Origin of the sequence: Variovorax sp. J31P179 (assembly GCF_030316985.1) — a bacterium.
In the GTDB taxonomy this organism is placed as follows: Bacteria; Pseudomonadota; Gammaproteobacteria; order Burkholderiales; family Burkholderiaceae_C; genus Variovorax; species Variovorax ginsengisoli_B.
Map to the genome: position 1 here is coordinate 452,188 of NZ_JASZYL010000005.1, position 53,193 is coordinate 505,380.

General features: G+C 67.8%; 60 protein-coding genes, 1 tRNA gene, 1 pseudogene and 3 riboswitches (2 of these 65 cut by a window edge). Of the genes and pseudogenes, 25 read left to right on the forward strand and 37 right to left on the reverse strand.

Annotation, left to right across the window (positions count from 1 at the left end):
• Window positions 1-639 carry the beginning of an NAD-dependent succinate-semialdehyde dehydrogenase gene (locus tag QTI17_RS15980; RefSeq protein WP_286534310.1) on the reverse strand. The gene continues 822 nt to the left of window position 1, outside the view, so only the first 639 of its 1,461 coding nucleotides appear in the window; it begins with the start codon at window positions 637-639; the stop codon falls past the left edge of the window.
• A 151-nt stretch (window positions 640-790) separates the two neighbouring features.
• On the opposite strand from QTI17_RS15980, the gene QTI17_RS15985 reads away from it, so the two are divergent.
• The 6 genes from QTI17_RS15985 (at window position 791) to QTI17_RS16010 (ending at window position 5,168) form a co-directional block, all read left to right on the forward strand.
• Window positions 791-1,768: a tripartite tricarboxylate transporter substrate-binding protein gene (locus QTI17_RS15985; protein ID WP_286534311.1), complete on the forward strand. Its 978-nt coding sequence runs from the start codon at window positions 791-793 to the stop codon at window positions 1,766-1,768.
• A 200-nt stretch (window positions 1,769-1,968) separates the two neighbouring features.
• Window positions 1,969-2,703, forward strand: coding sequence for a LysM peptidoglycan-binding domain-containing protein (locus QTI17_RS15990; RefSeq protein ID WP_286534312.1), 735 nt, complete (start codon window positions 1,969-1,971; stop codon window positions 2,701-2,703).
• Entirely contained in the window at window positions 2,700-3,146 is a 447-nt protein-coding gene (locus tag QTI17_RS15995) for a hypothetical protein (RefSeq protein ID WP_286534314.1), read from the forward strand. The genes QTI17_RS15990 and QTI17_RS15995 overlap by 4 nt, the downstream gene beginning before the upstream one ends.
• A 127-nt stretch (window positions 3,147-3,273) precedes the next feature.
• Complete coding sequence (locus QTI17_RS16000) at window positions 3,274-3,699, forward strand: hypothetical protein (RefSeq protein ID WP_286534315.1); 426 nt, start codon at window positions 3,274-3,276, stop codon at window positions 3,697-3,699.
• An 81-nt stretch (window positions 3,700-3,780) separates the two neighbouring features.
• Complete coding sequence (locus tag QTI17_RS16005) at window positions 3,781-4,221, forward strand: hypothetical protein (protein WP_286534316.1); 441 nt, start codon at window positions 3,781-3,783, stop codon at window positions 4,219-4,221.
• A 677-nt stretch (window positions 4,222-4,898) separates the two neighbouring features.
• Entirely contained in the window at window positions 4,899-5,168 is a 270-nt protein-coding gene (locus tag QTI17_RS16010) for a hypothetical protein (protein WP_286534317.1), read from the forward strand.
• A 26-nt stretch (window positions 5,169-5,194) separates the two neighbouring features.
• On the opposite strand, the gene QTI17_RS16015 is transcribed toward QTI17_RS16010, so the two are convergent.
• From QTI17_RS16015 to xylF, 4 genes are all read right to left on the reverse strand, one after another.
• The gene (locus tag QTI17_RS16015) at window positions 5,195-6,337 is read right to left on the reverse strand and encodes an ROK family transcriptional regulator (RefSeq protein ID WP_286534318.1); all 1,143 of its coding nucleotides are present in this window, start codon (window positions 6,335-6,337) and stop codon (window positions 5,195-5,197) included.
• Window positions 6,334-7,107 carry an ATP-binding cassette domain-containing protein gene (locus QTI17_RS16020; protein ID WP_286534319.1) on the reverse strand — a complete coding sequence of 258 codons (774 nt, stop codon included), beginning with the start codon at window positions 7,105-7,107 and terminating at the stop codon, window positions 6,334-6,336. The genes QTI17_RS16015 and QTI17_RS16020 overlap by 4 nt, the downstream gene beginning before the upstream one ends.
• The gene (locus QTI17_RS16025) at window positions 7,108-8,295 is read right to left on the reverse strand and encodes a sugar ABC transporter permease (protein WP_286534320.1); all 1,188 of its coding nucleotides are present in this window, start codon (window positions 8,293-8,295) and stop codon (window positions 7,108-7,110) included.
• Window positions 8,296-8,407: 112 nt separating this feature from the next.
• Window positions 8,408-9,430: a D-xylose ABC transporter substrate-binding protein gene (gene xylF / locus QTI17_RS16030; protein WP_286522010.1), complete on the reverse strand. Its 1,023-nt coding sequence runs from the start codon at window positions 9,428-9,430 to the stop codon at window positions 8,408-8,410.
• Window positions 9,431-9,590: 160 nt separating this feature from the next.
• On the opposite strand from xylF, the gene QTI17_RS16035 reads away from it, so the two are divergent.
• The 4 genes from QTI17_RS16035 to QTI17_RS16050 are packed head-to-tail and all read left to right on the forward strand — an operon-like array spanning window position 9,591 to window position 13,114.
• A complete protein-coding gene (locus tag QTI17_RS16035; RefSeq protein ID WP_286534322.1) occupies window positions 9,591-10,610 on the forward strand; it encodes a thiamine pyrophosphate-dependent dehydrogenase E1 component subunit alpha in 1,020 nt (339 codons plus the stop codon).
• Window positions 10,601-11,587, forward strand: a complete 987-nt coding sequence (locus QTI17_RS16040; RefSeq protein ID WP_503011057.1) for an alpha-ketoacid dehydrogenase subunit beta — start codon at window positions 10,601-10,603, stop codon at window positions 11,585-11,587. The genes QTI17_RS16035 and QTI17_RS16040 overlap by 10 nt, the downstream gene beginning before the upstream one ends.
• Window positions 11,584-12,081, forward strand: coding sequence for a MarR family winged helix-turn-helix transcriptional regulator (locus QTI17_RS16045; RefSeq protein ID WP_286534323.1), 498 nt, complete (start codon window positions 11,584-11,586; stop codon window positions 12,079-12,081). The genes QTI17_RS16040 and QTI17_RS16045 overlap by 4 nt, the downstream gene beginning before the upstream one ends.
• Window positions 12,082-12,097: 16 nt before the next feature.
• Window positions 12,098-13,114 carry a Bug family tripartite tricarboxylate transporter substrate binding protein gene (locus QTI17_RS16050; protein ID WP_286534324.1) on the forward strand — a complete coding sequence of 339 codons (1,017 nt, stop codon included), beginning with the start codon at window positions 12,098-12,100 and terminating at the stop codon, window positions 13,112-13,114.
• 12 nt (window positions 13,115-13,126) lie between these two features.
• Here the strand turns inward: QTI17_RS16050 and QTI17_RS16055 are convergent, their stop codons facing one another.
• Together QTI17_RS16055 and QTI17_RS16060 are read right to left on the reverse strand one after the other, a co-directional pair.
• Window positions 13,127-13,450, reverse strand: a complete 324-nt coding sequence (locus QTI17_RS16055; RefSeq protein WP_286534326.1) for a DUF1840 domain-containing protein — start codon at window positions 13,448-13,450, stop codon at window positions 13,127-13,129.
• Between the two features lie 11 nt (window positions 13,451-13,461).
• Window positions 13,462-14,733 (reverse strand): class I SAM-dependent methyltransferase, encoded by a 1,272-nt coding sequence (locus QTI17_RS16060; RefSeq protein ID WP_286534328.1) that lies wholly within the window; start codon window positions 14,731-14,733, stop codon window positions 13,462-13,464.
• 105 nt (window positions 14,734-14,838) lie between these two features.
• Between QTI17_RS16060 and QTI17_RS16065 the strand changes: the two genes are divergently transcribed.
• Genes QTI17_RS16065 through QTI17_RS16090 form a run of 6 tightly spaced genes read left to right on the forward strand, consistent with a single transcriptional unit; the run spans window position 14,839 to window position 21,731 of the window.
• On the forward strand, window positions 14,839-17,196 hold the full coding sequence (locus QTI17_RS16065) for a bifunctional salicylyl-CoA 5-hydroxylase/oxidoreductase (protein WP_286534329.1): 2,358 nt from the start codon (window positions 14,839-14,841) through the stop codon (window positions 17,194-17,196).
• Window position 17,197: 1 nt separating this feature from the next.
• Window positions 17,198-17,674 (forward strand): MarR family winged helix-turn-helix transcriptional regulator, encoded by a 477-nt coding sequence (locus tag QTI17_RS16070; RefSeq protein WP_286534330.1) that lies wholly within the window; start codon window positions 17,198-17,200, stop codon window positions 17,672-17,674.
• Window positions 17,671-18,525, forward strand: coding sequence for an enoyl-CoA hydratase family protein (locus QTI17_RS16075; RefSeq protein WP_286534332.1), 855 nt, complete (start codon window positions 17,671-17,673; stop codon window positions 18,523-18,525). Before QTI17_RS16070 ends, QTI17_RS16075 begins: the two co-directional genes overlap by 4 nt.
• 4 nt (window positions 18,526-18,529) lie before the next feature.
• Window positions 18,530-19,723 carry an acyl-CoA dehydrogenase family protein gene (locus QTI17_RS16080; protein WP_286534334.1) on the forward strand — a complete coding sequence of 398 codons (1,194 nt, stop codon included), beginning with the start codon at window positions 18,530-18,532 and terminating at the stop codon, window positions 19,721-19,723.
• On the forward strand, window positions 19,720-21,339 hold the full coding sequence (locus QTI17_RS16085) for an AMP-binding protein (protein WP_286534335.1): 1,620 nt from the start codon (window positions 19,720-19,722) through the stop codon (window positions 21,337-21,339). The genes QTI17_RS16080 and QTI17_RS16085 overlap by 4 nt, the downstream gene beginning before the upstream one ends.
• Window positions 21,336-21,731: a RidA family protein gene (locus QTI17_RS16090; RefSeq protein WP_286534337.1), complete on the forward strand. Its 396-nt coding sequence runs from the start codon at window positions 21,336-21,338 to the stop codon at window positions 21,729-21,731. The genes QTI17_RS16085 and QTI17_RS16090 overlap by 4 nt, the downstream gene beginning before the upstream one ends.
• Before the next feature lie 167 nt (window positions 21,732-21,898).
• Here QTI17_RS16090 and QTI17_RS16095 read toward each other — a convergent pair.
• From QTI17_RS16095 to rplN, 18 genes are all read right to left on the reverse strand, one after another.
• Window positions 21,899-21,975: transfer RNA gene (locus QTI17_RS16095), tRNA-Met, on the reverse strand.
• Between the two features lie 18 nt (window positions 21,976-21,993).
• Window positions 21,994-22,395: a 50S ribosomal protein L17 gene (rplQ, locus tag QTI17_RS16100; RefSeq protein WP_286521998.1), complete on the reverse strand. Its 402-nt coding sequence runs from the start codon at window positions 22,393-22,395 to the stop codon at window positions 21,994-21,996.
• 105 nt (window positions 22,396-22,500) lie between these two features.
• Window positions 22,501-23,490 (reverse strand): DNA-directed RNA polymerase subunit alpha, encoded by a 990-nt coding sequence (locus tag QTI17_RS16105; protein WP_093382585.1) that lies wholly within the window; start codon window positions 23,488-23,490, stop codon window positions 22,501-22,503.
• 125 nt (window positions 23,491-23,615) lie between these two features.
• Window positions 23,616-24,239, reverse strand: a complete 624-nt coding sequence (gene rpsD, locus QTI17_RS16110) for a 30S ribosomal protein S4 (protein ID WP_286521997.1) — start codon at window positions 24,237-24,239, stop codon at window positions 23,616-23,618.
• A gap of 132 nt (window positions 24,240-24,371) precedes the next feature.
• A complete protein-coding gene (rpsK, locus tag QTI17_RS16115; RefSeq protein WP_009124825.1) occupies window positions 24,372-24,776 on the reverse strand; it encodes a 30S ribosomal protein S11 in 405 nt (134 codons plus the stop codon).
• Window positions 24,777-24,785: 9 nt separating this feature from the next.
• On the reverse strand, window positions 24,786-25,151 hold the full coding sequence (gene rpsM / locus QTI17_RS16120) for a 30S ribosomal protein S13 (RefSeq protein WP_286371094.1): 366 nt from the start codon (window positions 25,149-25,151) through the stop codon (window positions 24,786-24,788).
• 24 nt (window positions 25,152-25,175) lie between these two features.
• Window positions 25,176-25,289: a 50S ribosomal protein L36 gene (gene rpmJ, locus QTI17_RS16125; RefSeq protein ID WP_038201958.1), complete on the reverse strand. Its 114-nt coding sequence runs from the start codon at window positions 25,287-25,289 to the stop codon at window positions 25,176-25,178.
• A 74-nt stretch (window positions 25,290-25,363) separates the two neighbouring features.
• Window positions 25,364-26,674: a preprotein translocase subunit SecY gene (gene secY / locus QTI17_RS16130; RefSeq protein ID WP_286506520.1), complete on the reverse strand. Its 1,311-nt coding sequence runs from the start codon at window positions 26,672-26,674 to the stop codon at window positions 25,364-25,366.
• 26 nt (window positions 26,675-26,700) lie between these two features.
• A complete protein-coding gene (gene rplO, locus QTI17_RS16135) occupies window positions 26,701-27,132 on the reverse strand; it encodes a 50S ribosomal protein L15 (RefSeq protein WP_286506519.1) in 432 nt (143 codons plus the stop codon).
• A 21-nt stretch (window positions 27,133-27,153) separates the two neighbouring features.
• Window positions 27,154-27,336 carry a 50S ribosomal protein L30 gene (gene rpmD / locus QTI17_RS16140; protein ID WP_286371091.1) on the reverse strand — a complete coding sequence of 61 codons (183 nt, stop codon included), beginning with the start codon at window positions 27,334-27,336 and terminating at the stop codon, window positions 27,154-27,156.
• Window positions 27,337-27,347: 11 nt separating this feature from the next.
• A complete protein-coding gene (gene rpsE, locus QTI17_RS16145) occupies window positions 27,348-27,866 on the reverse strand; it encodes a 30S ribosomal protein S5 (RefSeq protein WP_028250822.1) in 519 nt (172 codons plus the stop codon).
• Window positions 27,867-27,884: 18 nt separating this feature from the next.
• Complete coding sequence (gene rplR / locus QTI17_RS16150) at window positions 27,885-28,250, reverse strand: 50S ribosomal protein L18 (RefSeq protein WP_286522277.1); 366 nt, start codon at window positions 28,248-28,250, stop codon at window positions 27,885-27,887.
• Window positions 28,251-28,264: 14 nt separating this feature from the next.
• Window positions 28,265-28,798, reverse strand: a complete 534-nt coding sequence (gene rplF, locus QTI17_RS16155; RefSeq protein WP_286521996.1) for a 50S ribosomal protein L6 — start codon at window positions 28,796-28,798, stop codon at window positions 28,265-28,267.
• A 24-nt stretch (window positions 28,799-28,822) separates the two neighbouring features.
• On the reverse strand, window positions 28,823-29,218 hold the full coding sequence (gene rpsH / locus QTI17_RS16160) for a 30S ribosomal protein S8 (RefSeq protein WP_286521995.1): 396 nt from the start codon (window positions 29,216-29,218) through the stop codon (window positions 28,823-28,825).
• A 20-nt stretch (window positions 29,219-29,238) separates the two neighbouring features.
• Entirely contained in the window at window positions 29,239-29,544 is a 306-nt protein-coding gene (gene rpsN / locus QTI17_RS16165; protein ID WP_286371088.1) for a 30S ribosomal protein S14, read from the reverse strand.
• Between the two features lie 8 nt (window positions 29,545-29,552).
• Entirely contained in the window at window positions 29,553-30,092 is a 540-nt protein-coding gene (gene rplE / locus QTI17_RS16170; RefSeq protein ID WP_028250827.1) for a 50S ribosomal protein L5, read from the reverse strand.
• An 11-nt stretch (window positions 30,093-30,103) separates the two neighbouring features.
• Entirely contained in the window at window positions 30,104-30,421 is a 318-nt protein-coding gene (gene rplX / locus QTI17_RS16175; RefSeq protein WP_286521994.1) for a 50S ribosomal protein L24, read from the reverse strand.
• Window positions 30,422-30,434: 13 nt separating this feature from the next.
• Window positions 30,435-30,803: a 50S ribosomal protein L14 gene (gene rplN, locus QTI17_RS16180; RefSeq protein ID WP_068674584.1), complete on the reverse strand. Its 369-nt coding sequence runs from the start codon at window positions 30,801-30,803 to the stop codon at window positions 30,435-30,437.
• Between the two features lie 265 nt (window positions 30,804-31,068).
• On the opposite strand from rplN, the gene QTI17_RS16185 reads away from it, so the two are divergent.
• A complete protein-coding gene (locus tag QTI17_RS16185) occupies window positions 31,069-32,226 on the forward strand; it encodes an esterase-like activity of phytase family protein (RefSeq protein ID WP_353506711.1) in 1,158 nt (385 codons plus the stop codon).
• On the forward strand, window positions 32,223-33,080 hold the full coding sequence (gene proC / locus QTI17_RS16190) for a pyrroline-5-carboxylate reductase (RefSeq protein ID WP_286534339.1): 858 nt from the start codon (window positions 32,223-32,225) through the stop codon (window positions 33,078-33,080). Before QTI17_RS16185 ends, proC begins: the two co-directional genes overlap by 4 nt.
• 7 nt (window positions 33,081-33,087) lie before the next feature.
• Here proC and ubiA read toward each other — a convergent pair whose 3' ends face one another.
• The 4 genes from ubiA to recG all read right to left on the reverse strand — a co-directional run bounded on the left by ubiA (window position 33,088) and on the right by recG (window position 37,811).
• On the reverse strand, window positions 33,088-33,957 hold the full coding sequence (gene ubiA, locus QTI17_RS16195) for a 4-hydroxybenzoate octaprenyltransferase (RefSeq protein ID WP_286534341.1): 870 nt from the start codon (window positions 33,955-33,957) through the stop codon (window positions 33,088-33,090).
• A 49-nt stretch (window positions 33,958-34,006) separates the two neighbouring features.
• Window positions 34,007-34,600, reverse strand: a complete 594-nt coding sequence (locus tag QTI17_RS16200) for a Dps family protein (RefSeq protein WP_286521990.1) — start codon at window positions 34,598-34,600, stop codon at window positions 34,007-34,009.
• An 83-nt stretch (window positions 34,601-34,683) separates the two neighbouring features.
• Window positions 34,684-35,649, reverse strand: a complete 966-nt coding sequence (locus tag QTI17_RS16205; RefSeq protein ID WP_286534342.1) for a LysR substrate-binding domain-containing protein — start codon at window positions 35,647-35,649, stop codon at window positions 34,684-34,686.
• 59 nt (window positions 35,650-35,708) lie between these two features.
• Window positions 35,709-37,811 carry an ATP-dependent DNA helicase RecG gene (gene recG / locus QTI17_RS16210; RefSeq protein ID WP_286534343.1) on the reverse strand — a complete coding sequence of 701 codons (2,103 nt, stop codon included), beginning with the start codon at window positions 37,809-37,811 and terminating at the stop codon, window positions 35,709-35,711.
• Between the two features lie 81 nt (window positions 37,812-37,892).
• Here recG and queA point away from each other — a divergent pair, with 81 nt between their 5' ends.
• Together queA and tgt are read left to right on the forward strand one after the other, a co-directional pair.
• Window positions 37,893-38,945, forward strand: coding sequence for a tRNA preQ1(34) S-adenosylmethionine ribosyltransferase-isomerase QueA (gene queA, locus QTI17_RS16215; protein WP_286534344.1), 1,053 nt, complete (start codon window positions 37,893-37,895; stop codon window positions 38,943-38,945).
• Window positions 38,939-40,111: a tRNA guanosine(34) transglycosylase Tgt gene (gene tgt / locus QTI17_RS16220; RefSeq protein WP_286534345.1), complete on the forward strand. Its 1,173-nt coding sequence runs from the start codon at window positions 38,939-38,941 to the stop codon at window positions 40,109-40,111. Before queA ends, tgt begins: the two co-directional genes overlap by 7 nt.
• 11 nt (window positions 40,112-40,122) lie before the next feature.
• Here tgt and QTI17_RS16225 read toward each other — a convergent pair whose 3' ends face one another.
• Window positions 40,123-41,058, reverse strand: a complete 936-nt coding sequence (locus tag QTI17_RS16225; RefSeq protein WP_286534347.1) for an aldose 1-epimerase — start codon at window positions 41,056-41,058, stop codon at window positions 40,123-40,125.
• An 89-nt stretch (window positions 41,059-41,147) separates the two neighbouring features.
• On the opposite strand from QTI17_RS16225, the gene QTI17_RS16230 reads away from it, so the two are divergent.
• Window positions 41,148-41,927: an SDR family NAD(P)-dependent oxidoreductase gene (locus QTI17_RS16230; RefSeq protein ID WP_286534349.1), complete on the forward strand. Its 780-nt coding sequence runs from the start codon at window positions 41,148-41,150 to the stop codon at window positions 41,925-41,927.
• On the opposite strand, the pseudogene QTI17_RS16235 reads toward QTI17_RS16230, so the two are convergent.
• From QTI17_RS16235 to QTI17_RS16255, 5 genes and pseudogenes are all read right to left on the reverse strand, one after another.
• A pseudogene (locus QTI17_RS16235) lies at window positions 41,900-42,987 on the reverse strand (serine endopeptidase). The gene QTI17_RS16230 and the pseudogene QTI17_RS16235 overlap by 28 nt on opposite strands.
• Before the next feature lie 219 nt (window positions 42,988-43,206).
• Window positions 43,207-43,329, reverse strand: coding sequence for a hypothetical protein (locus tag QTI17_RS16240; protein WP_286534350.1), 123 nt, complete (start codon window positions 43,327-43,329; stop codon window positions 43,207-43,209).
• 67 nt (window positions 43,330-43,396) lie between these two features.
• A complete protein-coding gene (locus QTI17_RS16245; RefSeq protein WP_286534352.1) occupies window positions 43,397-44,050 on the reverse strand; it encodes a phosphatase PAP2 family protein in 654 nt (217 codons plus the stop codon).
• A 10-nt stretch (window positions 44,051-44,060) separates the two neighbouring features.
• Window positions 44,061-46,007 carry an MFS transporter gene (locus QTI17_RS16250; protein ID WP_286534354.1) on the reverse strand — a complete coding sequence of 649 codons (1,947 nt, stop codon included), beginning with the start codon at window positions 46,005-46,007 and terminating at the stop codon, window positions 44,061-44,063.
• 3 nt (window positions 46,008-46,010) lie between these two features.
• Entirely contained in the window at window positions 46,011-46,880 is an 870-nt protein-coding gene (locus tag QTI17_RS16255) for a hypothetical protein (protein WP_286534355.1), read from the reverse strand.
• A 125-nt stretch (window positions 46,881-47,005) separates the two neighbouring features.
• Here QTI17_RS16255 and QTI17_RS16260 point away from each other — a divergent pair, with 125 nt between their 5' ends.
• From QTI17_RS16260 to QTI17_RS16270, 3 genes are all read left to right on the forward strand, one after another.
• Entirely contained in the window at window positions 47,006-47,740 is a 735-nt protein-coding gene (locus QTI17_RS16260) for a helix-turn-helix domain-containing protein (protein WP_286506498.1), read from the forward strand.
• 138 nt (window positions 47,741-47,878) lie between these two features.
• Window positions 47,879-47,986: riboswitch (glycine riboswitch) on the forward strand.
• 79 nt (window positions 47,987-48,065) lie between these two features.
• On the forward strand, window positions 48,066-49,295 hold the full coding sequence (locus QTI17_RS16265) for an FAD-dependent oxidoreductase (protein WP_286534357.1): 1,230 nt from the start codon (window positions 48,066-48,068) through the stop codon (window positions 49,293-49,295).
• A gap of 3 nt (window positions 49,296-49,298) precedes the next feature.
• A riboswitch (glycine riboswitch) is annotated at window positions 49,299-49,384 on the forward strand.
• 15 nt (window positions 49,385-49,399) lie between these two features.
• Window positions 49,400-49,508: riboswitch (glycine riboswitch) on the forward strand.
• 88 nt (window positions 49,509-49,596) lie between these two features.
• A complete protein-coding gene (locus QTI17_RS16270) occupies window positions 49,597-50,994 on the forward strand; it encodes a D-amino acid dehydrogenase (RefSeq protein ID WP_286534359.1) in 1,398 nt (465 codons plus the stop codon).
• Here QTI17_RS16270 and QTI17_RS16275 read toward each other — a convergent pair.
• Window positions 50,955-52,223 carry an FIST signal transduction protein gene (locus QTI17_RS16275; protein ID WP_286534360.1) on the reverse strand — a complete coding sequence of 423 codons (1,269 nt, stop codon included), beginning with the start codon at window positions 52,221-52,223 and terminating at the stop codon, window positions 50,955-50,957. The two genes, QTI17_RS16270 and QTI17_RS16275, sit on opposite strands and share 40 nt — an antisense overlap.
• 10 nt (window positions 52,224-52,233) lie before the next feature.
• A complete protein-coding gene (locus QTI17_RS16280; RefSeq protein WP_286534361.1) occupies window positions 52,234-52,935 on the reverse strand; it encodes a PhaM family polyhydroxyalkanoate granule multifunctional regulatory protein in 702 nt (233 codons plus the stop codon).
• A 136-nt stretch (window positions 52,936-53,071) separates the two neighbouring features.
• Between QTI17_RS16280 and QTI17_RS16285 the strand changes: the two genes are divergently transcribed.
• Window positions 53,072-53,193, forward strand: partial view of a VOC family protein gene (locus QTI17_RS16285; protein ID WP_286534362.1) — the 5' end (the start) only. It continues 289 nt past the right edge of the window; 122 of the gene's 411 nt are visible here — the first part of the coding sequence; its start codon is at window positions 53,072-53,074; its stop codon lies beyond the right edge, outside the window.

The window sequence follows — 53,193 nt, forward strand, 5'->3', positions numbered from 1 at the left end:
CGAGCCGGTCAGCACCGACATCAGCCCCTTGGGCAGGCCCGCGCGATCGGCCAGTTCGGCGAAGGCCAGCGCCGAGAACGGCGTCTGGCTCGCCGGCTTGACCACCATCGCGCAGCCTGCCGCCAGCGCCGGGCCGGCCTTGCGGGTCAGCATGGCGGTCGGGAAGTTCCAGGGCGTGATCGCCGCCGTGACCCCGATCGGCTGCTTGAGCGCCAGGATGCGGCGGTCGGACTGCGGCGCCGGGATCGTGTCGCCGTAGACCCGGCGCGCCTCCTCGGCGAACCACTCGATGAACGACGCCGCATAGGCGATCTCGCCCTTGCTCTCCGCCAGCGGCTTGCCCTGCTCGGTGGTCATGATGAGCGCCAGGTCGTCCTGGTTGGCGAGCATCAGGTCGTTGAGCTTGCGCAGGATGGCCGAGCGCTCCTTGGCCGGCCGCCTGGCCCAGGCGCGCTGGGCGACTTCGGCGGCCGCGATGGCGCGCTCGGTCTCGGCGCTGCCGCACAGGGGCACGCTGCCGATCGGCTGGCCGCTGGCCGGATTGACGACCGGGAGGGTCTCGCGGTCGTCCGCATCGGCCCATTCGCCGGCAATGAAGGCCTGCTGGCGCAGCAGGCTCGGGTCCTTGAGTTTCAGCATGCTCATCACTCCACGGGTCTCGAAATACAGGAAGGCACGATACCCGCGACAGTGTCCCCGCGCCGCCCGCGGGGCCGGCCTTGGGGGAAAACAGCGATGGTCAGCTGCCGGTCAGACTATAAGATTGCTGCCTTTTCTACTCGGAGACCGCATGAAGACACTGCTCGCAATCACCGCGCTGGCCGCCCTCGCGGCAGGCGCGCACGCCCAGGACTTCCCGGGCAGCAAGCCCATCAGCATCGTGGTGCCTTTCGCCGCCGGCGGCCCGACCGACCGGGTCGCGCGCGACCTCGCGGAGGCCCTGCGCAAGCCCCTGGGCGGCGGCAGCATCGTGATCGACAACGTCCCCGGCGCCGGCAGCTCGATCGGCGCCGCCAAGGTGGCGCGCGCCAACCCGGACGGCTACACCCTGCTGCTCAACCACATCGGCATGTCGACGATTCCGACCCTGGTGCGCAACGTGCCGTTCAAGGTCGAGACCGATTTCGAATACCTGGGCATCGTCAACGACGTGCCGATGACCCTGATCGCCAAGCCCCAGATGGCGGCCAACAACTACAAGGAACTGAGCGCCTGGATCGCCGCCAACAAGGGCAAGATCAACCTCGGCAATGCCGGCATCGGCTCGGCCTCGCACCTGTGCGGCCTGCTCTACCAGACCGCCATGAAGACCGAGATGACCCCGGTGCCGTACAAGGGCACCGCACCCGCCATCACCGACCTGATCGGCGGCCAGATCGACTTGCTCTGCGACCAGACCACCAACACCTCGCCGCAGATCGAGGCCAAGAAGGTCAAGGCCTATGCCGTGACCACGTCCCAGCGCCTGACGACGCCGCTGCTGAAGAACCTGCCGACCCTCCAGGAAGAGGGCCTGAAGGGCTTCGAAGTCACGATCTGGCACGGCTTCTACGCGCCCAAGGGCACGCCGCCGGCCATCACCAAGAAGCTCAACGACGCGCTCAAGCTGGCCCTGAAGGACCCCGAGTTCATCAAGAAGCAGGAAGGCCTGGGCGCCGTGGTCGCGACCGACGGCCGCATCGAGCCCGAAGGCCACAAGAAGTTCGTGGCGGCGGAAATCGCCAAGTGGAGCCCGATCATCAAGGCGGCGGGTGTTTACGCGGACTGATTCGCGCAGCTGAAAAAGACAAAGCCGCCGGAGCGAGAGCCCAGCGGCTTTTTTCATGCGCGTGCCGGTGGCGCGGTCGGCGCATGACCCATGCTCCAACGAAGGGACTATTCGGCACGCGGATTTTTCTCGATCCAGCGCCCGCATCCCTGGCACGCCAGTTCGACTGATAAGTTTCATTCCAATAAAAAAGGGATGGCATGGCAACGTCGCACTCGCATCCACCGCAGCGCCTCAGCGGCTTCGACAGTTGGAAGGATGGCATAGACAAGGCGGATGAAAAATGGAATGCGCACGACCTGGAAATCAAGGCGGCCGTGCAGAACTACGAGTTTCATCTCCTTTCGACCACGCCGGGCTTTCCCGGGCTGGACTGGCGCCTTGTGAAAGCGATGCTTTGGGTCGAATCAGGGGCGAGGGACTCCGAGTGGAAGATCAAGCCGATGCAGATTGGAGCGCGCCTCGATCTGGGTCTGCCCGCGCTGCTCGGCAATATCGAGGGCGGATGGCTGATCGTTCCCCCTTCGTATCTGCCAATCAATGAAAGCGCCGTGAAGATCAATCCTCGCGACAACATCAGAGCCGGCATCGGCTACCTGCTGATGAAAATGGCGAACTTCGACATTCAGACTGTCATGGACCGAGACACGCATATCTACGAAGTGACCGTGATGCCGAAAGACAACCTGGACAGGATCGCCAGGGCAAACGGCAGCACGGTCGACGTCCTGGTGAAGCTGAATCCGGCAGCGCACGTCTTGCGAGAAGGACAGGTACTGAAGCTTCGGAAGGCATCGAGGAGGAAGATTGTCACTGGCTGGAAGAGCATCGACCTATGGAATATCGCGCGGTACTACAACGGCGGCGGCGATCCGCTGTATGCGCAGAAATTGAAATACGCATGGGAAACGGTGCGTCGAGGGGCCGCCTTGTGAATTTGAAGATTCCAACCATGTGGCTTTGCCTGCTGGCGACCGCAGGCACTGCTGCAGCGGATGCGTTGCCCTACACGGGCGTCTACGAATCCTGGGGTCGAGTCTGCCGTGGCGCAGCCCGTCTCACCGCCACAACCATCGAGTGGAAATCACCCTTCAGCAACTGCAAGCGAAGTTCCTATGAAGTGATCGACATAGCCTCGAACAATGAACCGCCCCGCATCGCTGTGAGGATCAAAAAGCGCAGCAAGGGTTGCGACTTCGAGGTCATTCAACTTGAAGAGCAACAAATAGGGGATGCCCCGAAGATGTGGGGCATCAATGGCTACCCCTCGCTCGAGGCGTACCAGAAGCGGGAATTGCCCGAGTGGAAATACGCGGTGTCGGATGACCGGATGCGGCTGCACTGCCCGTTGGACCCTCGGGACGCCCCCCGTCATTGACATCGGCTACTTTGGCCGGCTCGCGTATTGCACGCCACGAGACTTTTGCCTGCTCGCCACCGGAGGCACTGCTGCAGCCGATGCATTGCCCTGCACGGGCGCGCCGGGGGGCTGCTCTATGAGGACCTTGGTCCTCAGTTTCTGCCTGCTTGCTGTTGGCACTGCCGCCGCAGCCGACGCCGCACCATGCTTCGGAAAGTACAAGCCCTGGAGCCAAGGCTGCAATGGAGCGGCCTATCTTCGCGCCAAGACGATCGAGTGGCGAACGACCTGGAGCTACTGCAAACCAAGCGCCTATGAAGTGATCGACATAGCCTCGAAGGACGAACCGCCTCACATCGCTGTCAGGATCAAGAAGCGCAGCAAGCGCTGCGGCTTTGACGTCGTCGAGATCGAGCAGCTTCAATACGACATGAAGATGTGGAGTCTGAACGGCTACCCGTCGCTCGAGGCGTACCAGAAGCGGGATTTGCCCGAGTGGAAAAACGCCGTGTCGGATGCCCGGATGCGGCTGACCTGCCCGCTCGACCCGCGGGACGACCCCCGTGTTTGAACAGCGCTACTTCGGTCGAGTCGCGTCGACCGCTTCTTGAAGGGAGGCCTTCATCTTCTCAACATCTCCGGGGTCAGCCCCATGAAGACCGTGGTCATCGGTCTTTGCCTATTTGCTGCGGGCACGGCCGCCGCAGCCGACGCCACGCCCTATTTCGGCAAGTACAAACCTTGGAGCCGAGGCTGTCATGGCGCTGCTTATCTTCGCGCCAAGACGATCGAGTGGCGAACAACCTGGAGCTACTGCAAGCCAAGCGCCTACGAGGTGATCGACATCGCCCCGAGAAATGAGCCACCTCGCATTGCCGTCAGAATCAAGAAACGCAGCAAGAATTGCGACTTTGAAGTTATCGAGTTGCAGGAGCTACAGATCGGCGAAGACCCGAAGATGTGGGACATCACCGGCTACCCGTCACTGGACGCGTACCAGAAGCGGGAACTACCCGAGTGGAAAAACTCCGTGGCGAATGACCGAATGCCGCTGTCCTGTCCACTGGATCCCCTGGGCGACCCCCGTCGTTGAAGACCACTGCTTTGGTCGGCTCGCGCGTTCGAATCATGTGGCTTTGTCTGCACGCCACCGCAGGCGCTGCAGCAGCCGATGCATTGCCCTACACGGGCGTCTACGAATCCTGGGGTCGCGTCTGCCACGGGGCGGCCCGTCTCACGGCCAAGACCATCGATTGGAAATCGCCCTTCAGCGACTGCAGGCGCAGTTCCTACGAAGTGATCGACATCGCCTCGAAGAACGAACCGCCTCACATCGCAGTCAGGATCAAGACGCGCGACAAGCGTTGCGGCTTCGAGGTCATTCAACTCGAAGAGCAGCAAATAGGCGACGCCCCGAAGATGTGGGCATCACCGGCTACCCCTCCCTCGAGGCGTACCAGAAGCGGGAATCGCCCGAGTGGAAATACGCCGTGTCGGATGACCGGATGCCGCTGCACTGCCCGTTGGACCCTCGGGACGACCCTCGTGGTTGAAAAGCGCTACTTCAGCCGGATCGCGTCAGCCGTTCCCTGAATGAAGGCCTTGATCATGTCCACGTCCTCGGGCGTCAGCTTGCCCGTGAAATCAGGCATGCCGCATGTAGCCGAGCTTCGGGAATTTGCCGCCGCAGTCGACGCCCCAGGCCTCCTTCTGCGCGACCGGGTCCCAGGCGACCAGGCTCAGGCGCTGGCGCGAAGGCACAATCGATTCATGAGCGTCCAGGCCCTGCGATCCACCTTCGGTCACAACTGCCATTGGTGCGGCCTGCCCATGGATTTCGCGGAGCCCCGCAGCGACCCCGATTCCGCCACCATCGAGCACCTCAACGACGCCACCCTCGGCGGCGTCCGCAAGCAGCAGCACCGGCGACTCTCGCATGCGATCTGCAACCAGACCCGCAACGAATTCAAGCTCCAGGCCGAACGGCAGTTCCAGCGCTGGATCGAGGCGCGCCGGGCGGCGGCGGCCGGCGGCGACTGAGTCGCCGTTGCCGCCTTCCTCGGCTGTCAACGCTGGGCCGGCAGGCGCCGCGCCTCCGAGCTCGGATGCAGCGGACGCAGGTACTCGTGAAGCGGCAGCGCGGCGGCTCCCACCGCCGGGGTCCATTGGCCGTAGCGCGCGGGCCGCACCACCGGGGCGGGCAGGCCGGCGCTGTCGGCGTAGCGCTGCACGGTCGCGATGGCGCCGCGCAGGAAGTCCGGATGCGCATCGCACGACTTGCCGCCGACCACGATCGCGCGCGGCTCGAAAGTGACCCACAGGTTCTGCAGCAGCACGCCCAGGTAGCCCGCGGCCCTGGCCGGCCCGTCGGCACTGCGGTCGAGCACCCGCGCCCCCAGGAAGACTTCGGCGCAGCCGTTGCGGCCGCACGAGCAGCGCGGCCCGTCGATCTGCAGCACGGTGTGGCCGATCTCGCCGGCCATGCCGCCGGCGCCGGTGAACAGGCGGTCGTTGAGCACCACCCCGGCGCCGACCCCGACGTCGCAGCTCACGAAGATCAGCGGGTCTTCGCCCTCGCCGTCCGAGAACTCGAACTCGCCGAGCACCCCGGCATCGGCGTCGTTCTGCAGCTGCACCGCGATGCCCGCCAGCCCTTCGCGCGCCAACGCCTCGCCGAGCAGCGGCAGGAAGTCGAGGTTGCGCCAGCCAAGGTTGGGCGCGAAGCGCACCATGCCGGTGGCGTCGTCGAGCGCCCCCGGCACGCCGACGCCGATGCCCGACAGCCGCAGGCCGGCGGCGACCAGGTGGGCATGCGCCGCCGCCGCCATCCGCGCCACCTGCGCGCAGGCCACCCGCGGCGCGCGTTCGGCCAGCGGCTGCGAATCGGAATACAGCACCTCGCCCCGGAGCGAGACGCAGACCACCCGCACCGTCTCGACCGCGATCTCGACCCCCAGCAGCGCGCGCACGCCGACGTTGATCGACAGCGGCGTCGACGGCCGCCCCAGTCCGTCGGCGACCGGCGTGCCGGCCTCGTCGAGCCAGCCGTCGTCGAGCAGCTCGCGCACCAGCAGGCTCACGGTCGACTTGGTGAGGCCGCTCTCGGCGGCCAGCCGCGCGCGCGACAGGCCGGGCCGCGCCCGCAGCAGCCGCAGCAGCACGCTGCGGTTGATCCGCTTGACGAGCTGCTGGTCGCCCGTGGTCTTCATCCGGCGTGTTCGGCCTGCGGTTTTCCCTCTGGCCGCTTGCCGGCGATGATCATCCCGAGCACCTCGTCCTCGGTGACGTCGGCGGTGCGGTAGGTGCCGACCAGCCGGCCGTTCTTCATCACCGCGAGACGGTCGCTGAGGCCGAACACGTCGGGCATGTCGTGGGTGATCAGGAAGATGCCCACGCCATCGGCCTTGAGCTGCTTCACCAGCGCGCCGACCATCGCGGTCTCCTCGGGACCGAGCGCCGCGCAGGGCTCGTCCATGATCAGGATGCGGGCGTTGAAGTACAGCGCCCGCGAGATCGCCACCACCTGCCGCTGGCCGCCCGACAGGCGCCGCACCGGCACCCGGATGTTGGTGAAGTTCTTGTTGAGGCGATGGAACACACGGCGCGCCTGGCCTTCCATGAAATGGTCGTCGAGCGTGCGCCAGGGCGTGAGCTTCTCGCGGCCGAGGAACAGGTTGGCGACCGAGTCGAGGTTGTCGGCCAGCGCCAGGGTCTGGTAGATGGTCTCGATGCCCTGGGCCTGGGCTTCGGAGGGCGTGCGGATGTTGACCTTTTCGCCGGCGATCAGCGTGTCGCCGGAGTCGATCGGATAGGCGCCCGCGAGCATCTTCATCAAGGTCGACTTGCCGGCACCGTTGTGGCCCAGCAGCGCGACCACTTCGCCGGGATAGAGGTTGACGCTGACGCCGTCGACCGCCTTCACGCCGCCGAAGGCCTTGCGGATCTCGCGCAGTTCGACCAGGGGTGGGTTGGCGCTCATCTAGTTCTCCCCGAACTTCTTGCGGTACAGCACATCGAACACCACCGCCACGATCAGCACCTGGCCGATGATCACCATCCGCTTGCCGATCGGCACGTCGAGCAGCAGCATGCCGCTGTCGAGCGACTGCATGATCAGCGCCCCGAGCACCGAGCCGAAGATCGAGCCGCTGCCGCCGGCCAGCGCCGTGCCGCCGATCACGGCCGCTGCGATCACGTAGAGCTCCATGCCGGTGCCGAGCGAATTGGTGCCGGCGTTGAGCCGCGCGATCGAGACGATCGCGGCGATCGTCACCAGCACCGCGAGCAGCGCGAACAGCATCAGCGTCACGCGCTTGACCGGGATGCCGACCAGCGCCGCCGCGTCCGGATTGCCGCCCATCGCGAAAACGTAGCGCCCGAAGCGGGTGCGGTGCACGATGAACGACAGCACCACCGCCACCACCGCCCAGATCAGCACCGGGATCGGGATGCCCTGGGCCTCGGTCTTCGACGAAATCTGGTAGTTGTTCATGGTGGCGGCGAAGGCGAACACCACCGCCGCGGGCACTGCGGCCAGCAGCAGGTCCAGCCACAGGGGCTCGACCGGCATCTCGTGGCGCTGCCGGGCGCTGCGCTTCTGCAGCATGCGCGCGAAGATCACGACCGCCACCAGCGCCGCCAGCCCCCAGGACGCCGTGGTGCCGATGCCGCCGTCGTAGCCGCCGCCCAGGCGCTGGAAGAATTCGTCGTTGACCGGCTGCGTCTTGCCGTCGGCCACCAGGAAGGCGGTGCCCCGGAACGACATCAGCCCGCCCAGCGTGACCACGAACGACGGCACGCCGAGCACCGCGGTCAGCCCGCCCTGGTAGAGCGACACCAGCAGCGCCACCGCCAGCCCGGCCAGGCTCGCCGCCGGCCAGGACCAGCCGGCCGAGTACTGCAGGTAGGCGATCAGCACGCCGACGAAGCCCATCACCGAACCCACCGACAGGTCGATGTGGCGGGCCACGATGATCAGCACCATCACGGTCGAGACGATGCCGACCACCGCGGTCTGCTGCGCGATGTTGTAGAGGTTCTCGGGCGACAGGAAGACGCCGCCCGACAGGACGTGGAAGACGATCGCCATCACCACCAGCAGCACGCTCATGAGCAGCAGCCGGAGATCGACGCCGCTGCGGCGCCACAGATTCGGTGAAGAACTCATGATGCGGGCTCCCTGCCAGAAACACCGCGGAACCGGCTTTGCCGGGCCGCTGGTGTTGCCCCCGGAGAGGGGGTGGGCGGCCACACGAAGTGGGCCAACCTGGGGGTGAACTTCACTTGCAGGCCGAAGGGGCCTTGTCGCCGCTGACACCCTTGCAGAGTTCGTCCTTCTTGATCCAGCCGGCCTTGACCACCACGTCGAGGTTGTCGCGCGTGATCGGCACCGGCGTCAGGAAGCGCGACGAGATCGCCACCTTCTTCTCGCCGCCGCTCCAGTCGGCCGCCTTGTCGGCCGGCTTGCCGGCGGCCAGCGCCACGGCCGCCGAGGCCGCCTCGCGTCCAAGTTCGCGCGAATCCTTCCACACCGACACGGTCTGGGTGCCGAGCGCGATCCGGTTGAGCGCCGCGAAGTCGGCGTCCTGGCCCGACACCGGGATGCCGCGGATGCCCTTGGCCGTGAGCGCCGCCACCGCGCCGCCCGCGGTGCCGTCGTTCGAGGCCACCACCGCATCGACCTTGTTGCCGGCCTTGGTGAGGATCTGCTCCATGTTCTTCTGCGCCACCTCGGGCTTCCAGCCGTCGGTGAATTCGTCGCCGACGATCTTGATGTCGCCCTTCTTGACCGCATCGGCGATCACCTCCTGCTGGCCGGCACGCAGGAAGTTGGCGTTCGGGTCGGTCGGCGAGCCCTTGATCATCACGTAGTTGCCCTTGGGCTGCAGCTTGTAGACCGCGCGCGCCTGCATCCGGCCGACCTCGGTGTTGTCGAAGGTGATGTAGAACACGCCGGGCGTCTCGATCAGCCGGTCGTAGGCCACCACCGGCACCTTCTGCTTCAGCGCCTTGTTGACCGCCGGCAGGATCGCGTCCTTGTCCATCGCGAGCACGATCAGCGCCTTGGCACCCTTCGACATCAGGCCCTCGATGTCGCCCAGCTGCTTCTCGGGCGAGCCGCCCGCGTCGGCGCTGATGTACTTGGCGCCGAGCTTCTCGAGCTGGGCCTTGATCGCGGCCTCGTCGGTCTTCCAGCGCTCTTCCTGGAAATTCGACCAGCTCACGCCGACCACGGTCTGGGCGCAAGCGCCGAGCGCGGTCAGTCCGAGGGCCAGGGCGGTCAGTGTCGGGGCGAACTTCATGGTCGGTCTCCAGGTTTGATTTAGTTTGAGCGACGAACTATGTCAGCAGGCCTACGTGTCGGCATTGGGATATTCCCTGCGGGTAAATGCGCTGCGCCTGATTAGTCACGATCGATACGATTTCGCGAACAACGCAAGCTGTGCATGAGCCGGAGACAAGATGGACCCTGAGATTCCAGCCCCGGAGCGCCTGGCGCTCTACCGCACGATGGTGCGCATCCGCGCCTTCGAGAACGCCGCCGAGGCCGCCAGCCAGGGCGGCGTCAGCGCCTACGGCCAGGAGGCGGCGGGCGGCGCCAAGGTGCGCGGCCCGTTGCACCTGTCGACCGGCCAGGAGGCGGTGCCGGCCGGCGTCTGCGCCCACCTGAGCCGCGCCGACTACCTCACCTCGACCCATCGGGGCCACGGCCACACGCTGGCCAAGGGCGCCGACCTGGGCCGCATGATGGCCGAGCTCTTCGGCAAGGCGAGCGGGTTCAACGGCGGCAAGGGCGGCTCGATGCACATCGCCGACTTCTCGGTCGGCATGCTCGGCGCCAACGGCGTGGTGGCGGCCGGCCTGCCGATCGCGGTCGGCGCAGCCCATGCGCAGAAACTCCAGAAGAAGGACGCCATCACGGTCTGCTTCTTCGGCGACGGCGCGATCAACCGCGGCCCCTTCCTCGAGTCGCTGAACTGGGCCCGGGTCTACCAGCTGCCGGTGCTGTTCGTCTGCGAGGACAACCGCTGGAGCGCCACCACCGCCAGCGGGCCGATGACCGCGGGCGACGGCGCCTCGGCCCGCGCCGAGTCCATGGACATCGCCGCCACCCAGGTCGACGGCAACGAGGTGTTCGAGGTCCACGCGGCGGCCCGCCGCCTGGTCGCCGAGGTGCGCGCCGGCCGCGGACCGCGCCTGCTGCACGCCCTGACCTACCGGGTCAAGGGCCATGTCTCGGTCGATCCGGCCGCCTACCGCGACCCGGCCGAACTGGCCGCGGCGCTCGAGACCGACCCGATCGCACGGGCCCGCGCCCGGCTGGTCGCCAGCGGCATCGATGCCGCCGCGCTGGCTGCGATCGAGAACGAAGCCCATGCCGAGGTCGAGGCCGCGCTCGCCGCCGCCGACGCCGCACCGTGGCCCGAGGCCGGCGCCGCTTTCACCGACGTGCAGACCACCGGAGCCGGCCAATGGACATGACCCACGAACCGGCCGCCGCCGTGCTTCAGCTCGGCTACGCCGAAGCCGCCGTGCTGGCGGTCCAGCGCGAAATGGAAGCCGACCCGCGCGTGGTGGTGCTCGGCGAGGACGTCGGCCGCGGCGGCATCTTCGGCCAGTACAAGGGCCTGCAGCAGCGCTTCGGCGCCGAGCGCGTGATCGACACGCCGATCTCCGAGGCCGCGATCATGGGCGCCGGGGTCGGCATGGCACTGGCCGGCCTGCGCCCGGTGGTCGAGATGCGGGTGGTCGACTTCGCGCTCTGCGGCATGGACGAGCTGGTCAACCAGGCCGCCAAGAACCGCTTCATGTTCGGCGGCCAGGGCCGCGTGCCGCTGGTCGCGCGCATGCCCGGCGGCATCTGGGACGCCTCGGCGGCGCAGCATTCGCAATCGCTCGAGGCCTGGTTCGCGCACCTGCCCGGCGTGGTGGTGGTCTGCCCGTCGACGCCGCAGGACAACTATTCGCTGCTGCGCGCGGCGCTGCAATGCGGCGATCCGGTGGTCTACATCGAGCACAAGACGCTCTGGGGCGCACGCGGGCCGGTCGACGAAAGCCGGCCCGTGGCGCTCGGCAAGGCGGCCCGGCGGCGCCGCGGCGATGCGCTGACCCTGGTCAGCTGGGGCCGGCAGGTGCAGGTCTGCGACGCCGCCTGCGACACGCTGGCGGCCGAGGGCATCGACGTCGACCTGATCGACCTGCGCACCTTGTGGCCCTGGGACCGCGAGGCCGTGCTGGCCTCCTGCGGCCGCACCGGCCGGCTGCTGGTGGTCCACGAGGCGGTGCAGGCGGCGGGCTTCGGCGCCGAGATCGCCGCCAGCGCGGCCGAGGCGACCGGCTGCCGGGTGGCGCGGCTCGGGGCGCCGCGCATCCCGGTGGGGTATGCGCCGGTGCTGGAAGCCCAGTCGCGGGTCGGTGCCGGGCAGATCGCGAGCGCCGCACGGAAACTGCTCGGATGATCCCCGACGACCCCGCATCGACCGTCGAAGACACGGTCTTCCTCAAGCTGGTGCGGGTCGTCAACCTGACGGCACGGCCGTTCCAGCAGCGGGTCGGACGGCTGCACCAGCTGACGCTCAACGAGTGGCGCACGATGGCGCTGCTGGGCGCCCGCCCCGGCCTCACCGCCACCCAGCTCACCGACCTCACCGGGCTCGACAAGATGGCGGTGAGCCGCGCCCTCGCGGGCCTGCAGCGGGCCGGCCGGCTGCATCGCCACGAAGACCCGACTGACCAGCGCCGCAGCCGGCTCTACCTGAGCAGCGCCGGCAAGGCCGTGCATGCGGCGGTGGCGGTGCAGGCGCGCGAGCGCGAGGCCGAGCTGTTCGCCGGCGTCGCGGCCCCCGAGCTGCAGCAGCTCAACGCCACGCTCGACAAGCTGATCGCCTCGGTGGCCTGCTGCAGCGCCAGCGCGGCGCCCGGGGTTTCCACCCGCGACGCCGAGGCGGCTTAGCCGGTAAAACAGGCCCATGAACTTCTCTCCTGCTCATTCGCGCCGCGGCGCCCTGGCGCTGGCCGCGAGCGCCGCGCTCGCCCTCCTGGCCGGGCCCGCCGCGGCCCAGTCCACCTGGCCGACCAAGCCGGTGCGCATCGTCGTGCCCTTTGCGCCCGGCGGCACCACCGACATCCTGGCGCGCGCCGTCGCGCCCGAGCTGTCGAGGGCCTTCGGCCAGCAGTTCATCGTCGACAACCGCGCCGGCGCCGGCGGCAACGTGGGCGCCGAGATCGTCGCCCGGGCCCCGAACGACGGCTACACGCTGCTCATGGGCACGGTCGGCACCCACGGGATCAACCGGGCGCTCTACCCCAAGCTGCCCTACGACCCGATCAAGGACTTCGTGCCGATCACGCTGGTCGCTGCGGTGCCCAACGTGATGGAAATGAACGTCGACAAGGCCAAGGCGCTGAACATCAACAACGTGGCCGACTTCGTCAAGTACGCCAAGGCCAACCCCGGCAAGCTCAACATGGCGTCCAGCGGCAGCGGCACCTCGATCCACCTGGCGGGCGAATTGTTCAAGAGCATGACCGGCAGCTACATGACCCACATCCCGTACCGCGGCTCGGGTCCGGCGCTGATGGACATGGTCGGCGGCAACGCCGACGTGATGTTCGACAACCTGCCCTCCTCGATGCAGCAGATCAAGGGCGGCAAGCTCAAGGCGCTGGCCGTGACCAGCGCCCAGCGCTCGCCGGCCCTGCCCGACGTGCCCACCGTCGAGGAAGCCGGCGGCCCCGCGCTCAAGGGCTACGAGGCCAGCTCCTGGTTCGGCCTGCTGGCGCCGGCCGGCACGCCGCCGGACATCGTCAACCGCGTCCAGCAGGAAGTGGCCAAGGCGCTGAACTCCCCGGCCGTCAAAGAAAAGCTGGTCGCCCAGGGCGCGATCCCGAGCGGCAATTCACCGGCCGATTTCGCCAAGCTGATCGACGCCGAGCACGTCAAGTGGGCGAAGGTCGTGAAAGCGTCCGGCGCAAAGGTCGACTGACCGCCGGGCGAGCTACACCTCCCAGATGACGTCTTTTCCGTCCGCGAGAGAGTCCTTGAGCATGTGAAGCAGGGGCGTCGCGCGCTGGCGCAGCCCGACATGCTGCTTCTCGGCCTCGTTGTCGTGCCCTTCCACCGCGTAGGCGTCGGCGTTGTGGAGGTTTTCGCCTTCGCGCGCCATGGCGGCCTCGAGTGCCGCGATGGCGGCCGGCATCTGGTCGGTCGTGATCACGCCCTTCGGGGCCGGCGCCCGGCCGAGGATCTCGAACAACTGACGCGCGTTCACCTCGAGCATCACGAAGGGGGGCGTCGCCCGCGATTGGAATCGATACAGCATGAAGCCTCTCTTTACTTGTTGTAGATGTAGTCGCGGTTGAAAGGGTACTCCGATTGCGCGCCGCGCAGCGACCGCGCGTCGACCTGGCCGTCGGGCTTGGTCGACAGCATCTGGTGCAGCGATATCCAGCCCTGCTCGAAGCTCATCGCCGAACCGGCGAGATAGAGCCGGTAGGCGCGCAGGATCCGCTCGGCATTCTCGGCCTGGCGCCCGCCGCTTTTCTGCAGCACCTGGCGCGCCTCGTCGAGCCGGGCCTCCAGGGTGTCGGACCAGGCCCACAGCGTGCGCGCGTAGTGCGGCCGCAGGTTCTCGGTATCGACCATCTCGAACCCGGCCGCCGCGGTCTCGCGCAGCACGTGGGTCACGTGCAGCAGTTCGCCGCCCGGGAAGATGTACTTCTCGATGAAGTCGCCCATGCCGGCGCCGAGCTGCCGGTAGTCGAGCTGGCCCGAGGTGATGCCGTGGTTCATCACCAGCCCGCCGGGCGCCAGCAGCGCATGCAGCTTGCGGAAATAGGTCCCCATGTTGGCGCTGCCCACATGCTCGAACATGCCCACCGAGGAGATTTTGTCGAAGGGCTGGGCGACGTCCAGCTGCCGGTAGTCGCGCAGCTCGACCCGAACCCGTCCCCCCAGCCCCTTCTCGTCGATCAGGCGCTGCACATGGGCGTGCTGGTTCTTCGACAGCGTGATGCCGGTGGCATCCACGCCGTAGTGCTCGGCCGCCCACATGAGCAGCGCGCCCCAGCCCGAGCCGATGTCCAGGTAGCGCTCGCCCGGCCTCAGCATCAGCTTGCGGCAGATGTGGTCGAGCTTGGCCTCCTGGGCCTGGGCCAGCGTCATGTCCGCGTCACGGAAGTAGGCGCACGAATAGACCCGCCGCGGATCGAGCCACAGGGCGTAGAAATCGTCCGAGACGTCGTAGTGGAATTCGATCTGGGCCGCGTCCTTGCCCAGCGAATGCGAGCCGCGCGACTTGGCGCGGCGCTGCAGGCGGCTCCACCAGCCGGTGTTGGTCTCGGCCGGATTGCCGGGCAGCAGGCCGACCGCGGCATCGATCAGGTCGCGCATGGCGCCCTCGATCTGGACCCGGCCCTCCACATAGGCCTCGCCGATGGCGCCGATCTGGCGTCGCCCCAGCTTGGCCAGCTCTGACCAGTCCTTGAAGGCCAGGGTGACCCGGGCGCCGGCCTGGGCGACCTGCCGGCCATCGGGGAGTTGCAGCGCGATGGGAACGGACAGCGAGGAAAGCTGGGACTCGATCTTCGGGATCAGGCTTTGCATACAGAACATTCTTGCCAGTGGAAACGGCCTCGTCAACCGCAGGGGCATGGAACTTCGGGCTTCCCATGGTTGACACGAGATCGTTTATGTCTAAACTATTTATCCATGAATAGCTTTACCCCGAATCTTCGCCGCGTGCTGTGCATCGGCGGTGGCCCCGCAGGGCTCTACTTCGCGCTGCTGATGAAGGCCCGCCAGCCTTCGCTGGAGATCACGGTGATCGAGCGAAACCGCCCGTTCGACACCTTCGGCTGGGGCGTGGTGCTGAGCGACCAGACGCTGGCCAACCTGGCCGCCGCCGACGCGCCCACCGCCAAGCTGATCGGCAACGAGTTCCATCACTGGGACGACATCCAGGTCTTCTTCAAGGGCCGGCAGGTGCGCTCGGGCGGCCACGGCTTCTGCGGCATCGGCCGCAAGCGGCTGCTCAACATCCTGCAGGAGCGCTGCCTCGAACTCGGCGTCAACCTGGTGTTCGAGACCGACGCCACCGACGACCAGGCCCTGGCGGCGCAATACAAGGCCGACCTCGTGATCGCCAGCGACGGCCTCAACAGCCGCATCCGCCAGCGCTACGCCGAGGTCTACCAGCCCGACATCGACCTGCGCAAGTGCCGCTTCGTCTGGCTCGGCACCCACCAGACCTTCGACGCCTTCACCTTCGCCTTCGAACAGACCGAGCACGGCTGGTTCCAGGCCCACGCCTACCAGTTCGACGACAAGACCTCGACCTTCATCGTCGAGACGCCCGAGGCGGTCTGGGAGGCCCACGGGCTCGACAAGATGGAGCAGCCCGAGGCCATCGCCTTCTGCGAGAAGCTGTTCGCCAAGTACCTGGGCGGCCACACGCTGATCAGCAACGCCACCCACCTGCGCGGCTCGGCCAACTGGATCCGCTTCCCGCGCGTGGTCTGCAACCACTGGACGCACCGGATCGAGGTCGACGGCCGGACGGTTCCGGTGGTGCTGATGGGCGACGCCGCCCACACCGCGCACTTCTCGATCGGCTCCGGCACCAAGCTGGCGCTCGAGGACGCGATCGACCTCGCCAACGAGTTCGAAACCGGCGGCGACATCGACCCGGTGCTCGAAGCCTACGAGGCCCGCCGCAGCGTCGAGGTGCTGAAGATCCAGAACGCGGCGCGCAACTCCACCGAGTGGTTCGAGAACGTGCCGCGCTACACCGGCATGGAGATCGAGCAGTTCGCCTATTCGCTGCTCACGCGCTCGCAGCGCATCAGCCACGAGAACCTCCGGCTGCGCGACACGCAGTGGCTCGGCGGCTACGAGCAGTGGCTGTCGGGCGGCAAGCCGATCGCACCGATGCTGATGCCGCTCAAGGTGCGCGGCCTCGAGCTCAAGAACCGCATCGTCGTCTCGCCCATGGCCACCTACAGCGCGGTCGACGGCGTGCCGCAGGACTTCCTGCTGGTGCACCTGGGCGCCCGTGCGCTCGGCGGCGCCGCGATGGTGATGGTCGAGATGACCAGCCCGACGCCCGAAGGCCGCATCACGCCCGGCTGCACCGGGCTCTACAACGACGCCCAGCAGGCGGCCTTCCAGCGCATCGTCGACTTCGTCCATGCGCAGTCGAGCGCCAAGATCGGCATGCAGCTCGGCCACAGCGGTCCCAAGGGCTCGACCCAGCTCGGCTGGGAAGTCACCGACGAGCCGCTCGCCTCCGGCAACTGGCCGCTGCTGTCGGCCAGCGCGCTGGCCTACGGCGAGCAGAACCAGCTGCCGGCGGCGATGACCCGCGAGCAGATGGACCAAATGCGCGACCAGTTCGTTGCCTCCACCCGCCGCGCCGCCGAGATCGGCTTCGACTGGCTCGAGCTGCACTGCGCCCACGGCTACCTGCTGTCGGCCTTCCTGAGCCCGCTCACCAACCTTCGCACCGACGACTGCGGCGGCAGCCTCGAGAACCGGCTGCGCTACCCGCTCGAGGTGTTCCGCGCCATGCGCGCCGCCTGGCCGGCCGAGCGCCCGATGAGCGTGCGCATCTCGGCCCACGACTGGGCGCCGGGCGGCAACACCGACGCCGACGCGGTGGCCATGGCGCGCGCCTTCAAGGAAGCCGGCGCCGACTTCATCGACGTCTCCTCGGGCCAGACCACCCGGGCCGCCAAGCCGGTGTACGGCCGCATGTACCAGACGCCTTTCGCCGACCGGATCCGCAACGAAGTCGGCATCTCGACCATCGCGGTCGGCGCCATCACCGACGCCGACCAGGCCAACAGCATCATCGCGGCCGGCCGTGCCGACCTCTGCGCGATCGCCCGGCCGCACCTGGCCGATCCGGCCTGGACCTTGCACGAGGCCGCCAAGCTGCAAAGCCGCGAGGTCGACTGGCCGAAGCAGTACCTGAGCGGGCGCGACCAGATGTACCGCGAGATCGCCAAACAGCAGCAGCTGGCGGCGGCGCTGGCGGCCGCTCCGCGCGCCGCCGAAGAAGAACACTGACATGGACCTCGAAGCCCGCGCCCACAGCGAGCACCCGGACGAGCTCCGGCTCTGGCTGCGCCTGCTGACCTGCACCCAGCTGATCGAGAAGCAGGTGCGCAACGAGCTGCGCGAGCAGTTCGCCACCACCTTGCCGCGCTTCGACCTGATGTCGCAGCTCGAACGTTCGCCCGAGGGCCTCAAGATGAACGAGCTGTCGCGCCGCATGATGGTCACGGGCGGCAACGTCACCGGCATCACCGACCAGCTGGTCACCGAAGGGCTGGTCGAGCGGGTCGATGTCGCTGGCGACCGCCGCGCCTGGCGGGTGCGCCTCACGGCGCGCGGACGCAAGCTCTTCAACGACATGGCGCAACAGCACGAAGCCTGGATCTGCGACGCCTTCGCGTCGCTGAGCCCGAAAGAAATCAACCAGCTCCACAAGCTGCTCGGCAAGGTCAAGCAGCACTCGCATCAACAAATGGCGGAGGCCCTATGAAGCACTACATCGGCGCGACGAGTCCCATGCGCGCACAGTTCGAACCCAAGGCCGGCTACCAGGCCGAGCATTTCTCGTGGGCCTTCGAGGCCGGCGTCGGCACCATCACGCTGAACCGCCCGGAGCGCAAGAACCCGCTCACCTTCGACTCCTACGGCGAGCTGCGCGACCTGTTCCGGGCGCTGAACTACGCCACCGACGTCAAGGCGATCGTGGTCACGGGCGCCGGCGGCAATTTCTGCTCGGGCGGCGACGTCCACGAGATCATCGGCCCGCTGACCCGCATGACGATGCCGGAGCTGCTCGAGTTCACCCGCATGACCGGCGACCTCGTGAAGGCGATCCGCCACTGCCCGCAGCCGATCGTCGGCGCCATCGACGGCGTCTGCGCTGGCGCCGGCGCCATGATCGCGCTGGCCTGCGACCTGCGCTACGGCTCGCCCGCGACCAAGACCGCCTTCCTGTTCACGCGGGTCGGCCTGGCCGGCGCCGACATGGGCGCCTGCGCCCTGCTGCCGCGTGTGATCGGCCAGGGCCGCGCCTCCGAGCTGCTGTTCACCGGCCGCGCGATGACCGCGCAGGAGGGCCAGGCCTGGGGTTTCTTCAACGCCCTGCACGACAGCGACGCCCTGCTCGCCGCCGCCACCGCGGTCGCCCGCGACCTGGCCGAAGGCCCGAGCTTCGCCCACGGCATGACCAAGACCATGCTGTCTCAGGAATGGTCGATGACCATCGACCAGGCGATCGAGGCCGAGGCCCAGGCCCAGGCGATCTGCATGCAGACCGAAGACTTCAAGCGCGCCTACGAGGCCTTCTCGGCCAAGCGCAAGCCCGCCTTCCAGGGAGACTGACCGCATGGCCGCATCCGCTGTAGATCCCTCGACGGCGCATCTCGCGCTGCCCTTCTTCGACGAGGCGCACCGGGCCCTCGCCCGCGAGCTGCTGCCCTGGGCCGCGGCCCAGGCGGTCGACGAGCGCGACGATCGCGCCGCCTGCCGCGACTGGGTGCGCCGGCTCGGCGACGGCGGCTGGCTGCGCTACTGCGTGCCCGCCGCCTCGGGCGGCGCACTCGAGCGCCTCGACTCGCGCGCACTGGTGCTGCTGCGCGAGACCCTCGCCTTCCACTCGCCGCTGGCCGATTTCGCCTTCGCGATGCAGGGGCTGGGCAGCGGCGCCATCACGCTCGCCGGCAGCGCCGCGCAGCACGCCGGCTACCTGGCGCCGGTCGGACGCGGCGACAAGATCGCCGCCTTCGCGCTCAGCGAGCCCGAGGCCGGCTCCGATGTCGGCGCGATGGCGATGCGCGCCGAGCCGACCGCCGACGGCTGGCGCCTCACGGGCGAGAAGACCTGGATCAGCAACGGCGGCATCGCCGACTTCTATTGCGTCTTCGCCAAGACCGATCCGGCCGCCGGCTCGCGCGGCATCACCGCCTTCATCGTCGACGCCAGCACACCCGGTCTCGACACCTCGGCCCACATCGAGGTGATGGCGCCGCATCCGCTCGCGACCCTGCGCTTCGACGGTTGCACGGTGCCGCGCACGGCCCAGCTCGGCGAGCTCAACGGCGGCTTCAAGCTGGCGATGCGCACGCTCGACATCTTCCGCGCCTCGGTGGCGGGTGCGGCGCTCGGCATGGCGCGGCGAGCCCTCGCCGAAGCCATCCAGCATGCCCAGAAGCGCAAGATGTTCGGCCAGACCCTGGCCGACTTCCAGCTCACCCAAGCCAAGCTCGGCGAGATGGCGGCGCTGATCGACAGCGCCGCGCTCCTGACCTACCGCGCAGCCTGGATGCGCGACGACAGCGAGCGCCGCGGAGCGCCTGCCGTCGGCGACCTGACCGCCGCCGCCGCGATGGCCAAGATGTGCGCCACCGAGAACGCCAGCCGCGTGATCGACATGGCGCTGCAGATGCACGGCGGCCTCGGCGTCAAGGTCGGAACCAAGGTCGAGAGCCTCTACCGCGACATCCGCTCGCTGCGCATCTACGAGGGCGCGACCGAAGTCCAGCAACTGATCATCGGCAAGGCCGTGCTGAGGAATCCATGAGCCGCAGTGCACAAACCGATCGCTACGTGCACGACCGCCTGCCGCCGTCGGACCAGCTGCCGATCTTCCGCTACGAGCTGCCCGAGCTGCAGCTGCCCGACCAGCTGAACCTGGTCGAGGAACTGCTCGACAAGGCGGCCGCCAAGGGCTTTGCGGACAAGCCGATGCTGCGCTCCCCCGGCCGCACGCTCACCTATTCCGAAGCTGCCGTCGAGGTCAATCGCATCGCCCAGGTGCTGACCGAGGACCTGCGGCTGGTGCCGGGCAACCGCGTCCTGCTGCGGGGCGGCAACTCGATCGCGATGGCGCTGGCCTGGCTGGCCGTGGTCAAGGCCGGCCTGATCGCGGTCGCCACGATGCCGCTGCTGCGGGCCAAGGAGCTCGGCGAGATCATCGACAAGGCGCAACCCACGGTCGCGCTGTGCGAAGGCAAGCTGCTCGACGAGCTGCAGGCCGCGCAGCAGGCCCATCCGGTGCTTCGCACCATCGTCGCCTTCAATCAGCTCGACGCGCCCGATTCGCTCACCGCCCGGGCCGCCGCGAAGAGCGGCGTGTTCCAGGCCTGCCCCACGGCCGCCGACGACATCGCCCTGCTGGCCTTCACCTCCGGGACCACCGGCAAGCCCAAGGCCCCGGTCACCACCCACCGCGACGTGCTCGCGATGTGCCAGACCTGGCCGCGCCACGTGCTCAAGGCGCGCAGCGAAGACATCGTCATCGGCTCGCCGCCACTGGCCTTCACCTTCGGGCTCGGCGGCCTGCTGGTGTTTCCGATGTGGGCCGGCGCCTCGGTGTACTTCCACGACAAGCCCTACACGCCCGAGACCATGGTCCAGGTGATCCGCGACATCGGCGCCACCCTCTGCTACACGGCGCCCACCTTCTACCGGCAGATGGCGCCTTTCGCGAAGGCCGCCGGCGTGCCGAGCCTGCGCATCAGCGTGAGCGCCGGCGAAGCGCTCCCCGACGCCACACGGCAGCTCTGGAAGCAGGCGACCGGACTCGAGATGGTCGATGGCATTGGCGGCACCGAGGTCTTCCACATCTACATCTCGGCCGCCGGCGACGAAGTGCGGCGCGGCGCGGTCGGCAAGGCGGTGCCCGGCTTCACGGCGAAGATCGTCGACGAAGAGGGCAACGAGGTGCCGCGCGGCACGGTCGGCAAGCTGGCGATCATCGGCCCGGTCGGCTGCCGCTACCTCGACGATCCGAGGCAGGCCGACTACGTACGCAACGGCTGGAACTACCCCGGCGATGCCTTCGTCGAGGACGAGGACGGCTATTTCTTCTACCAGTCGCGCGCCGACGACATGATCGTCACCGCCGGCTACAACGTCGGCGGCCCGGAAGTCGAGGATGCGCTGCTCAAGCATCCGGCGGTGGCCGAGTGCGGCGTGATCGGCAAGCCCGACGAAGAGCGCGGCATGATCGTCAAGGCGTTCTGCGTCCTCAAGCCCGGACACACGGGCGACGCGGCGCTGACCAAGGCGCTGCAGGAGCACGTCAAGGCCACCATCGCACCGTACAAATACCCGCGGGAAATTACCTTCGTGGCCAACCTGCCACGCACCGAGACCGGAAAACTCCAGAGATTCAAATTGAGGCAAATGACATGATGAAGCACCTTCAACCTCCAGGCTGGCTGCCCCCCAAGGGCTATGCGAACGGCATTGCCGCGCGCGGCACGCAAATCTTCGTCGGCGGCCAGATCGGCTGGAATTCGCAGCAGCAATTCGAGACCGACGATTTCATCGCGCAGACGGGCCAGGCGCTGCGCAATATCGTCGAGGTGCTGCGCGAAGCCGGCGCAGGCCCGGAGCACATGGTGCGCATGACCTGGTACATCACCGACCGCGACGAGTACAACAGCCGCCTCGGCGAGCTGGGGCCGGTGTATCGCGAGGCCGTGGGCCGCAATTTCCCGGCGATGACCTGCGTCCAGGTGGCCAGGCTGGTCGAGGCGCGGGCCAAGGTCGAGATCGAGGTCACGGCGGTCATCCCGGACTGATTCAGGGGGCGAGACCTGCGGGCTGGTCCCGCAGCTTCGCGGGGCCGTGAATTCCAAAAACCCAAACGTCCGAAGGTCCGAAGGTCCGAAGGTCCGAAAACAAAAAAGCCCACTCGAAAGTGGGCTTTTTTGCTTCGTCGACAACCTTTTTGGGGTTATCGGGAATTTGGTTGCGCGAGCAAGATTTGAACTTGCGACCTTTGGGTTATGAGCCCAACGAGCTACCAGGCTGCTCCATCGCGCGGCAAGATGGAATTATATACTATTCCGCGGCGTTTTGCGAGTCGTCCGAAGATTCTGTCACTTCGGGGCGATCGACCAGTTCGACCAGGGCCATGGGTGCGTTGTCGCCGACGCGGAAACCCATTTTCAGGATGCGCGTGTAGCCGCCGGGACGTGCCTGGTAGCGCGGGCCGAGTTCACCGAACAGCTTGACGACCATGTCGCGGTCGCGCAGGCGGTCGAAGGCGAGGCGCTTGTTGGCGACCGTCGGCTTCTTGGCCAGGGTGATCATCGGTTCGATGACGCGGCGCAGTTCCTTGGCCTTGGGCAGCGTGGTCTTGATGGCCTCATGCTCGATGAGCGAGTTCATCATGTTCTGCAGCATCGCGAGGCGGTGCGAGCTGGTGCGGTTGAGTTTGCGGAGTCCGTGACCGTGACGCATGGTGTGTTTTCCTTTACCATTTAAATTCGTCCAGCCGTATCAGGTACTGAACGTTCACCTAAATCAGAAGTTCAAGGCCTCCGAAGGAGGCCTTGTCATCCTCAATTATCTCTTATCGAGACCGGCCGGCGGCCAGCTCTCGAGCTTCATGCCCAAGGTCAGGCCGCGCGAGGCGAGCACTTCCTTGATTTCGTTGAGCGACTTGCGACCCAGGTTCGGGGTCTTGAGCAGCTCGTTCTCGGTGCGCTGGATCAGGTCGCCGATGTAGTAGATGTTCTCGGCCTTCAGGCAGTTGGCCGAACGCACCGTGAGTTCGAGTTCGTCGACCGGGCGCAGCAGGATCGGGTCGAACTGCTGGGCGCTGCGCGGTGCCGGGGCGTCGAACGCCGCGAGTTCGCCGCCTTCGAGCTGGGCGAACACAGCCAGTTGTTCCACCAGGATCTTGGCCGAGGCGCGGACCGCGTCTTCGGCGGTGATCGCACCGTTGGTCTCGATTTCGACCAGCAGCTTGTCGAGGTCGGTGCGCTGTTCGACACGGGCGCTTTCGACCGTGTAGCTCACGCGCTTGACCGGCGAGAACGAAGCGTCCAGCACGATCCGGCCGATCGACTTGGTCGGCTCGTCGGCGTAGCGGCGCATCGTGCCGGGCACGTAGCCGCGGCCCTTCTCGACCTTGATCTGCATGTCGAGCTTGCCGCCTTGCGACAGGTGGGCGATCACGTGGTCGGGGTTGATGATCTCGACGTCGTGTGGCGTCTGGATGTCCGAAGCGGTGACCGGGCCCTCGCCGTCCTTGCGCAGGCTCAGCGTGACTTCATCGCGGTTGTGGAGCTTGAACACCACGCCCTTGAGGTTCAACAGGATGTTGACGACGTCTTCCTGCACGCCATCGATCGACGAGTACTCGTGCAGCACGCCGGCGATCGTGACTTCGGTGGCCGAATAGCCGACCATCGACGACAGCAGGACGCGACGCAGTGCATTGCCGAGCGTGTGGCCGTAGCCGCGCTCGAACGGCTCGAGCGTGACCTTAGCCTTGTTGGGCGCGAGTTGCTCGACCTGGATGGTCTTGGGTTTCAGCAGGGTTGTTTGCATGCAGACTTCCTCTCAATACCCCCGGCTCGTTACACCGGTAAGGCTGGTGAAGCGCCCGCGGGGCGCAGCCCCGGCGGGAACAAAAATGACAAGGACGAGGCGCAAAGCGCCTCGTTATCCTCTGTTTAACGCGAGTAGAGTTCGACGATCAGCGATTCGTTGATGTCGGCAGCGAATTCGTCGCGATCGGGGACCTTCTTGAAGGTGCCTTCCGCCTTGTCGGCGTTGACGTCGACCCATGCCGGCATGCCCACCTGGGCGGCCAGCTGCAGCGCTTCGGCCACGCGGGTCTGCTTCTTCGACTTGTCGCGGACAGCGATCACGTCGCCGGTCTTGACCAGGTACGACGGGATGTTGACCGACTGGCCGTTCACGGTGATCGCCTTGTGCGACACCAGCTGGCGTGCTTCGGCGCGCGTCGAGCCGAAGCCCATGCGATAGACGACGTTGTCCAGGCGCGATTCGAGGATGAACAGCAGGTTCGCGCCGGTGTTGCCACGGCGGCGATCGGCTTCCTCGAAGTAGCGGCGGAACTGCTTCTCGAGCACGCCGTACATGCGCTTGACCTTCTGCTTTTCACGCAGTTGCAGGCCGAAGTCGGAGGTGCGCTGACCCGAGGTGCGGCCGTGCTGGCCGGGCTTGGAGTCGAACTTCGACTTGTCCTGGATCGAGCGGCGGGCGCTCTTCAGGAACAGGTCGGTGCCTTCGCGGCGGGAGAGTTTGGCCTTGGGGCCGAGGTAGCGTGCCACGTGATTTCCTTCTGTGTCATCTGCCGCAGCGGAACTGCGGGAGCCATCGGCGGCGTGCCGACGGCGGTGGGCTTCGATAAAAACAAAAAATGCGCAGCCGCCGTGAAGCAGGCTGCGCCGGGCGCTGTCGCCTTAGATGCGACGGCGCTTCTGCGGACGGCAGCCGTTGTGCGGCACCGGGGTCACGTCGGCAATGGAGTTGATCCGGATGCCGAGCGCGGCCAGCGCGCGCACCGACGATTCGCGACCGGGGCCCGGGCCCTTGATCTCGACGTCGAGGTTCTTGATGCCTTGCTCGACCGCGGCGCGGCCGGCGACTTCGGAAGCGACCTGCGCAGCGAACGGAGTCGACTTGCGCGAGCCCTTGAAGCCCTGACCACCCGACGATGCCCACGACAGGGCGTTGCCCTGGCGATCGGTGATCGTGATGATCGTGTTGTTGAACGAGGCGTGCACGTGGGCAATACCGTCCGCAACGTTCTTGCGAACCTTCTTGCGAACGCGTTGTGCCGCGTTGTTGGCAGGAGCTTTAGCCATGGTCTATCCTTATTTCTTCAGGGACTGCGCTGCCTTGCGCGGACCCTTGCGGGTACGGGCATTCGTGCGCGTGCGCTGGCCGCGCATCGGCAGGCCGCGGCGGTGACGGAAGCCGCGATAGCAGCCGATGTCCATCAAACGCTTGATGTTCATCGTCGTTTCGCGACGCAGGTCACCTTCGATGGTGAAGAGAGCGATCTGGTCGCGGATCTTCTCGAGATCGGCGTCGGTCAGATCCTTGATCTTCTTCGCATAGTCGATGCCGCTCGCTTCGCAGATCTTGCGTGCGCGAGTGCGACCGATGCCGAAAATGGCGGTCAGGCCGATTTCAGCGTGCTTGTGCGGCGGAATGTTGATGCCAGCAATACGTGCCATGTGCGTCCTCTAAATCTCTAACAATCAACCCTGGCGCTGCTTGTGGCGCGGGTCGGTACAGATCACACGCACCACACCCTTGCGGCGGATGATCTTGCAATTACGGCAGATGGTTTTGACCGAAGCCGAAACTCTCATTTCATTCTCCTAAAACTCTTGTTCAACTCGGCGAACCATTCGCCTGAAAATTCATTGCGCTCTAAGACCCGTGACTACGATGTCTTGAAGTTGGCTTTCTTCAGCAGCGACTCGTACTGCTGCGACATCATGTAGTTCTGCACCTGGGCCATGAAGTCCATCGTCACGACCACGATGATCAGCAAGGACGTGCCGCCGAAATAGAACGGCACGTTGTACTTGAGGATCAGGAACTCCGGCAGCAGGCAGACGAAGGTGATGTACACCGCGCCGGCCAACGTCAGTCGAACCAGGATCTTGTCGATATAGCGTGCGGTCTGGTCACCCGGGCGGATACCCGGAATGAACGCACCGCTCTTCTTCAGGTTGTCGGCGGTTTCGCGGCTGTTGAACACCAGCGCCGTGTAGAAGAAGCAGAAGAACACGATCGCGGTGGCGTACAGCAGCACGTAGATCGGTTGACCCGGCTGCAGCGCGCTTGCGATGTCCTTGATCCAGCGCATGCTCTCGCCGGTGCTGAACCAGCCCACCACCGTGGTCGGCAGCAGGATGATCGACGAAGCGAAGATCGGCGGGATCACGCCGGCCATGTTCAGCTTCAGCGGCAGGTGCGACGACTGGCCGCCGTAGACCTTGTTGCCGACCTGGCGCCGCGCATAGTTCACGAGGATCTTGCGCTGGCCGCGTTCGACGAACACCACGAAGTAGGTCACCAGGACCACCACCGCGATGATGAAGAGCGCAACGATCGGGTTCATCGCACCGGTGGTCACCAGCGAAGCCAGACCGCCGATGGCGTTCGGAAGCCCCGCCGCGATACCCGCGAAGATCAGGATCGAGATGCCGTTGCCCAGGCCACGCTCGGTGATCTGCTCGCCGAGCCACATCAGGAACATCGAGCCGGCCGTGAGGCTGACCATGGCCGTGATGCGGAAGCCGAAGCCGGGTGCGATGACCAGGCCGGCCGAGGACTCGAGCGCGACAGCGATGCTGAAGGACTGGAACAGGGCCAGTGCCAGGGCACCGTAGCGGGTGTACTGCGTGATCTTGCGCCGGCCGGCTTCGCCTTCTTTCTTGAGCTGCTCGAAGGTCGGCACCACGTAGGTCATCAGTTGCATGATGATCGACGCGGAGATGTACGGCATGATGCCCAACGCGAACACGGTGAAGCGCGACAGCGCACCGCCCGAGAACATGTTGAACAGGCTCAGGATGCCGCCCTGCTGACCTTGGAACAGCTGCGCCAGTTGGTCCGGGTTGATGCCCGGCACCGGAATGTGAGCTCCGATGCGATAGACCACGAGCGCGAGCAGCAAAAAGACGAGCCGGCGACGGAGGTCACCGAACTTGCCTGTTTTTGCGAGCGTTGCCGCGTTGGTTGCCACGAAGAACTTCTTTCAGTCCAGGGTGTTCAGGCGATGCTGCCGCCGGCGGCTTCGATCGCGGCCTTGGCGCCCGCGGTCGCACCGATGCCCGTCAGCTTGACGGCCTTGGTCAGTTCGCCGGTCTTGATGACCTTGACGACCTTGGCGATCTGGCCCACGAGACCGGCTTGCTTCAGTGCCAGCAGGTCCACTTCGGCCAGACCGAGCTGCTCGAGAGCGGTCAGCGTGACTTCAGCGTTGTACTTGAGCAGTTGCGACTTGAAGCCGCGCTTCGGCAGGCGACGCTGCAGAGGCATTTGACCGCCTTCGAAGCCCACCTTGTGGAAACCGCCCGCACGCGACTTCTGACCCTTGTGACCGCGACCTGCGGTCTTGCCGATGCCCGAGCCGATGCCGCGACCGACACGGCGCTTTGCATGCTTGGCGCCGTCGGCCGGCTTGATGCCATTGAGTTCCATATGCGTCTCTCTCGGTGCCGGTTAGAGCACTTTGACCAGATAACTGATCTTGTTGATCATGCCGCGCACTGCGGGCGTGTCCTGCAGCTCGCTCACGCTGTTGAGCTTGCGCAGGCCCAGGCCGCGCACGGTGGCGCGATGCGATTCCTTGGTGCCGATCGGGCTCTTGACCAATTGCACCTTGACGGTTTGTTGTTGCGTCATGTTGCTGCTCCTCAGGCGAAGAGTTCTTCGACGGTCAGGCCGCGCTTGGCAGCGACTTCTGACGCGGTCGTCGAGTTCTTCAGGCCGTCCAGGGTGGCGCGGACCATGTTGTAGGGGTTCGACGAACCATGGCTCTTGGCCACGATGTCGGTGATGCCCATGACTTCGAAGACGGCGCGCATCGGGCCGCCGGCGATGATGCCGGTACCCTTGGGAGCCGGGATCATGACCACCGAGGCGGCGCCGTGGTGGCCCGTCACGCGGTGATGCAGCGTGCCGTTCTTGATCGAAATCTTGGCCAGGTTGCGACGGGCTTCTTCCATTGCCTTCTGCACTGCAGCGGGCACTTCCTTGGACTTGCCCTTGCCCATGCCGACGCGGCCGTCGCCGTCACCGACCACGGTGAGTGCTGCGAAACCGAGGATACGACCACCCTTCACCACCTTGGTGACGCGGTTGATCGCGATCATCTTCTCGCGCAGGCCGTCCTCGGGGCCTTCGTTCTGCGTTCTTGCCTGAATCTTTGCCATTTTGAATCTCGTGTCCGGTTAGAACTGCAGGCCGGCTTCGCGGGCCGCTTCGGCCAGCGCCTTGACGCGGCCGTGATAGGCGAAACCTGCGCGGTCGAAGGCGACCTTCTCGACGCCGGCAGCCTTCGCCTTTTCAGCGATGCGCTTGCCGATGGCGGTGGCCGCGGCTGCGGTGGCACCCTTGCCCGAAGCGCCCAGTGCGGTGCGCATTTCGGCTTCGGCCGTCGATGCGCTGGCAATCACCTTGGAGCCGTCGTCGGAGATGACGGTGGCGTAGATGTGCAGGTTGGTGCGGTTCACCGTCAGGCGCGCCACGCCTTGCGTCGCAATGCGGATGCGGGTCTGGCGCGAGCGGCGAAGGCGCTGTGCTTTTTTGGTCAACATCATTTTGCTGCCCCTTACTTCTTCTTGGTCTCTTTGATCGTGATCTTCTCGTCCGCATAGCGGATGCCCTTGCCCTTGTAGGGCTCTGGCGGACGAATGGCACGGATCTCAGCGGCGACCTGGCCGACGCGCTGGCGGTCGGCACCCTTGATGATGATTTCGGTCGGGGTCGGCGTTGCCACCGTGATGCCTTGCGGCATGTCCTTGTTGACCGGATGCGAGTAACCGACCTGCAGGTTCAGCTTGGCGCCTTGCGCCGCGGCCTTGAAGCCGACGCCGACCAGGTTGAGCTTCTTCTCGAAGCCCTTGGTCACGCCGACCACCATGTTGTTCACCAGCTGGCGGATCGTGCCGCTCAGCGCATTCGCTTCACGCGAATCGTTGGCGGGCTCGAAGCTCAGCTTGCCGTCGTTGTTGGCGACTTTCACCAGGGCGTTGCGGGCCAGGCTGAGCGAACCGCCCGAACCCTTGACGCTGATCTGGTCTTCCTTGATCGACACATCCACGCCTGCGGGGATGGCGATCGGCATTTTTCCTACTCGGGACATTTCAGTGACTCCTCGATGTCTCGGTCAGGCGACGTAGCACAGGACTTCGCCACCGACACCGGTAGCGCGCGCCTTGCGGTCGGTCATCACGCCCTGGGGGGTCGTGACGATGGCGACGCCGAGGCCGTTCTGAACTTGCGGGATGGCTTGCGCTGCCTTGTAGACACGCAGGCCGGGACGGCTCACACGCTCGATGCGCTCGATGACCGGACGGCCAGCGTAGTACTTCAGCGTGATGACGAGTTCGGACTTGCCGGCTTCGGTCTTGACCTGGAAGCCGTCGATGTAGCCTTCGTCCTTCAGGACTTGCGCGATCGCGGTCTTCACCTTGGAAGACGGGACCGACACAGTGGGCTTCGCCACCATCTGCGCGTTACGGATACGCGTCAGCAGGTCGGCAATGGGATCACTCATGCTCATGTTGTTTGCTCCTGCCTGGCTTACCAGCTGGCCTTGGTGACACCGGGGATGTCGCCGTTGAATGCCAGTTCGCGGATCTTGGCGCGGCCCAGACCGAATTGACGGAAGGTGCCACGCGGACGACCGGTGATTTCGCAACGGTTGCGCTGGCGCGTGGGGTTCGCGTTGCGCGGCAGCTTCTGCAGGCCCAGGCGGGCAGCAGCGCGCTCTTCGTCGCTCTTCTTGAAGTCGTTGGCGATCGCCTTGAGTTCGGCGTGCTTCGCGGCGTACTTGGCGACCAGGTTGTCGCGCTTGAGTTCGCGTTGGATCAAAGATGCTTTAGCCACAGGTCGCCTCAGTTCTTGAACGGGAAACGGAAGCCAGCGAGAAGCGCCTTGGCTTCTTCGTCGGTCTTGGCCGTCGTCGTGATGCTGATATTGAGACCGCGCAGGGCATCGACCTTGTCGTATTCGATCTCGGGGAAAATGATCTGCTCTTTGACGCCGATGTTGTAGTTGCCGCGGCCGTCGAAGGCACGACCCGAAATACCACGGAAGTCACGCACGCGCGGCAGGGCCACGGTCACGAAACGATCGAGGAATTCGTACATCTGGACGCCGCGCAGCGTGACCATGCAGCCGATCGGCTGGTTCTCGCGGATCTTGAAACCGGCGATGGCCTTCTTCGACTTGGTGACCACGGGCTTCTGGCCGGCGATCTTGGTGAGGTCGGCAACGGCGTTGTCGAGCACCTTCTTGTCAGCGACTGCTTCGCCCACGCCCATGTTGAGCGTGATCTTGGTCAGGCGCGGGACCTGCATCGGCGAGGTGTAGCCGAACTTTTCGGTCAGGTCTTTCGCGACTTTTTCGCGATAGTGTTGTTGGAGGCGTGCCATGTGAATGCTCCTTAGGCCAGCTTGATTTCTTCGCCGCTGGACTTGAAGACGCGCACGCGCTTGCCGTCCGTGACCTTGATGCCCACGCGATCGGCCTTGCCGGTCGCGGCATTGAAGATCGCCACGTTGGATTGATGAATCGGCATGGCCTTCTCGACGATGCCACCGGTCGTACCCTTGAGGGGGTTCGGCTTGGTGTGCTTCTTGACGAGGTTGATGCCTTCGATGATCAGATGGGAATCATCCTTGCGCAGCGACACAGTGCCGCGCTTGCCCTTGTCGCGCCCGGCCAACACGATGACCTGGTCGCCTTTGCGAATCTTGTTCATGGCGTTGTTGTCCTTACAGAACTTCGGGTGCCAGCGACACGATCTTCATGAACTTCTCGGTGCGCAGTTCGCGCGTGACCGGTCCGAAGATGCGGGTGCCGATGGGCTCCAGCTTGGCGTTGAGCAGCACGGCGGCATTGCCGTCGAACTTGACGAGCGAACCGTCGGCGCGACGGATGCCCTTGGCGGTGCGAACCACCACTGCACTGTAGATCTCGCCCTTCTTGACGCGACCGCGAGGAGCAGCTTCCTTGATGCTGACCTTGATGACGTCGCCCACGCTGGCATAACGCCGCTTGGAACCGCCGAGCACCTTGATACACAGGACGGATTTCGCGCCCGTGTTGTCGGCCACATCGAGCCGAGATTCTGTTTGGATCATTTCGTGATATTCCCAACTTGTACCGTTTGCTGGCTCGGACAATCCCGAATGGCAGCGCTGCGGTCAGTCTTGGGCCCGTCGTCCACACACCGAAACCACTCCGGCGCGCTTCCATTGGGCTGAAACTTGAAACTGCAAAATTTGCAGAAACACTCGTCGCCCCTAAAGTTAATCCTTTAAAAGCGAAGCCCGCGATTGTTGCATAGTCTTGGCAGGACGTCAACCCCCTCCCTTCGACGAAGACGCGAGCCCGTAGACTCGCGGCGTGCCAGCCCGACCTTCGACGCCTTTTTCCCGCCGCCGCCTGCTGCTGGCCGCGGTCGCCGCCGGCCTGGCGGCCTGCCGCAGCGGGGTGGCCCCACCGCCTGCCGCCCGAGAGGGCCAGCCGCTGCGGCTGCTGGCCGAGGCGCGCTGGCCCCACCGCATGGACTATCGGGGCAGCACCGTCGGCGGGCTGTCCGGCATCGACTACGACCGGGCCTCGGGCGAATTCCTGCTCCTCAGCGACGACCGGTCCGATCTCGCGCCGGCACGTTTCTATAGTGCGCACTGGGACGTCGAGGGGCGCCAGCCCCCGGAGGCCACCGGCGTCACATGGCTGCGACAGGCTGACGGCAGCCCCTGGCCCGCTCGCCGCGCCGCCAGTCCCGGCATCCCGGTGGTCGACCCCGAAGCCATCCGCTGGCGGCCGGACACCGGCACGCTGCTCTGGACCGGCGAAGGCGACGTCTCCCGCGGCTTCGGCCCCGCGCTCTACGAGTCGCGGCGCGACGGGACGCTGGTGCGGGAGATCGCGCTGCCCCCGATGTTCGCGGCCGACCGCAGCAACCAGCGCGGCCCCAGGGACAACCTGAGCCTGGAGGGCCTGGGCCTGACGCCGGACGGCCGCCACGCCTGGGTGGCGATGGAGAACGCGCTGCGCCAGGACGGCCCGCCGCCCACGCTGCGCGCGCCCGGCGGCCCCTGCCGCTTCACCCGGATCGACCTGGCGATCGGGCAGGCCACGCGCCAGATCGCCTACCTGCCCGACCCGATCCCGCTGCGCCCCCTGCTGCCGGGCACGCACGCCGACAACGGCGTGAGCGAGGTGCTGATGATCGACGCCCACCGGATGCTGGTGCTGGAGCGCGCCTACGCGGTCGGGGCCGGCAATTCGCTGCGGCTCTACGAGATCGATACCCGCGACGCCAGCGACACCCTGGCCCTCGACGCGCTGACCCCCGACAATCACCGTCCGGTGCCGAAAAAACTGGTGGCGGACTTCGCCGCGCTCGGGCTTTCACGGCTGGACAACACCGAGGGCCTCTGCTGGGGCCCCGATCTGCCCGGCGGCCGCCGGATGCTGGTGGCGGTGAGCGACGACAATTTCAACCCTCTGCAGGTCACCCAGTTCGCAGCCTTCGAATTCACGGACAAGTCATGAACATCGCAGTCACCTTCCTGCCCCGCCAGGAGCCGACCCCCCTGCCCCCGATCGCCTTCATCGGCGGCGGCAACATGGCCAGCGCGATCATCGCCGGGCTGATCCGGCAGGACACGCCGGCCAGTACTTTCGAGGTGGTCGAACCCTTCGCCGAGGCCCGCGAGCGACTGGCGCGCGACTTCGGCATCGTCGCCCAGGCCGAGGCCGGCGCGGCCCTGGCGCGCTGCGAGCTCGTGGTCTGGGCGGTCAAGCCGCAGAGCTTCGCCGAGGCCGCGAAGCCGGTCCGCGGCCTGGCACCCGACGCCGTGCACCTGAGCGTCGCCGCCGGCATCCCCTCCGACAGCATCGCGCACTGGCTCGGCACCGAGCGCGTGGTGCGCGCCATGCCCAACACGCCGGCCCTGGTGGGCCAGGGCATGACCGGGCTGTTCGCTCGCGAAGCCGTCGACGCGGCGGGCCGAAAGCGGGTCGAGCAGGTGCTGGGCGCCACCGGCGAACTGCTCTGGGTCGCCGCCGAGGAGGCGCTCGACGCGGTCACCGCGATCTCCGGCTCCGGGCCGGCCTACGTGTTCTATTTCATCGAGGCACTGACCGAGGTCGGCATCGAGCTGGGCCTGGCGCCGGAGCAGGCCCACCAGCTCGCGGTCGGCACCTTCTCGGGCGCCACGGCGCTGGCCGCCAGCGCCAGCGAGCCGCCCGCGGTGCTGCGCGAGCGCGTGACCTCCAAGGGCGGCACCACCTACGCGGCGATCACATCGATGGAAAACGCCGACGTGGCCGGCAAGATCAAGGCCGCCGCCCGTGCCGCGCACCAGCGCGCCCAAGAGCTGGGCGCGGAGTTCGGCAAGGGCTGAGCCCGATTCAAGGCAGGGCGTAGCCCGCCACCACGCCGACGAACACGGTGAAGCCCAGCCAGTGGTTGAGGCGGAAGGCCTTGAAGCAGCCTTCGCGGGTCCGGTCGCGGATCAGGCGCCAGTGCCACAGCGCCTGCGCCGCGGCCGCGGCGATCGCCAGGTAGAAGACCGGGCCCAGTCCCATGCCGGCGCCGATCACGGTCCAGACCACCAGGAACGTGAGGTAGCAGGCCATCACGATCGGGACGTCGAGGCGGCCGAAGGTGATCGCCGAGGTCTTCATGCCGATCAGCAGGTCGTCGTCGCGGTCGACCATCGCGTACTCGGTGTCGTAGGCCAGCACCCAGAACAGGTTGCCCGCAAGCAGCCACCAGGCCAGCGCCGGCACCTCGCCCCGGACCGCGGAGAAGGCCATCGGGATGCCGAAACTGAAGGCGATGCCGAGCACCGCCTGCGGGATCGAGACGAATCGCTTGGCGTAGGGATAGGCCAGCGTCACGGCCAGCGCCACGAAGGACCACAGCACCGTCGCCTGGTTGGTGGTGAGCACCAGTGCGAAGGCGCACAGCGCCAATGCCGCGCCCAGCGCCAGCGCCTCCTTGATCGAGATCGCACCGCTCGTGACCGGCCGCTGCGCGGTGCGCTTGACGTGGCGGTCGAAGTCGCGGTCGGCGACGTCATTGATGCAGCAGCCCGCGCTGCGCATCAGGAAGGTCCCGAGGACGAAGACCACCAGCAGGTGCCATCCGGGCCAGCCGCCACCGGCGAACCAGAGCGCGCCGAGGGTGGGCCAGAGCAGCAGCAGCCAGCCGGCCGGGCGGTTCCAGCGGATCAGGTCCAGGTAGAGCGCGAGGCGTGTGCGGCGGGGCTCGGGCATGGGCGTCGAGACGGCCGGCCCGGCGTCCTGCCCGGGCCCGGCCAAGGCATCATTCTTCAAGGAGCGAACGCAGCATCCAGGCTGTCTGGTCGTGCACGGTGCAGCGGGCGGTCAGCATGTCTGCGGTCGGATCGTCGCCCGCTTCCTCGGCCACGGGAATGAACTCGCGCGCGATCCGCGACACGGTCTCGTGGCCCTTGACCAGGATGCGCACCATCTCCATGGCCTTGGGCGGCGTCTGCGGCACGTCGGGCACGGTGGCGATCTTGCTGAACTCCGCATAGGAGCCCGGCGCGTAATGGCCCAGCGCGCGGATGCGCTCGGCGATCACGTCGGTCGAGCCCCACAGCTCGGTGTACTGGGTCATGAACATCGCGTGCAGCGAGTTGAAGTGCGGACCGGTCACGTTCCAGTGGAAGTTGTGGGTCGTCAGGTACAGCGTGTAGGTGTCGGCCAGCACGCGGCTCAGGCCCTCGGCGATGGCTGCGCGGTCCTGGCGGTCGATGCCGATGTTGATGATCGGCGCGTTGCGGCTGCCCGATTCCTCGGCGACCTTGACGCCGCCTTTCTTCGGTACCTTGCCGGCGGAGGATGCCGGTGCAGGGGTGGCGGGCGACTTCGGCTTCTTGACGACTTTGGCCATGGCGACGGGTCTTTCTAGAGGAAGGTTGACGGCAGGAGGGCGGGAGCCAAGCGGAGGCCGCTTCGCAACAGCCGCACTCTATCTCAGGACAAGCGCTTGACGCCCGGCAGCTCGCAGGCATAGATCGCGTTGCGCAGCGCCGCGATCGCCTCATAGCGGGTGAAGCTGCGCCGCCAGGCCAGCACCACGCGGCGGGTCGGCGGCTCGCCGCCGTGGGTGTCGCGCACCGGCAGGTAGCGCACGATCTGCTCGGGCTCCTTGCGGCCCTTGCCGCGCGGCTTGAGTGCCTCGGCCGGCACCGACAGCCGCGGCACCAGCGTCACGCCCATGCCCGAGGCCACCATGTGCTTGATGGTCTCGAGCGAGGAACCCTCGAAGCTCTTGCGGATGCCCTCGGCGTTGCTTGAGAAACGCGCGAACTCGGGGCAGACCTCGAGCACATGGTCGCGGAAGCAATGGCCGGTGCCGAGCAGCAGCATGGTCTCCTTCTTGAGCTCGTCGGAGCTCACCGACTCGCGCTCGGCCAACGGATGGTGCGCCGGCAGGGCGGCCATGAAGGGCTCGTCGTAGAGCGCGGCCATCGCGAGACCGGTGTCGGGAAAGGGCTCGGCCATGATCGCGCAGTCGATCTCGCCGGCGCGCAGCATCTCGAGCAGCTTGGCCGTGAAGTTCTCCTGCAGCACCAGTGGCATCTGCGGCGTGCGAGCGATGTTCTGGCGCACCAGGTCGGGCAGCAGGTAGGGGCCGATGGTGTAGATCACGCCGAGGTTCAGGGGACCGGACAGCGGGTCCTTGCCGCGCTTGGCGATCTCCTTGATGCTCGCCGCCTGGTCGAGCACGCTCTGCGCCTGCTGCACGATCTGCTCGCCCAGCGGCGTCACCGTGACTTCGCCGGCGCTGCGCTCGAACAGCTTGACCTCGAGCTCGTCCTCGAGCTTCTTGATGGCGACCGACAGCGTGGGCTGCGAGACGTAGCAGGCCTCGGCCGCCTTGCCGAAATGCCGCTCGCGGGCGACCGCAACGATGTATTTGAGTTCGGTGAGGGTCATAGTCTGCGTCAATTATGCGCAAGGGACGCATCGCCTGCGCCATCGGCGGGCGCAGGCCGTCAGGCTTTCAGGTATTCGGCCTTGCTGCCGAGCCAGCGGTCGACGTGCTTTTCGGCCAGCGCCGGGTCCCGGTCGAGCATCTGCGGCGCCAGTTCGCGGGCCCAGTCGAGCAGCATGACATCGGTCGTGAGGTCGGCGAAGCGCAGCAGCGGCGCGCCCGACTGGCGGGCGCCGAGGAACTCGCCCGGACCGCGGATCTCGAGGTCGCGGCGGGCGATCTCGAAGCCATCGGCGGTCTCGGCCATTGCCTTGAGCCGGGCGCGCGCGGCCTCGCCGACCCGGCCGCCCTCGTTCGGCGCATAAAGCAGCACGCAGGCCGAGGCGGCGGCGCCGCGCCCCACCCGGCCGCGCAGCTGGTGCAGCTGCGAGAGCCCGAAGCGCTCGGCGTGCTCGATCACCATCAGCGAGGCGTTGGGCACGTCGACCCCGACCTCGATCACCGTGGTGCTGACCAGCACCTGCAGCCGGTTGGCCGTGAAGCTCTCCATCACCGCCTGCTTCTCCGCGGTCGGCATGCGCGAATGCAGCAGGCCGACGCCGACCTTCTCGCCGAGCGCTCCGGCCAGTTCGTCGCGCGTCTCGGTGGCGTTGCGCAGGTCGACCGCCTCGCTCTCCTCGATCAGCGGGCAGACCCAGTAGACCTGCCGGCCCTGCGCGAGCTGGGCCTGGATGCGGTCGATGACCTCGTCGCGGCGGTGGTCGGCCACCAGCTTGGTGACGATCGGCGTGCGTCCCGGCGGCAGCTCGTCGAGCGTGGAGACGTCGAGGTCGGCGTAGTAGCTCATGGCCAGCGTGCGGGGGATGGGCGTCGCGCTCATCATCAGCAGATGCGGTTCGAGGTCGCCGACCGCCTTGCCGCGCAAGGCGAGCCGCTGGGCCACGCCGAAGCGGTGCTGCTCGTCGATAATCGCCAGCGCGAGCTTGCTGAAATGCACCTTCTCTGAAATGACGGCGTGGGTGCCGATCACCAGCGCCGCCTCGCCGCTCTCGACCGCGGCCGACATCTGGTCGCGCTCCTTCTTTTTCTGGCTGCCGGTGAGCCAGGCCACGCGCAGGCCGCGCTCGGCCAGCAGCGGATCGAGCCAGCCGACCAGCTTGCCGAAATGCTGGGCCGCCAGGATCTCGGTCGGCGCCATCAGCGCGCACTGGTGGCCGGCATCGATGCAGCGCGCCGCCGCCAGCGCCGCCACCACGGTCTTGCCGGAACCGACGTCGCCCTGCAGCAGCCGGTGCATCGGCAGCGCGCGCCCGAGGTCGCGGGTGATCTCGACGCCGACCCGCTGCTGCGCCCCGGTGAGGGCGAAGGGCAAGGCGGCCAGCAGTTCCGTGTGCAGGGAGGCGCCCGACGCGGCCGCATCGAGCACCGGCGCGCGCTGCGCCGCCCGGGCCCGCCGCGCCTGCAGCTGCGAGAGCTGCTGCGCCAGCAGCTCGTCGGCCTTCAGCCGCTGCCAGGCCGGATGGCTGTGGTCCTCGAGCGTGGCCATCGGCACGTCCGGCGCCGGGTAGTGCAGGAAGTTGAGCGCCCGGCGCAGCTCCCAGGCGCCATGCGGCGCGGCGCCCGCGGGCAGGGTCTCGTCGAGCACGGCCCGCGCCAGGCCGGCGCGCACCTCGCGCCGCAGCACCGGCTGGGCCAGGCCGGCGATGGTCGAATAGACCGGCGTCAGCGCCTCCGGCAGCGCGGTGCCGGCGGCCTTGACGGCCGGGTGCATCATCTGGCGCCCGAGGAAGCCGCCGCGCACCTCGCCGCGCACCCGCACCCGGGCGCCGACCGCCAGCTGCTTCTGCTGCGACGGGTAGAAATTGAAGAAGCGCAGCTGGCAGGTGTCGCTGCCGTCGTCGACGGTCACGATCAGCTGCCGACGGGGGCGAAACACGACCTCGCTGTCGGTCACCACCGCCTCGATCTGCGCGCTCTCCCCGTCGCGCACGTCGGCCAGCCGGACGATCCGGGTCTCGTCCTCGTAGCGCATCGGCAGGTAGAGGGCGAAATCGATGTCGCGCACCAGGCCGAGCTTGCGCAGCGCCCGCTGCACCACGCTCAGGCCGGTGCCGGGCGCGGCGGCGGGCTTTTCGGGCGGCGGAGACTTGGGCAAGGCGGACATGGGACAATTCTGCCCGGCTCCTCGCCGCCCTCCCTTTTTCCCATGCCTCCTTGGCACGGGCCCGTCCGGCCCTCAAGCACCATGCGCGCCTTCACGCTCTCCGATTTCGATTTCGACCTGCCGCCCGAACTGGTGGCCCAGCATCCCGCCAGCGAACGCAGCGCCTCGCGCCTGCTCGACGGCACCGGCTCGCCGGCCGTCGACCGCATCTTCAACCAGCTGCCCTCGCTGCTGCGCGCCGGCGACCTGCTGGTGTTCAACGACACCCGCGTCGTCAAGGCGCGCCTGTTCGGCGAGAAGCCCACCGGCGGCAAGCTCGAACTGCTGGTGGAGCGCGTGCTGCAGGGCGCCGAGGTGGTGGCCCACATGAAGGTCAGCAAGAAGCCGCCGGTCGGCACCACGCTGGCGATGGCGGGCGGCTTCGCGGCCACCTTGCTGGGCCGCTGGCCGGAGGAGGACGGCGCGCTGTTCCGCTTCCGCTTCGACAGCCCCGCGGGCGAAGACCCCTACGCGCTGATGGCGCGCTGCGGCCACGTGCCGCTGCCGCCCTACATCACCCACACCGACTCGGCCGACGACGAGAGCCGCTACCAGACGGTGTTCGCGCGCGTGCCCGGCGCGGTCGCGGCACCCACCGCGGCGCTGCACTTCGACGCCGCGCTGCTGGCTGCGCTGGAGGCGCGCGGCGTGCAGCGCGCCAACGTCACGCTGCATGTGGGCGCCGGCACCTTCCAGCCGGTCAAGACCGAGGACATCGCCCAGCACCAGATGCATGCCGAGCGCTACGAGGTGCCCGAGGCGACGCAGCGGGCGATCGCCGAGTGCAAGGCGCGCGGCGGCCGCGTGGTCGCGGTCGGCACCACCACCGTGCGCACGCTCGAGTCGTGGGCGAAGAGCGGCGAGGCCGCGGGCGACACCCGGATCTTCATCACGCCGGGCTTCGCCTTCGCGCACGTCGACCTGCTGGTCACCAACTTCCACCTGCCCAAGAGCACGCTGATGATGCTGGTCAGCGCTTTCGCCGGCTACGAGCGCGTGATGGCGCTGTACGCCCACGCGATCCGCGAGAACTACCGCTTCTTCAGCTACGGCGACGCGATGCTGCTCGCAAGAACCCCTACTGCACCATGCTGAACTTCGAACTCCTCGCCACCGACCCGACCAGCCACGCGCGCCGCGGCACCCTCACGCTCAATCACGGCGTGGTGCAGACGCCGATCTTCATGCCGGTCGGCACCTACGGCACCGTCAAGGGCGTGATGCCGCGCAGCCTGCACGAGATGGGCGCCCAGATCATCCTCGGCAACACCTTCCATCTCTGGATGCGGCCCGGCCTCGACGTCATGGCGGCCTTCGGCGGCCTGCACCAGTTCGAGAAGTGGGACAAGCCGATCCTCACCGACTCGGGCGGCTTCCAGGTCTGGTCGCTGGGCGCGATGCGCAAGATCAGCGAGGAAGGCGTCCGCTTCGCATCGCCGGTCAACGGCGACAAGCTGTTTCTCACGCCCGAGGTCTCGATGCAGATCCAGACCATCCTGAACAGCGACATCGTGATGCAGTTCGACGAATGCACGCCCTACGACGTCGACGGCCACGTCACGACCGAGGCCGAAGCGCGCAAGTCGATGGAACTCAGCCTGCGCTGGGCCAGGCGCTGCCAGTCCGAATTCGCGCGGCTCGACAACCCCAACGCCCTGTTCGGCATCGTCCAGGGCGGCATGTTCGAGAACCTGCGCGAGGAATCGCTGGCGCAGCTGGTCGAGATGGACTTCCCGGGCTATGCGATCGGCGGCGTCAGCGTCGGCGAGCCCAAGGACGAGATGCTGCGGATCATGGCGCACACGCCGCACAAGCTGCCGGCCCACAAGCCGCGCTACCTGATGGGCGTCGGCACGCCCGAGGACCTGGTCGAAGGCGTGGCGCAGGGCGTCGACATGTTCGATTGCGTGATGCCGACCCGCAACGCGCGCAACGGCACCCTGTTCTCGCGCTATGGCGACCTGAAGATGCGCAACGCCCGCCACAAGAGCGATCCGCAGCCGATCGACGCCAGCTGCACCTGCCACGCCTGCGCCGGCGCTTCCGGCGTGCCGTGGGAGGCCGGCGGCCGCGACGGCTTCAGCCGCGCCTACCTGCACCATCTCGACCGCTGCGGTGAGATGCTGGGCCCGATGCTGACCACCATCCACAACCTGCACTACTACCTGAACCTGATGCGCGAGATCCGCGAGGCGCTCGATGCCGGCACCTTTGCCGAATTCCGCGTCCGCTTCAAGGCGGACCGGGCGCGCGGGATCTAGGCCCGCCGGATTTACGCGCGGCGCAGGGTCCACGACCCCGACAACGTCTGGCCCGGCGCCAGCACCGCGCCGCCGATCTCCCGCGGCCCATGCCGCCCCGCCAGGTTGACCGCATCGGTGCACTGGCTCACCGGCTCGGCGCAGAAGTGGTCGCCGCCGCGCGGGCAATAGAGAACGAAGAAGTCCAGCGGCGCATCGGCCGCCAGCACCAGCACGCGCGCGGCATCGGGCCACTCGATCCGGGTCTCGCGCTGCCAGCCCGTGAAGTTGTTGTCGAGATCCAGTTCCGACAGCAGCACGCCCTCGCGCAGCCGCGAGACCTCGGCGCCGGCTTCGAGCGACACCGGCATCACCTCGGCGTCGGCCCGCCACATGGCCGCGGTATCGGCCCGCAGCCGCGTGCCGCGACGGTGCGGGAAGTACGGGTGGTGGCCGATGCCGGCGGGCATCGGCGCCGAATCCCGGTTGGTCAAGGCCACCGTGCAGCGCAGCCCCGCGGGATCGAGCTCGAACAGCTGCGAGGCCTCGAAGTCCCAGGGCCATTGCCCGTCGGCCTCGCGGGCCAGCCCGAGGCGGGCCCGCGCCGGACCGGCCTCGGCCACCTGCCAGGGCCGCAGCCAGCCCAACCCGTGCAGCGCATGCTTGCCCGACGGCCGCGCCGGGTGGCCGGCGGCCAGGGCGATCTCGCGGTCGCCGAAATGCGCCCGGCTGTCGCGGATGCGGTTGCACCACGGCAGCAACGGGAAGCTGCCCATCGCGAAGGGATCGCCGCGCGCCAGGTCTTCGGGCGTGGCCGGCCGCAGCCAGTCGAGCCGCTCGTCGCCGTGCTGCTCGTGCAGCGCCGCGATGGCACCGCCGACGCGCGGCGCCAGCCGCAGCCGCATCGCGCCGGCGGCCAGTTCAACCAGGCCCGCGGGGCTGGCTGCGCCTGTCTGCTCATCACTCATTTGGAAGGCACCTCGTCAAGCGTTGCGGACGCCGGCTATTTTCGGCCACGCGGGTGGCGGGCGACACGCGGGGAGGTCAGAATTTGCCCATGACCACATCGACTTCCCCGGCCCCATCGGCCATCTACCCTTCGCTGGCCGGACGCACCGTCTTCATTTCCGGCGGTGCCTCCGGCATCGGCGAGGGCCTGGTGCGCGCCTTCCATGCGCAGGGCGCCCGGGTCGGCTTCTGCGACCTCGACGTCGCGGCCGGCACGGCGCTGGCGCAGCAGCTCGGCGGCGGCAACGCGCCCCTGTTCCTTGAATGCGACGTCACCGACGTGGCCGCGCTCGCGGCCGCCATCGGGGCGGTGCGCGCGCGCTTCGGCCCGATCCAGGTGCTGCTGAACAACGCCGCCAACGACCGCCGGCACCAGATGGCCGACGTCACGAGCGAGGATTTCGACCGCCTGGTCGCGGTCAACTTCAAGCACCAGTTCTTCGCCGCCCAGGCGGTGGCCGACGACATGCGCGCGCTCGGCGGCGGCTCGATCATCAACTTCGGCTCGATCAGCTGGATGATCAAGGGCGCCGGCTATCCGGTCTACCAGGCCTGCAAGTCGGCCGCCCGCGGACTGACGCGCTCGCTGGCGCGCGACCTGGGCAAGGCCAACATCCGCGTCAACACGATCGTGCCGGGCTGGGTCATGACCGAGCGCCAGCTGCGGCTATGGGTCAAGCCCGAGTCGCACGCCGAGATCGACGCCGCCCAATGCCTGCCCGGCCGCGTGATGGCCGAGGACATCGCCGCCATGGCGCTGTTCCTGGCCGCCGACGATTCGAAGATGTGCAGCGCCCAGGACTACGTGGTGGACGCCGGCTGGACCTGAAGCGGCCCCGGCAGCGCCGTGGCGTCCGGCGCGGCAGAGGTCCCGCAGGCATGGCAGAACTTGGCGAAGGCGCTCTTGCGCGCGTCGCAGGCCCGGCAGTGGTCGAACAGGCCGATGCCGCAGTGCGGGCAGAAATCGATCTCGGTGTTCTTGAGGTCGACCGGACGCTCGCAGCCCGGGCACACGCTCTTGGCCAGCCGAGCCAGCGCGGTGTCGTAGCTCAGCTCGTTGCGGCGCACGGTCTCCGGCTGGGCCTCGGCCAGCTTCTGCCGTGCCAGGTAGCGGTTGAGTGCCAGGATGGCGTAGCGCCCGACCAGCACCGTCACCACGATCCCCACCACATAGCGCACGTAGCCGCCATAGCTTGGCAGGTAAGGCACGAGTTCGACGAAGAAGGCGAACAGCGCGAAGTAGATGAAGCCCCAGACGAAGGGCCACCAGGTGCTCTTGCGCTTCTTCGCGAACAGCCAGCCGGCGACCACCAGCAACGGCAGCGTGAGCGCCAGCCGGTAAAGGAACACCCGCAATTCGACCTTGCGGTTCTCGGCCTCGAGCCGTTTGCGTGCTTCTTCCTCGAGCAGCGCCAGCTGCTGCTGGGCCCGCTGCCGCGACTGCCGGGCGTCGGCGCGATCTGGCGCTGCGCCACCACGCCGCGCTCGGCCTCGTCCTCCTTCGCCTTCAAGGCGTCGAGCGCCCTGGTGCGGGCGATCAGCTCGGTGTCCTGGTCGGGCTGGGCGGTGGCGCGGCGGGTGGCGAGCCAGTTGCCGAAGGTCTCGCGCGCCGCCCGGCTGGCCTGCTGGGCCGTGACCAGCTTGAGCTCGGCCTGCTCGCGCTCGCGCCCGGCCTGCTGCTCGCTGCGCTCGGCATCGCGCACCGTGGTGCGCAGCGGGTCGGCCGCCGCGCGGTCGATGAAATCATCGAGCTCGATCCGGTGCTCGACCCGGGGCAGGTCGCCGACGATCGTGCTACCGAGCCCGACCAGGAAGCTGGCGAACACAATCGCCACCACCCACAGGCCGCGGCGAAACCACTTTTCGGACAGGCGCAGTGCCTTGCTCATTGCAATCTTCCTCTGTTGACGGGGGGGTGAAACGGGCCGGCTGATTCTGGACGACGGCCGCCTCCGGCCTGCGCTCCATCGGGAACACGAAGACGCCGGCCGCGATCACGGCGGCGGCCGTCAGCCCGGCCTGCAGCGCCAGCCGCAGCAGGTGCTGCGAGCGCGGCACACGCTCCCGGTACTCCCGCTCGTAAGGACCGAAATTGGTGATCTGGCGGCTCACCACGGGCTCCCGCCCGGCGTGATGAGGTGGGTGCAGGCGGCGCAGGCGGCCACCAGGAATGTCAGCAGATACAGCTTCATGGAATTCTTCTCGTCCGCCGTTGAAAGTGGGCGGATCATGGTCCGGCCATCGGACGCCCCCGGTCCATTCCTTCGGTGGTGCCGATACCCTGCGCCCCCGGTATCGCTATTCGATACCAAGCGGCGTCCGGCGGCCGGCCAGCAGGTCGGCGCGCGTGAAAGGCCGCTCGATCCCTGCCAGCCGCACGGCGATTTTCTCGAGCAGGCTCTGGGTCGGCGCCGGCGTGCCGGGCTGCAGGAAGAACAGGGGGGTCGCCAGGCTCAGCAGCACCAGCACCCAGCTCACGCGGGGGTGCGGCATGCGATGCTGCCACCAGAGGAAGGTGGCGCTGACGCCCACGCCGAGCGCGTAGCCGGCGATGACTTCCGACCACGAATGGGCGTCGAGCGCCAGCCGGGTGGCGCCGATGAAGGCGGCGAACAGCCAGCCGAAAACGGCCGCCGCGACCCGCGCGCGGTGCCCCTGGCGCGAGACCGCCAGCCAGCAGGCCACGGGCCAGACGCTGGCGGCGATCGCCGTGTGGCCGCTGAAGCCCGTGAAATCGAGCCGGGCGCTGCCGATGCCCCAGCCGAGGAAGGCGATCTTCGACGCGGCGATCAGGCTGCCGCCGAAGCCGAACAGCAGGATCCACAGCCACGCCAGCGGCCGGGTGGGGCTGCGAATTCCGAGCCAGACGCCGATCCAGAGCGAGGCCGGCAGCAGGAAGCCGCTGTCACCGAACCAGGTGATCGCGTGCAGGAGATCGTGCAAATGGGGCATCGGCGGGGCGTCAGGTGCCGAGAAGCACGCTGACGCGCCGCTGAAGGGATTCGGGCTGCACCTCGGCGCGGGGCATCGCGCTGCCGACGCGGAGCCCGACGCGGCTGAAGAGGCCGCGCCGGAACGGCCGCACCATCGCCACCTGCTGGCCGTCGCGCTGCTCGATCCGGCTGAAGTAGGAGCCCCAGAGATTGGTCAGCGCCATCGGCACCACCGGCGGCTCCATGCCTTCGGCGCGCGCGGCCTCGATGATCTTCATCACGCCGCCCTTGAAGGGCTGCAGGCTGCCGTCGCGCGTGATCGCGCCCTCGGGAAAGATCGCCAGCAAGTCGCCCTCGCGCAGCACCTGAACGGCGTCGGCGAAGGCCTGCTCGTAGGCCGCCGGGTCTTCCTTCTGGGGCGCGATCGGGATCGCCTTGGCGAGCCGGAACAGCCAGCCGAGCACCGGCACGCGGAAGATCCGGTGGTCCATGATGAAGCGGATCGGGCGCGGGCTGGCGGCCATGAGCAGCACCGCATCGATGAAGCTGACGTGGTTGCAGACCAGCACCGCGGCGCCCTCCTCCGGAATGTGCTCCTGGCCCTGGATGTCGAAGCGGTAGACGAAGCGCGACAGCACCCAGGCCACGAAACGCAGCAGGTACTCGGGAACCAGCATGAAGATGTAGAAGGCGACCACGGCGTTGGCGATGCCGGTGAACAGGAAGATCTGCGGGATCGTGAAGCCGGCCTTGAGCAGCACCCCGGCGATGACCGAGCTGGCGATCATGAAGAGCGCGTTCAGGATGTTGTTCGCCGCGATGATGCGGGCCCGGTGGGTGGGCTGGCTGCGCATCTGGATCAGCGCATACATCGGCACGCTGTAGAGCCCGGCGAACAGCGACAGCAGGCCCAGGTCGGCCATCACGCGCCAGTGCGCCGGCTGGGCCGTGAAGGTGCCCAGCCCCATCTGCGCGGCGGCCGGCAGCCCCCGCGAGGCGAAGTACAGGTCGATCGCGAACACGCTCATGCCGATCGCACCGAGCGGCACCAGGCCGATCTCGACCTGGCGGCGGCTGAGCGTCTCGCACAGCAGCGAGCCGGCGCCGATGCCGACCGAGAACACCACCAGCAGCAGCGAGGCCACCTGCTCGTCGCCGTGCAGCACCTCCTTGGCGAAGCTCGGGAACTGGGCCAGGAAGACCGCGCCGAAGAACCACATCCACGAGATGCCCAGCAGCGAGCGGAACACCACCACGTTGCCATGCGCCAGCTTAAGGTTGCGCCAGGTCTCGCTGACCGGGTTCCAGTTGATCTTCAGGCCCGGGTCGGTGGCCGGCGCCGGCGGGATCGCCTGCGCCACCGCGCGGCCGGCCAGCGCCAGCAGCAGGCAGGCCACGGCCACCGTCGCATGGCCGACCTGCGGCAGGGCCACCAGCAGCCCGCCGGCCACCTGGCCGAGCAGGATGGCGACGAAGGTGCCCATCTCGACCATGCCGTTGCCGCCGGTCAGTTCGCGTGGCGCCAGCACCTGCGGCAGATAGGCGAACTTGACCGGGCCGAACAGGGTCGAGTGCAGCCCCATCAGGAAGACGCAGGCGAGCAGCACCCCGGCGTCGGCCCGCAGGAAGCCCCAGGCCGCGATCGCCATGATCGCGATCTCGAGGTTCTTGACGAAGCGGATCATCTTCGTCTTGTCGTGCTTGTCGGTGAGCTGTCCCGCGGTGGCGGAAAACAGCAGGAAAGGCAGGATGAACAGCGCCCCGATCGCCAGCCCGGCCATCGCCGGGGGCATCCAGGCCAGCTGCAGCTGGTAGGTCACCATCACCGTGAAGGCGAACTTGAACAGGTTGTCGTTGGCGGCACCGGCGAACTGGGTCCAGAAAAAGGGCGCGAAGCGCCGCTGCCGCAACAGCGCGAACTGGTTGGCGTGGCCTTCGGGCAGGCGGGTGGAGGCAGCTTCGGTGGTGGGCGTCATGTTTCAGGTGGAGGCGGCGGAGCGCGTTCGCAGGGAAGCGGCGTGCGAATTGTGCCGCAGCGTCCGCCGCCCCATCACCTGCAGGGCGTGCAGCACCGGCAGCGCCGCCAGGGCCGCTGTCAGGTGCTTCAGGCTGTGGCCCGACACCAGGTGCCGGGTGGCCTCGAAGATGGCGTGGTCCGCGAGCTCGAACAGCTTGGCCAGGGCATAGAAGAACACCACCCAGCCGAGCTTGAGGCCGATCGCCCCCGCTACCGGCCGACACAGCGCCAGCGCCAGCACCAGTGCCATGCCGCCGAACTGCACCACGGCCCAAGGCAAGGCGTTGCCGTACTTTTGGCAGACCGCCGCCGCCAGCAGCCCGCCCGCGAGCGTGAACCAGGCGGCCGGCCAGCCGGCGCGGGCGCTGACCCGCTCGCAGACCGCGAAGCCGACCAGGCCCGAGAAGGCCACCGCCATGCCTGCGCGGTCCGCGGCCAGCCGCAGGTCGTCGGGCTGCAGGTGATAGAAGGCCGAGCCGAGCGCGGTCAGGATCAGGCCGGCGAAGAACATCCAGGCGCAGTCCAGCGCATTGAAGGGCGGCAGCGCGAGCGCCTGGGGCAGCGGCGCGGCGTCCTGCAGCCGCTCGTGGGCACGGTCCAGCCAATGCAGCCAGCGCAGGCCCCAGATGCCCAGCACCGCGAAAGGCAGGTTGCTCAGCACGTCCATGGCGTTCGGCAGCGTGCGCCAGGACTGGCCATCGGCGAAGGGCGCGCCGCCCAGCGCCGGGGCCGCGACCGAGGGCCCGAGCACCGCGGCGCTGACCAGCAGCAGGGCCAGCGCGAGCAGGGAATGTTCACGACGGGTGAGCGACGGCAGGGACGGCAGGGACATGGCAGGCTCCGATGGGTGCGCGTGGGAGCTGAATCTAGGTTGTCAACCCACCGGCCGGCATCGAGAATCGATACGGAGCACTTTTTCACCACTTCGGGTATCAATCCGCAATACTTCCTCCGCCCATGAGTACCACTGTCGACCTGGTCAATGCCCTCAAGAACGAGCTCAAGTCCGCCCACATGACCTATGCCGACCTGGCCAAGTCGCTGGACATGGCCGAGTCCAGCGTCAAGCGGATGCTGGCCAAGGGCGACATGCCGCTGACCCGGGTCGACGCCATCTGCCGGGCCCTGAAGATCGACTTCGCCGAACTGGCACGCCGGGTGGCCGACGCCCAGCCGCTGCTCAAGGAGCTCACGCTCGAACAGGAAAAGGCCGTGGTCAAGGACAAGAAGCTGCTGCTGCTGGCGATCTGCGTGCTGAGCCAGTGGACGCTGGAGCAGATCGTCGGCGCCTACCGGATCACCGAGGCCGAGTGCATCGGCCACCTGGCCCAGCTGGACCGCATCGGCATCATCGAGCTGCGGCCGCTGAACCGCTACCGGCTCAAGCTCGCCAAGACCTTTCGCTGGCGGCCGCACGGGCCGGTGATGGACTTCTTCCGCGAGAACGTGGTGCTCGACTACTACCGCGGCGGCTTCGACGGCCCGGCCGAAGGGCTGCTGCTGGTGCACGGATCGATCAGCAAGTCGCTGGCGCCGGCCTTCCTCGACCGGCTCCAGCGGGTGGCGCAGGACTTCGCCCAGCAGCACCAGACCGACCAGAAGCTGTCGCCCAAGGAGCGCGAGGGCTACACGCTGCTGCTGGGCATGCGCAACTGGGAGTTCGAACTGTTCACCCGCCTGCGCCGGGCCTGAAAACACACGAAACCGGTTTCTTCTGTAAGATTCGCCCAGCAGAAAAGCGGACGCATCCGTCCCACCGATGGCGCAATCTCCCATGAACGCTCAGGTGAACCGCCCCCGCAGCGGTTCAGACACTGCCTTATTCGTGATCAATCGCCGACTGGAGAGTCACCACGCCACGTGGTGCACCGAAGGAGCAAACCCGTTGCCGGTCGCAGCGCGGTGAAACTCTCAGGTAACAGAGACAGGGGGAGCGGCATTCTGAACCCCGGGTCTTGCCGCTTGCCACAGTAAGCGCTAACGCCCGCCGTTCATGCCCTCCCACAAGGATTCGGACATGCGCGTGGTTGTACTTGGCGCCGGCTTGCTCGGCGTGACTTCGGCCTATTACCTGCAACAGCTGGGCCACGAAGTGATCGTGGTGGATCGGCACGCAACACCAGCGGCCAAGGCGCGCGGCGTCGCTGCCGCCCGTCCCGGCGCAGCGACTGCGACCGCGCCGCCGAAGCGGCGCGGCAAGAAGCTCTCGACACTGCGCAGCCGCATCCGCCGCGGCTTTGCGCGCCTGATCGACCGCGCCGTGGGCACGCCGCCGAAGCGAGATCCGCTCGATCACCTGGTGCGCCTGGCCGCCTACAGCCGCAAGAGCGCGCGCGCCCTGGGCGACGAAACCGGCGTGCCGCACGGCGCCCGCACGGCCGGCCTCATGAACCTGTTCACCGACCCCGAGGCCTTTCGGACCCGGATGGCGAACGCCACCCACTGGTCGGGGCTGGGCTGCGAGGAGCGGCTGCTGTCGGTCGACGAGGCCATCGGCCTGGAACCGGCGCTGGCGGCCATGCGCAGCAAACTGGTCGGGGCCACCTACGCGCAAGAGGATCCGGCGCGCGACCCGGCCCAGTTCGCCGCCGGCCTGGTCTTCCTGTGCCGCGCCGCCGGGGTGCGCTTCCTGACCCGCCACACGGTGGTCGCGCTCAAGGAGCAGGACGGCCGCATCGACCATGTCGAGTTGCTCGATGGCGCCGGCCGGTCCACCACCTTGCGCGGCCAGGCCTACGTGCTGGCGCTGGGCGCGGCCAGCGTGCCGCACGCGGAAGAGCTCGGCATCGACATGCCGCTGCGCTTCGTGCGCGAATACATCGTCACGATGCCGATCCTGGATCCCGCCATGGCGCCGCGCATCGCGCTGCGCGACCGCCAGGGCAAGCTGCGCATCGTGCGGATCGAAACCCCGGCCGGCGACCAGCTGCGGATCCACGCGATCGTGATGGCCGGACTCGACGAGGAGGCCGAACCCGACTCCGACCGCTTCCAGGCGATCGTGCGCCGCACCGAGATGCTGCTGCCCGGCGTGGCCGACGCCAGCCGGGCCAGCTTCGACACGGCGATGCACGCGGTCAGCACCAACCGGCTGCCGATGATCGGCAAGACCCGGCTGCCCAACCTGTTCCTGAACACCGCGCCCGGCACCCGCACCTGGATCCACGCCTGCGGCGCCGGCAAGTCGATCGCGCGCATCGTCAGCGGCCTGCGGCCCGAACTCGACTTCGCGTTCCGGCGCCCTTAGAATCCGCCCACTGCAGGAGAGCGGGCCCACGGGCCCCACCGAAGGCGCAAACTCCCATAAACGCTCAGGTCGGCCCACGTGATGGGCCTGTACTGCACCAACTGTCAAAGCCGTCTGGAGAGCCATCGCGCCCGCGCGTGATGCACCGAAGGAGCAAACCCGCTGCGGGCGCAGCGGGTGAATCTCTCAGGTACCGAGGACAGGGGGAGCGGCAACTCGGACTTCCGGTCCGGTTGCCTTCGTTCCCGTCGGCAATCCGAACCGTCGCGTCCGAGCGCTGCAACCTTCAAGGGTTCTCGATATGCGCGTGATCGTTCTTGGCGCCGGCCTGCTCGGCGTGACCTCGGCCTACTACCTCCAGCAACTCGGCCACGAAGTGACCGTCATCGACCGCCAGGCCACGCCGGCGGCGGAAACCAGCTTCGCCAACGGCGGCCAGATTTCGGTCAGCCATGCCGAGCCCTGGGCCAATCCGGGCGCGCCGCTCAAGGTGCTGCAATGGCTGGGCAAGGAAGACGCCCCCCTGCTGTTCCGCATCCGCGCCGACATGCGCCAGTGGCTCTGGGGCCTGCAGTTCCTGCGCGAATGCACGCCGGCACGCACGCGCCACAACATCGAGCAGATCGTGCGCCTGGGTACGTACAGCCGCGACACGCTGCAGCAGCTGCGGCGCGACACCGGCCTGGCCTACGACCAGCGCACCCAGGGCATCCTGCACTTCTACACGACGCAAAAGGAGTTCGACGCCGCGCTGGCGCCAGCCGAGCAGATGCGCGCGCTCGGCTGCGACCGGCGCGTGATTTCGGCCGACGAGGCGGTGAAGCTCGAGCCCGCGCTGGCCCACATCCGCCCGCAGCTGGCCGGTGCGACCTACACGGCGGAAGACGAATCGGGCGATGCCAACCGCTTCGCGCGCGAGCTGGTCAAGCTGGCCGAGACGGCCGGCGTGCGCTTTCTCATGAGCCACACGGTGACCGCGCTGCGCGAGGCCGGCGGCGCCATCGACCATGTCGAGGCGACGGACAGCGAGGGCCGCTTCCAGCGCATCCGCGGCGATGCCTTCGTGCTGGCGATGGGCTCGCTGAGCCCGCTCTATGCGGCGCCGCTGGGCATCCGGCTGCCGATTTACCCGGCCAAGGGCTATTCGGTCACGATGCCGGTCAAGGACGCGTCCAGGGCGCACCAGGTCTCGCTGACCGACGACGAGTTCAAGCTGGTGTTCTCGCGCTACACCTCCGCCAGCGGCGACCGGCTGCGGATCGCCGGCACCGCCGAGCTCAACGGCTACGACCGCGACCTGAACCGGGTGCGCTGCGAGGCCATCGTGCGGCGCGTCGAGCAATTGTTCCCCGGTGCCGGCGACGCATCCCAGGCACAGTTCTGGACCGGACTGCGCCCGGCGACGCCGAGCAACGTGCCGCTGATCGGCGCCACCCGGCTGCCGAACCTGTTCCTGAACACCGGCCACGGCACGCTGGGCTGGACCCACGCCTGCGGCTCGGGCAAGTCGATCGCGCGGATCGTGAGCGGGCTGAAGCCGGAAGTCGACTTCGCGTTCACCGGGCCTCAAGGCGGCTCAGGCCGGCGCCGGGCCGCCCCAAGGCGGCCTGCGGCCCCCTCGTGGGGCAGCGAAGCACACGAAGTGGCGAGCGTGGGGGCTCAATCCCCCGCGGTGAAGACGGTCAGCACGCCGGTGTAGCCGTAGAGGTGATTGCGGGCGATCTCGCCGGCGGCGAAAAAGCCGACCAGCGGGACGTCGCCGAGGGCATGGCGCACGATCTGCAGCTCGGCACCGGGCGCGCCGAAATGCGGGCCGCCGCGGCCCGAACAGCTGACGTAGATGGCGCCCGCGATGCGGCGCGCCGGATGCGGCGCGGCCTCGGCCTCGCCGGCCGCGACTTCGCGCGCGGTGGCGAGCGTCTGCTCCTGCGGCTCCAGCTCCTCGCGGATCTCCGCGCAGACGCGCATCAGGTCGGCCCGCGCGGCCTGCGCGTTGCGGCGGCAGAAGCTCAGGCGCATCCCGGCCTCGGCGTTGTCGGCGATCGCCACGCCGCGACGCGTCGGGTCGAGGCCGATGATGTGGCGCACCCGGACGTCGGCGCCGAGATCGCCGGTGCGCCGGACGCCGTCGCTGCCGGCCTCGACCAGTCCGACCAGGGTCGCGCGGACCGCGTCGATCGCCTGCTCGGGGGCATCGAGCGAGACCCGCAGGTCGGCCAGCAGCACGTCGAGCGCGGGCTGGCCATCGAGCGCCAGCAACAGGTTGCCGTCGGCCTCGGTGATCTCGCGTTCGCGCGAGACCGGCTGGCAGCCCTGGGTCACGCGCGAGACCAGGCGTACGCCCTCGCCGAACACCACGCCCGACAGGCCGCCCGAGAACACGCCGCCGACCGCGCCATGGCCGCGGATGTTGCCATTGCCGCCGATCGCGAACTGCAGCGAGCCGACCCGCCCGGAGGACAGGCCGCCGAACAAATAACCGGTGTCGGTGCGGTCCGCCATCTCGGCGATCAGTTCGCCGAGTTCGGGTGTCCGCGGGTCGGCATGGACCAGTGCCGTGTGGGCCGCGAAGCCGCTCATTTCGGAGCTGGCCAGCGGCGCCACGCCGGAAAACACCCGGTACTGGTCGCTCGGCAGCTCGCACAGCATCACGCTGAGCGCCGGCTCGTCGAAGTACTCGGCGTTGTTGGCGGCCACGCCGACGCCCACCGTCCCGGTCCAGTCGGTGATCTCGGGCAGCTCGGCGCCCAGGTGATCGAGGATCTCCTGGGCATCTTCCCCGTAGTGGTCGGTGATGTAGAGCAGGCCCAGCGACGGCGCGCGGGCGTAGTCCGGCAGCGCCATCTGCGCCCGCAGCTGCGCCAGCACCAGGCCGGCCGCCATGCGCCATTGCGGATGGGTGGCGTGCCCGCTCGGAAACAGCTTCATGGCTGGCCTTTCAGCCCGCGCGCTTGCGCGCCGGCGCAGGTCGCTTGGCGGACGCGCTGGCGCCGCGGCGCGTGGCCGGCGCCTTCTTGGCGGCGGCGGCCGGCCTCTCGGCGGCCCGGGCCGTTGCGGACGCTGCGCCAGAGCCCGCGTGATCGCCCAGCGGCTGCGGCATCACCGGCATCTTGAGCTGGGAGGCTTCCTGCAGCGCCGAACTGGCGATCTGCTGGAACTGCTGGGTCAACGCACCCCACCACTGGACCGGATCGACGACGCCAGCCGAGTCCTGGGCGGCGGCGGCCTTGGCGCGCTTCGGCGCCGGTGACTCTTCGGCCTCCGGCTGCGCTTCGGGTTCGGGTTCGGGTTCGGGTTCGGGCGCGGCGGTCGGGGTCGGCCGGGTGAAGGCGTTGGCGAGGTCTTCCATGCGGACGTTCATGCCGCGCAAGGTCGAGAGCGTCATCTTCTGCACCTCGAGCGCCTGGATGGTCGCCTTCAGCGCGTGGCCGTTCTGCTCGAGCCAATACTGCACGGTCTTGAGCTCCTGGATGCGCTTGTCGACCTCTTCGACGCTCAGCGTCGGCGCCACCCAGCTCGACAGGCTCGGCAGGCCGGGCACGGCGCCGGGCGAAGCGCTGGCGCCGCCCGTCAGATTCTTGAGGAAGTCGAAGCCCGGAACGAACTGACTGAAGGCGAAGGGCTTGCTGGCGTCGCTCATGGCGTGCTCCGGGTCTGTGTTTGTTGTCCGGGCAGCTTACTCCAAGCGTCAGGGCTTTTGGGGTGCCCGGCTGCATCCGGCACTCGCCATGAGGGCCCGGCTTGTGGACAATGCCCAAACAGACACAGAAAGACACATGTCCATCTTCCATCTCGCCTTCCATGTCCGCGATCTCGACCAGGCGCGCCGCTTCTACGGCGGCGTGCTGGGCTGCGCAGAAGGCCGCAGCACCGACACCTGGGTCGACTTCGATTTCTT

What these genes read in the sequence shown, in the direction of transcription:
- QTI17_RS16090 (WP_286534337.1), top strand. Translation starts at nt 21,336, where the DNA reads ATGATGAAGCACCTTCAACCTCCAGGCTGGCTGCCCCCCAAGGGCTAT.
- QTI17_RS16035 (WP_286534322.1), top strand. Translation starts at nt 9,591, where the DNA reads ATGGACCCTGAGATTCCAGCCCCGGAGCGCCTGGCGCTCTACCGCACG.
- rpmD (WP_286371091.1), bottom strand. Translation starts at nt 27,336, where the DNA reads ATGACGCAACAACAAACCGTCAAGGTGCAATTGGTCAAGAGCCCGATC.
- rpsK (WP_009124825.1), bottom strand. Translation starts at nt 24,776, where the DNA reads ATGGCTAAAGCTCCTGCCAACAACGCGGCACAACGCGTTCGCAAGAAG.
- rpsH (WP_286521995.1), bottom strand. Translation starts at nt 29,218, where the DNA reads ATGAGCATGAGTGATCCCATTGCCGACCTGCTGACGCGTATCCGTAAC.
- proC (WP_286534339.1), top strand. Translation starts at nt 32,223, where the DNA reads ATGAACATCGCAGTCACCTTCCTGCCCCGCCAGGAGCCGACCCCCCTG.
- rplX (WP_286521994.1), bottom strand. Translation starts at nt 30,421, where the DNA reads ATGAACAAGATTCGCAAAGGCGACCAGGTCATCGTGTTGGCCGGGCGC.
- QTI17_RS16080 (WP_286534334.1), top strand. Translation starts at nt 18,530, where the DNA reads ATGGCCGCATCCGCTGTAGATCCCTCGACGGCGCATCTCGCGCTGCCC.
- tgt (WP_286534345.1), top strand. Translation starts at nt 38,939, where the DNA reads ATGCTGAACTTCGAACTCCTCGCCACCGACCCGACCAGCCACGCGCGC.
- QTI17_RS16045 (WP_286534323.1), top strand. Translation starts at nt 11,584, where the DNA reads ATGATCCCCGACGACCCCGCATCGACCGTCGAAGACACGGTCTTCCTC.
- QTI17_RS16265 (WP_286534357.1), top strand. Translation starts at nt 48,066, where the DNA reads ATGCGCGTGGTTGTACTTGGCGCCGGCTTGCTCGGCGTGACTTCGGCC.
- QTI17_RS16205 (WP_286534342.1), bottom strand. Translation starts at nt 35,649, where the DNA reads ATGACCCTCACCGAACTCAAATACATCGTTGCGGTCGCCCGCGAGCGG.
- rplQ (WP_286521998.1), bottom strand. Translation starts at nt 22,395, where the DNA reads ATGCGTCACGGTCACGGACTCCGCAAACTCAACCGCACCAGCTCGCAC.
- QTI17_RS16060 (WP_286534328.1), bottom strand. Translation starts at nt 14,733, where the DNA reads ATGCAAAGCCTGATCCCGAAGATCGAGTCCCAGCTTTCCTCGCTGTCC.
- QTI17_RS16270 (WP_286534359.1), top strand. Translation starts at nt 49,597, where the DNA reads ATGCGCGTGATCGTTCTTGGCGCCGGCCTGCTCGGCGTGACCTCGGCC.
- QTI17_RS16005 (WP_286534316.1), top strand. Translation starts at nt 3,781, where the DNA reads ATGAAGACCGTGGTCATCGGTCTTTGCCTATTTGCTGCGGGCACGGCC.
- recG (WP_286534343.1), bottom strand. Translation starts at nt 37,811, where the DNA reads ATGTCCGCCTTGCCCAAGTCTCCGCCGCCCGAAAAGCCCGCCGCCGCG.
- QTI17_RS16260 (WP_286506498.1), top strand. Translation starts at nt 47,006, where the DNA reads ATGAGTACCACTGTCGACCTGGTCAATGCCCTCAAGAACGAGCTCAAG.
- QTI17_RS16040 (WP_503011057.1), top strand. Translation starts at nt 10,601, where the DNA reads ATGGACATGACCCACGAACCGGCCGCCGCCGTGCTTCAGCTCGGCTAC.
- QTI17_RS16280 (WP_286534361.1), bottom strand. Translation starts at nt 52,935, where the DNA reads ATGAGCGACGCCAGCAAGCCCTTCGCCTTCAGTCAGTTCGTTCCGGGC.
- xylF (WP_286522010.1), bottom strand. Translation starts at nt 9,430, where the DNA reads ATGAAGTTCGCCCCGACACTGACCGCCCTGGCCCTCGGACTGACCGCG.
- rplF (WP_286521996.1), bottom strand. Translation starts at nt 28,798, where the DNA reads ATGTCCCGAGTAGGAAAAATGCCGATCGCCATCCCCGCAGGCGTGGAT.
- QTI17_RS16230 (WP_286534349.1), top strand. Translation starts at nt 41,148, where the DNA reads ATGACCACATCGACTTCCCCGGCCCCATCGGCCATCTACCCTTCGCTG.
- rplN (WP_068674584.1), bottom strand. Translation starts at nt 30,803, where the DNA reads ATGATCCAAACAGAATCTCGGCTCGATGTGGCCGACAACACGGGCGCG.
- rpsE (WP_028250822.1), bottom strand. Translation starts at nt 27,866, where the DNA reads ATGGCAAAGATTCAGGCAAGAACGCAGAACGAAGGCCCCGAGGACGGC.
- QTI17_RS16275 (WP_286534360.1), bottom strand. Translation starts at nt 52,223, where the DNA reads ATGAAGCTGTTTCCGAGCGGGCACGCCACCCATCCGCAATGGCGCATG.
- QTI17_RS16020 (WP_286534319.1), bottom strand. Translation starts at nt 7,107, where the DNA reads ATGAGCGCCAACCCACCCCTGGTCGAACTGCGCGAGATCCGCAAGGCC.
- QTI17_RS16250 (WP_286534354.1), bottom strand. Translation starts at nt 46,007, where the DNA reads ATGACGCCCACCACCGAAGCTGCCTCCACCCGCCTGCCCGAAGGCCAC.
- QTI17_RS16050 (WP_286534324.1), top strand. Translation starts at nt 12,098, where the DNA reads ATGAACTTCTCTCCTGCTCATTCGCGCCGCGGCGCCCTGGCGCTGGCC.
- QTI17_RS16245 (WP_286534352.1), bottom strand. Translation starts at nt 44,050, where the DNA reads ATGCCCCATTTGCACGATCTCCTGCACGCGATCACCTGGTTCGGTGAC.
- QTI17_RS16075 (WP_286534332.1), top strand. Translation starts at nt 17,671, where the DNA reads ATGAAGCACTACATCGGCGCGACGAGTCCCATGCGCGCACAGTTCGAA.
- rplR (WP_286522277.1), bottom strand. Translation starts at nt 28,250, where the DNA reads ATGTTGACCAAAAAAGCACAGCGCCTTCGCCGCTCGCGCCAGACCCGC.
- QTI17_RS16225 (WP_286534347.1), bottom strand. Translation starts at nt 41,058, where the DNA reads ATGAGTGATGAGCAGACAGGCGCAGCCAGCCCCGCGGGCCTGGTTGAA.
- QTI17_RS16085 (WP_286534335.1), top strand. Translation starts at nt 19,720, where the DNA reads ATGAGCCGCAGTGCACAAACCGATCGCTACGTGCACGACCGCCTGCCG.
- rpmJ (WP_038201958.1), bottom strand. Translation starts at nt 25,289, where the DNA reads ATGAGAGTTTCGGCTTCGGTCAAAACCATCTGCCGTAATTGCAAGATC.
- rplE (WP_028250827.1), bottom strand. Translation starts at nt 30,092, where the DNA reads ATGGCACGCCTCCAACAACACTATCGCGAAAAAGTCGCGAAAGACCTG.
- QTI17_RS16055 (WP_286534326.1), bottom strand. Translation starts at nt 13,450, where the DNA reads ATGCTGTATCGATTCCAATCGCGGGCGACGCCCCCCTTCGTGATGCTC.
- QTI17_RS16025 (WP_286534320.1), bottom strand. Translation starts at nt 8,295, where the DNA reads ATGAGTTCTTCACCGAATCTGTGGCGCCGCAGCGGCGTCGATCTCCGG.
- queA (WP_286534344.1), top strand. Translation starts at nt 37,893, where the DNA reads ATGCGCGCCTTCACGCTCTCCGATTTCGATTTCGACCTGCCGCCCGAA.
- QTI17_RS15990 (WP_286534312.1), top strand. Translation starts at nt 1,969, where the DNA reads ATGGCAACGTCGCACTCGCATCCACCGCAGCGCCTCAGCGGCTTCGAC.
- QTI17_RS16240 (WP_286534350.1), bottom strand. Translation starts at nt 43,329, where the DNA reads ATGATCCGCCCACTTTCAACGGCGGACGAGAAGAATTCCATGAAGCTG.
- QTI17_RS16065 (WP_286534329.1), top strand. Translation starts at nt 14,839, where the DNA reads ATGAATAGCTTTACCCCGAATCTTCGCCGCGTGCTGTGCATCGGCGGT.
- rplO (WP_286506519.1), bottom strand. Translation starts at nt 27,132, where the DNA reads ATGGAACTCAATGGCATCAAGCCGGCCGACGGCGCCAAGCATGCAAAG.
- QTI17_RS16255 (WP_286534355.1), bottom strand. Translation starts at nt 46,880, where the DNA reads ATGTCCCTGCCGTCCCTGCCGTCGCTCACCCGTCGTGAACATTCCCTG.
- QTI17_RS15985 (WP_286534311.1), top strand. Translation starts at nt 791, where the DNA reads ATGAAGACACTGCTCGCAATCACCGCGCTGGCCGCCCTCGCGGCAGGC.
- QTI17_RS16015 (WP_286534318.1), bottom strand. Translation starts at nt 6,337, where the DNA reads ATGAAGACCACGGGCGACCAGCAGCTCGTCAAGCGGATCAACCGCAGC.
- QTI17_RS16070 (WP_286534330.1), top strand. Translation starts at nt 17,198, where the DNA reads ATGGACCTCGAAGCCCGCGCCCACAGCGAGCACCCGGACGAGCTCCGG.
- QTI17_RS16010 (WP_286534317.1), top strand. Translation starts at nt 4,899, where the DNA reads ATGAGCGTCCAGGCCCTGCGATCCACCTTCGGTCACAACTGCCATTGG.
- rpsM (WP_286371094.1), bottom strand. Translation starts at nt 25,151, where the DNA reads ATGGCACGTATTGCTGGCATCAACATTCCGCCGCACAAGCACGCTGAA.
- ubiA (WP_286534341.1), bottom strand. Translation starts at nt 33,957, where the DNA reads ATGCCCGAGCCCCGCCGCACACGCCTCGCGCTCTACCTGGACCTGATC.
- QTI17_RS16200 (WP_286521990.1), bottom strand. Translation starts at nt 34,600, where the DNA reads ATGGCCAAAGTCGTCAAGAAGCCGAAGTCGCCCGCCACCCCTGCACCG.
- QTI17_RS16105 (WP_093382585.1), bottom strand. Translation starts at nt 23,490, where the DNA reads ATGCAAACAACCCTGCTGAAACCCAAGACCATCCAGGTCGAGCAACTC.